Below are 57,152 nucleotides of genomic sequence, written 5' to 3'. Positions count from 1 at the left end.
GGCGAATCTTGCGCTGGTTGTTTCCGTGCTTTATTGTTTCGGGGGACCTTCCGGACTGGCCGATGCGGTTGCTGCCGCAAATCCGCAGGAGGCCGACACCCTTCTGTCGGTCCTGCCGGATTCCGGAAATCCGGTGCTGAATCCGATGACGATCTTCGCCTGGATGTTGCTCACCTGCATCGGCGCGGGCGGCAGTGTGAATTCCGAAGGGCAGCGGCTCTTCTCCTGCCGCAGCGACCGGGATGCGATCAAGGTCGGAATCTGGAGCGAGATCATTCTGTTCGCGATGCTTCTGATGCTGATGCTTCCCACGCTTGGATTGCTCGCCCGTTATCCGGAGTTGCACGAGCTTTCGCCCGGAGAGCGGGAAACCGCGTATGGCCGGCTGCTTGCGGAGTTTTTGCCGCAGGGCTGCCTCGGGCTGGCGATCGCCGCGGTGCTCGCCTCCGCGATGTCGACGATCTCCACGCATCTGAGTTACGGCGCCCAGACTCTGTTGAACGACGTCTGGCGTCCGCTGCGCGGCGCACCCCGGAAGGGGATGGAGGTGTGGATCGGACGCTTGTTCATGCTGGTGATCGCGGGCGGTTCCGTCGCGGTTGTCTACTGTTCCGATTCTCTGCTCGGCATTGCCATCACCGTGCTCGGGCTGTTCGGGGCGACCGGCTCGTTCAGCTGGGGGCAGTGGTGGTGGTATCGGGTCAATTTCAAAAGCTGGTGTGTCGCGATTGCGACCGGTCCCTCCCTCTATTTCGGGCTCGGCTGGCTGCTGCCGATGTTCGAGTTCTGGAGAAGCCAGGTCGAGGCAGGTGAAATTCAGGCGCAGAATATGCAGATTCTCCAGGCGCTTCTGACCATGGTCCTGGGAACGCTGGTCTGGGTGATTGTGACATTGTGCACGCGCCCCGAGGATATGGAGACCCTCAAGGAGTTCTATCTGCGCGCCCGGCCGATGGGGTACTGGAGACCGGTGCGGCGCGCGTTGATCGAGGAAGGACGGCTGCCGGATTGCCCGGCTCCCCGGCTGATGCTGCCGGGAGTGGCGGTTGCTGCAGTGGGGTTCGCGATGATCGCATGCGGAGTTCTGGCTCTTTCGGCATTTTACGTTGGCAGATACGGCGTCGGCGGCATGCTGGCTGCCGGTGCTCTGGTGATCGGTGTCGGATTTAAAATCATGTTCAACCGGTATGCGGTCCGGTTGTCCGCGGGGTCGGAGGAGACTGTGCAGCTTACAGATCACCGGAACATTTCCCAATGAGTTCAGCCGTGACTTTTCTCCCGTCGAACAGAAACGGAGGACGGAGAGAATGCACTGATTCGCATCAATGAAGCCGGGCGGAATCGAAACCATGCCCCCGGGCTTGAGTGTCATTGTCGCAAATCGTATATTGTCTTCTTCCTGATGCCACGCTCCTGTTGCCGAGCCGCGACCCGTCTCTTCAACCGCCATTGTGAACGATTTTATCTCGCCGAAAAAAAGAGCGGAAGAACGTTGCTTCCGCTCATTCCTACGGAGCAGGGCGTCTAGTTCCCCTGCATCATCGCTTCGATGTCGGAGGCCGGGTCCGCAAGGGTGACCGGCTTGATCCCGAAGTTCTCGACCAGAACCTTTGTCACTCCGGGCGAGAGGAATGCCGGGAGCGTCGGCCCGAGCCGGATTCCCTTGAATCCGAGCGCCAGCAAGGCGAGCAGAACCGCCACCGCCTTCTGCTCGTACCAGGCGATGTCGAACGAGAGCGGAAGTTTGTTCACGTCGTCGAGGCCGAACGCCTCCTTGAGCTTCAACGCGATGACCGCAAGGCTGTAGCAGTCGTTGCACTGTCCCGCGTCCAGCACGCGCGGAATCCCGCCGATGTCGCCGAGATTAAGCTTGTTGTAACGGTACTTCGCACAGCCCGCGGTCAGGATGACCGTGTCTTTCGGCAGCTGTTCCGCGACCTGCGTGAAATATTCGCGCGTCTTGTGCCGTCCGTCGCATCCGGCCATGACCACGAAACGGCGGATCGCTCCGGATTTCACCGCTTCAACCACCTTGTCTGCCAGCGCGAGCACCTGATTGTGGGCGAATCCGCAAGTGACGACTCCGTCCTCGAGCGGCTCCGGCGGCGGGCACTGTTTCGCGAGGGCGATGATCGCCGAGAAATCTTTCGGCCTGCCCGGTACCCGGTCGGCGATGTGCGGCACGCCCGGATAGCCCGCCATGCCGGTGGTGAAGATCCGGTCGCGGTAGCTCGCCTGTACCGGGGTGATGCAGTTGGTCGTCATCAGAATCGGCCCGTTGAACGCGGCGAATTCGACGTTCTGGCGATGCCAGGCGCTGCCGTAATTTCCATAGAGGTGCGGATACTTCTTCAACTCTGGGTAGGCGTGGGCCGGGAGCATTTCGCTGTGGGTGTAGATGTCGATTCCGGCGTCGGCGCTCTGTTCGAGCAGTTCCGCCAGATCGCGCAGGTCATGCCCGGAAATGAGGATGCCCGGCCGCTTGCCGACGCCGGTCTTCACCTGCGTGATCTCCGGATTCCCGTAAGTGGTGGTGTTGGCTTCGTCCAGCAGCGCCATGGTTTTCACCGCGACGGAGCCGCACTCGAGCACGAGAGCGGTGAGCTCTTCCGCGGAGAGTTCCCGGGTGGTCGCCGCGAGCGCCTTGAAGACGAATTCATAGATCGCGTCATCCTCTTTGCCGAGCATTGCGGCGTGGTCGGCGTATGCGGCGATTCCCTTGAGCCCGTACGTGAGCAGCTCCCGCAGCGAGCGGATGTCCTCGTTTGCGCAGGAGAGCACGCCGAGCGGCGCCTGCGCCGCAGTCGGACCGGTCAGTTCTTTCGCCCGTTCCAGCTGCGCCGCAATCCGCGCCTCGTCGAAGTTCGCATTCGTGATCGTCATGAAGAGTGACTGCACGACGAACAAGCCGAGTTCCCGATCCGGCTTCCGCGTCAGCGCCAGCAGTTTCAGCTGCCGGAGCAGCTCATCCATCCGGTTTGCGGTTTCGGCCTTTTTCCCGCAGGCGCCCGCAGCGGTGCAGCCGGTGTTCCCCAACGCCTCCTGACACTGGAAACAGAACATGCTCATGATCTCCTCCTCTTAACTTTTGGTTATTGGATTTCGCCGTCGATGGTGACGGTTTTTACAGTCACTTCGAGATTGCTGCCCGCGGCTTCCAGCGCCTTGCGCACGATTTCGACCGTCCCGCCGCAGCACGGAACTTCCATGCGCGCAACCGTTACGGAACGGATCTTGTGCCGCCGGAAGATTTCCGCAAGTTTCTCCACATATCCATCGATGTCGCTGTCGAGCTTCGGACAGAGGATGATCAGAATCTTCCCGTCGAGCAGATCCCGGTGGAACGAACCGTACGCATGTGCGACGCAATCGGCAGAAACGAGCAGATCGGCGTCATCGAAATACTCCGCCGCCGGATTCAGAAGTTTCAGCTGAACCGGCCACTGCCGCAGAGCAGAGACGCCTCCTTCCGGCTTCCCCGCCGGTCTGGCCGCGAGTTTCTTCGCAAGCATCCCCGGACAGCCTCCATGGCCGTGCCCTGCCGGAGCCGCCGGTTGCGGAACAGGGATGCCGCGCTCCTTGAGGCAGTCGATCGCGATCTCAAGCAGTTTGAACTCACCGTGGCTCCTCAGATGCTCCAGATGGGCTCTGATCGTGCCTTCTCCCTGCCGGATGATTCCTTCCATGACACGGCGCTCGTCATACGGCTCGGCTTCCCGTTCCACAACCCGGATGGCCCCCAGCGGGCACTCCCCGATGCACGCTCCCAGCCCGTCGCAGAAGAGGTCGCTCACGAGTCGCGCCTTGCCGTCGATCAATTGCAGCGCCCCCTCCGGACAGTTCGGAATGCATTTCCCGCAGCCGTTGCATTTTTCCGTATCGATCTCAATGATTTTCCGTTTCATCGTTTTTTTACCCTCATTTTTTTGATGTTAGTGATATATAACTAACAATATAATCCAACTTGCTGTGAAATCAAGTTGTTTTTTCGGACGGTTATGAAAAAAAAGGTTCCGCTCTCCATTTTTTCCGAATCAGGGGTGAAGAAGAAGTTTCAATGCAGCGATGAGCTCTTCCCCTTTGGCGGAGAGATCGAACGCTCCTCTTGACATTCCCCACTGCTTGATCAGCAGCCGAACCGGTCCGAACACCAGCCGGAACAGTGTGTCGGCCGGAATTTCCGTGCGGATTTCGCCCAGGGATTGCGCCTCGCAAAAGCGGAGTTCCAGAGCGGCCTTATGACGGTGCATCATCGCCAGCATCTGCCCGGAAAACTTGCCGTCCCCCATAAAAAGTTCCTCGGCAAAGAGAATTCGTGCCAGCGGAGGACGGGCTTCCACCTGGCGGATGCGGTTCCGGATAAACGCCGCAATCGCATCGAATCCCTGGAGAGCCGTCATCTCCGCAGGAACCGCTTCGTCAAATCCCGCGATCATGGTTTTCACAATCTCGGACTTATTTTTAAAATGGCGGTAAATGGCCGGCTCCGTGATGCCGAGCGCATCGGCCAGATGCTTGACCGTCAGATTCTGAATGCCTCCTGCCGCAATCAGGGTCACCGCCACATCGATAATTTCATTTTGCCGTTTCGTCAGATCCATCGTTCGCTCCGTTAGTGAAACTTTACTAACAATATAATTTTCTCCGTCCGGAAATCAAGGGGGAATTTTTATGAGAATATTGGAAAAATCATTTTTTTCCGGGAAACAAGTGCAAGAATACTGAAAAAAAGGATGTATCACTCTATGAAAATGACGCCTGGATCAGCGTCAATCCAGTTCGGAGAGATATTATGGCGAAAAAAAAAGAGCATTATTTTCAATTTTTATTTGCATTCCGCGGAATCTGAAGAAGTAAATTAGGAACATTCCAGAAAAATTGGAGAAAGGAACTAATGAAAATAAGCTGTATGCTTGATTGCTGAGATTCTGTGTCCTCGCCTGAACTGCCACTGTCATACCGCGGACAAAACTGCCCGAGGAATATGTCTCCCTGCATATTCTTCTTTTTGCCCGCCATGGCTCAAGCAGCGCTGACGAGGGCCTTTTTTTTAAAAATCTTGCATTGGGGAGGAAAAAAGGTACGGAATGGGGGCCGCGCCGGGGATATTCCGGACTCCGCCGGAGGCTTCCTCGGAACAGTGGAGATGTCCGATCCGGGCAGGGGGAACATATCAGCTTGAGTCGGAATGTCATCTGGCGGAGCCGGTCTGGAACTGGTCCGGCTGGAGGCATCGCAGGAGAAGCGATCTCTCTGCCGTCTGAGGACCGGATGCGTTTTGACCTTCTGCCGGTGCCGAAAAAATTCAACATAGTTCCAACTGGGCTGGACGGGAGAATTTCACTCTTTTTTTTGAAGCTGGTGAAAGGAATCCGGCGTTTCTTGTGTATCACTTTCCAGGAAGGAGGATTGCTCCGGCATCCGGAAGAGTTTTTGCCTGCCGTTCACCGGCCGAACTCGGGAGCGCTGAGGGGTTGGATTTGGATGTTGTCCTGCTGGAAGCTGGATACAAGCCGAACCGGGGAGGAGATGTGATGTAAAAAATTGAAAAACAGCAACTGATCGTGGCGTCCTCGCCTGAACTACCACTTTTTTTCTGACGCCCGGAGAAAACGTCCGACAGATGTGTGAAAGCAGCACATCCTGCGGATTGTGGTCCTTTTATGCTTGTGGTGGCGGTTTTGAGGACATTTCAAGAGGATGTGTTTTTTTGTGCCGAAAAACAGGAAGGCAAAGATGTCGTTCAATTTTACTTGTCCCTATTGCAAGACCACTCTGGAGGCGGAAGACAGCTGGGCTGGACGGGAAACCACGTGTCCGGCGTGTTCGGAACGAGTGGTGATTTCTCCGGATGCGCCGACACCGGCAACTCGAATTTCCGCCGCTCCGGTGAAAGAGAGCGCCGATTCGATGCAGAAGCCGGAGCCGGCCGTTTCATCTGAAAAGCGCCGCGACTCCGGGAAAGAGTTCAACGGAAAGCCGGCAAGAGTCTGGCGGATGGGCGGCTGCCGCAAGTACATCTGGGGAAGATTGTACATCTCCTCCATCTGGATCTTGGTCGGCCTGGTTCTGATCGCGGGAATCTGTACTATCATTTTCAATACAAGTCAGTACAATACGGAGAAAAATCTCCGGCGCGAGGCGCTGTGGAAGAATATTCCACTGCTTCAGGAAAAGCAAACGGCTTTTCTCGAACATCTGGAGGATACGATCGATTTGCTCGCCGAGAAGAAACAGCTCGGAACGAAAAATCAATCGGGGGTCACCGGATTTCAATTGCCGGACTCCATTCGCCGGAAAGAGTTTGTGTTCAACGAGGAGTTGGATTCGATCGAAAGCGTGGAAGAGTCCATCGCCACCATGGAGGAGTGCATACAGACCATTCAAGCGCTCGAATCCGGTCTGGAGAAAAACCTGGAAGATCAGTTGCGCGGACTTCAGAGTTTGATTCGTGGAGCCGCCAACCGTTCGCGAACTGTCGCTCCTCTGACGGGGGCCCGGCGGCGGGCGGGAGCCATTCAGACCGGATTTTCCCGGCAGGTTCGGTTCTATTTGTCGGAAAACGATCAGTTCTCCGCTATTCAGGCGATTCGGCAGGATGTCGCAAAGGTTTCGCGCCTCTATCCTGACAATCAAAAGCTCAAGAATGACCTTAACCAGCTCCTCGGATTTCTCGATTTCATCGAGAACAATCTGCTCAGCCGAAGTTTCCGGTTGCAGCTGGAACAGCTCCACGGAAATTTCACGACACAGCAGAACGCGACCGCCGAGGTGAAGAAAAAAATTCCGGGCGAACAGGAGTATGAAAACATCAACCGTCAGCTCGCCAGACTTTACCTCGCCTGGTCCGATGAATCCGATATGGGAAGATGGTATATCGCGGTTGAAGCCAAAGCGCTCCAGCGCGATCTGGTAAAACACTTCAACGGCATTTATCAGGAGGAAGAAATTGCAAACTTCCTGTTTCACATGCATTTGTTCAACTGCTTGAAAATCGCCGTATTCAGCATTGTCCTCTGCTTTATTTTGCTGGTTGTGGCCGATATGCTCCGGATTCATTTCGATTGTGCGGAAAAAATACTGCAAAAACAGGAGGAGTGAGTTATGCGCAGAATTTATACATTATTGTTCACTCTTTCCGTCGCATTCGTGTTGACCGGCTGCGGCCCGGATCCTTCCGCACAGCTGGAACAGGATTCGGCCGCCATTATCCGGCAGGCAATCGTTCTGAAATTGAACGAGGAGATTGCGAACAATTACGGCAATCAATCCTTTCTGCTGGCTCCGGGAAAACTTTTGCTCGTATCCCCCGGTGTTAATCAGGCGGTTAACCTTGCCGGTCAGGAGACGTTCAAGCCTCTGGAGATCATTTCGGCCGCCAGGAGATACGGTGCCACGAAAGTCATCTGCAACCCGGTCGGGCTGAGCAGTTCTCGGATACGCAAGAAGAAGAATAACGATTATCCATATCAGGTAAAATTGACGATTTCCGTTGATGTAACCTATGAGATGTATGAAAATTTCAGCGGAGTTCCGGTTCACGCAGTAACACCGCCAGACTGGGCAGCGTGGAGCAGCGAAAAGAAGACGGAATTTATCCAGGAACTTTATTCCAAACTGGCTCCGGCGGAATTCGACTACCAGAAGATCGCTGAGGAATCCTCCGGGAATTCCGAGGTCATACGCGACAACTGGAGTTTCGATGCCGTCTGGAATCAGAGCCGCGGCCATTGGGAACTTGAAGGCGATCAAAAGCTGGAGGTGGACGCCCCCGCTCCGACCTGGCCGTCCGCCCGGGAGAGTGCCGCAGCTCTCCGCCGCCATTTTGAGTCGGAGAATCTCGTAGCTTATCAGGGAACTTATTTCTCCGCCGACGATGTGGAACTGGCCAAAAAGCTCGATGCCGGGTTGGTTTACGTCAATGGAAAGTGGATGGATCCGAAGATCATCGCAGCTGCTCAAGGGTTTTCCGCTGCCCTGTCGGCATGGAATACGAATCATAACTTTTCTGATCTCGAGAAAATGTTGAGAGAACTGCGTCGGTTGGCCGACTCCGAGTTATATGCCACAGCCGCGCAACTCTCCATAGACGGACTTCTCCATTCCATCGAATGGATGGAAAAGAATGAGAACAAGAAATCGCTCGAGCGCCTGGCCGGTTACATGAGGGAAAATGCGTCTCTCTCCGCCATCACGCCGGAAAAAATTCTGGCGAGAATCGAGACCGCGCAGAAGAATGTCGATGAGAAGATCCGGGTCCGGTATCAGGCGACACTCCGGAAAGTCCTTGCGGAAACGACGGAACTGCAGGAGCGCTGCCGGGAGCTGGATGCTCTCTTGCAGAAGTTTTCACCGGCCCTGCTGCTCGACAGGGATAAAGAGGAACTGAACTTGTTCCGTCCCTATTTCCCGCTCAACTCTTCGCTCAAAACGTACCTTGTCTATCTCGCGATCCTCAAGGGGAATCGGGAGGTGATTCGGGAATTCTGGAAGTCGGTCGGGCCGCAGTTCAGCGGTCTTTACCAGACCTGCAGCAAATGCAACGGGCAGGGGGAACAGGTCTGCCGCATGTGCAACGGTACAGGGGTCTGTCCGCAGTGTCGGGGCACCGGCCGCCGGACGATCAAAAATCCGGACGGCTCGTATTCGACGGTCAGTTGTTCCCGGCGCTGTCCGTTCTGTCCGAGGAGTCCGGTCTGCTCGTCCTGTCGGGGACTCGGGATCGTATTTACGCGGGCGAGAGTGCAACAGAGTGTCGCGGCTTTCTATGAGAGGATGATGACGAATTTGCACAATGAGATACAGTTCCGGGATGAGGTGATTTCCCGAATCAAGGAGAAAATCGCCAGCGGCGAAGGTCCCGATCCCGGGTCCACCGAGAAGCAGAGCCTTACAAAACTGCTTTCCCGATAACTCATTGCCGCATGCCGGGGAAGGAGGGAACATGCACTACACAATGTATGAACTGGATCAATACCGCAGCAGCCGGGCGATGTCCTGGTTCCGCCGTCTCTGCTGCCGGTTTCATCTCCGGCATTGTCGGCGCTGCCGGGAACGCCTGATTCGGTTGTCCATGGATGATATCCTGATTTCCGACCTCCGGAAATCGACGCAGGCGATGAGCGTCCCGGAGAATCCCGGTGAGTACCATGCTCTTTGCGGATTGTTTCATGAGGAGTCCGGCAGACGGAGATCGACCCTCTAGTGCCTGCCCCTGAACAGCTGGGGAAAACCTGATTGGAATGCCGGTCTTCCGGAGAGTTCGCCGGGCGAAATGCTCCGGACGGCCTGAAATTCCCCCCAGTAAAAATGCCGCGGAACGGCAGGAAACCCGTTCCGCGGCAATCGATTCGAATGATCCCGCCGGATGGTTCCGGCGGGATCGTTCGCTTTACTTTTTGATACGCCAGTCGAGCGCGCCGACGGGGCAGGCGTTGATGCACTCTCCGCACTCCGCGCAGCTCGCCGGGAAGCCCTGGTCGAACGCCGTTCCGATGTAGGTTGCGAAACCGCGCTTTTTGGGGGAGAGCAGCGTTTTATTGACGACTTCCTTGCAGATTTTCACGCAGACACTGCACTTGATGCACTTGCCGCGATCCTGAATGATGGAAGGATGCCGGATGTCGTAGCTGACCGGCAGCCGTTCCCCCTTGATCGAATCGGCCTTGCAGCCATACTCGTCGCCGAACTTGCGGAGTTTGCAATCCTCCTTGTCCGTGCAGCTGCACTCGATGCAGCGCTGCCCCTCGTGCAGGATCTGCTCGGGAGTCATGGTCGCCGCGACCTCCTTGAAGGAGTTCTTGCGCAGTTCAAGGCTGATGAGCTGCTGTTTCTCGCGCGGATCCTCCGAAACGTCATCGCGCAGGAAAACCAGATCCTCTTTCGCGAGCTCCTGCCACTTGCCGCGGCTCACGTAGACGGTGTGATCCACCGGCAGAGCCTTGCCGAGCAGCGCATTGGTCACTTCAAGCGCGGCCTGCCGCCCGGAGGCGACGCCCTCGACCACAGTCGCCGCGCCGGAGAGGCAGTCGCCCGCCGCGTAGAGCCGGTCGCCGAACTGACAGGTGTCCGCTTTCACATCGATGTTGCGGAAGCGGTTGGTCGGGATTCCCGCCGGCACGACGGTTCCCTGGCCGATCGCCGCGATGATCGTGTCGGCTTCCGTCTCGAATTCGCTGCCCGGAATCTCGACCGGCTTGCGCCGCCCGGAAGCGTCCGGCTCGCCGAGCTGCATGCGGCGGCAGGTCATGACGAGCTTGTCCCCGCGTTTTTCGACCTTGACCGGAGCGACGAGGAAGTGGAAGTTCACCCCCTCTTCGCGCGCCTCATGGATCTCGATCTTCTCCGCCGGCATCTCCGCCTCGGTACGGCGGTAGAAGCAGTTCACATCCGGACTGCCGAGGCGGACGCTCGTACGCACGCAGTCCATGGCGGTGTTGCCGCCGCCGACCACGATGACCTTGCCCGGATTCGGCGCGTTGTTGCCGTTCGAGGCCACCTCGTACAGGAACTCGATGCCCTGCTTCGCGAGCTCTTCGCCCTCGCAGCGGAGTCCGGAGGCCTTCCAGCAGCCGACCGCGACGATGACCGCGTCGAAGTTCGCCTTGAGTTCGTCGAGCGAGAGATTGTCACCGAGTTTCCGGCCGAACTCAAAATGGATTCCCATCTTCGGGAAGTGCGCGAGTTCGCGGTCGAGCGTCGCCTTCGGCAGACGGTACTCGGGAATGCCGTAACGCAGCATGCCGCCGGCCTTCGGCTGGGCGTCGAAGAGCGTCGGCTCAATTCCTTCCAGCCGCAGATAGTAGGCCGCCGAGAGTCCTGCCGGACCCGCGCCGACGATCGCGACTTTCTTCCCGGTCAGTTCCGGGAGCTCCTCCATGTATTCGTCATAGTGCAGATCCGCCGCGAGACGCTTGAAGTCGTTGATCGCGACCGGTTCGCCGTAGACGTTGCGGCGGCACTGCTTCTCGCAGAAACGCGGGCAGACACGGCCGATCGACATCGGCAGCGGAATCCGCTTCTTGATGATTTCGAGACTTTTCAGAAACTCGCCCTTGCGCCCGGCGCGGACGTACTCTTCCACGCTCGCATGAGCCGGGCACGCCATCGTGCACGGGGCTTCGCAGTCGCCGGTGTGCTCCGAGAGCAGCAGCGAGAGCGCTGTCTTGCGCATGTCGAGAACCTCCGGGGAGGAGGCGTCAATCTCCTGGCCCTGCGATGGTTTCGCCGCGCAGCTCGGCAGGAAGCGGCCGGTTTTCTTGTCGCGCACAACGCAGACGAAGCAGCTCGTGGTCTTGGAAATGCGCGCTTCGCCGCAGAGCCCCGGGATCCGGATCCCGTTGGCTTTGGCGACATCCATGATGGTCTGGCCGGGTTCCGCCGTGACAGTCCGGCCGTCCAGGATAAATTCAATGCTCATTGTATGGAACCTTTCTTGACCCGGTGAATGGTCTTCTTGGGGCAAACGTCCTTGCAGGCGTTGCAGCGGGTGCACTTTTCATTGTCGATCACGAGATCGTCGGAAATCGCTCCGACCGGACAGGTCTTGACGCAGAGCTTGCACTTGATGCAGTTGCTCTTGTCAATGTGCATGTCCACGAGCGCGCTGCACTGCAGCGCTTCGCACTGATGATCCTTCACATGCGCTTCGTACTCGTGACGGTAGTAGCGCAGCGTCGCGAGCACCGGATTCGGCGCAGTCTGTCCGAGGCCGCACAGCGAGCCCATGCGGATCTTCGGCCCGATGTCCTCGAGGAACTCCAGGTCGGCCATCTCGCCCTTGCCGGCGACGATGCGTTCGAGCGTCTCGAACATGCGGGTCGTACCGACACGGCAGAAGGTGCACTTCCCGCAGCTCTCGCGGTGCGTGAAGTCGAGGAAGTAACGCGCGGTTTCCACCATGCAGCGGTCTTTGCCGATCACGATCATGCCGCCGGAACCCATGATTGCACCGAGTTTCTTGAGCGAGTCGTAGTCGACCGGCGTATCGAAGAGCTCGACCGGAATGCAGCCGCCGGAGGGGCCGCCGGTCTGAACCGCCTTGACCTTGTCCGGATCCGCTCCCCCGATGTCGAAGACGATTTCGCGCAGCGTCGTTCCCATCGGAACCTCGACGAGACCCGGATTTTTCAGGTCGCCGGCGAGCGCGAAAAGTTTCGTCCCCTTGCTCCCCTCGGTGCCGATCGCCGCGAACGCCGCCGCACCCTCGCGCAGGATCAGCGGCACGTTGCCGAACGTCTCGACGTTGTTGATCATCGAGGGATAGCCTTTCCAGCCGCTGTCGGTCGGGAACGGCGGGCGGAAACGCGGCGTTCCACGCTGCCCTTCGAGCGACGCGATGAGTGCGGTCTCTTCGCCGCAGACGAACGCGCCGGCGCCTTCCTTGATGATGATCTCAAGCTCGCGCCCGTTGATGACGTTGAGCTTGTGCTCGTAGATCTGGCTGATCGCGATCTTCAGATGCCGGATCGCCATCGGATACTCGGCGCGGCAGTAGATGAACAGTTTCGTCGCTCCGGTCGCGTAAGCCGCGATGAGCATGCCTTCGAGCACCTGGTGCGGAACCGATTCCATGAGCGAGCGGTCCATGAACGCGCCCGGGTCGCCTTCGTCGGCGTTGCAGATGAGGATCTTTTCCGGCGTATCCTTCGCCGCGAGGAAACTCCACTTCGTTCCGGTCGGGAAGCCGCCGCCTCCGCGACCGCGCAGTCCGGAGAGTTTGACTTCATTGACAACTTCGACGGGCGTCATCGAAAGTGCGCGCTTAAGTCCTTCATAGCCGCCGTTTTCCGTGTAGTCCTCGAAACGGGTCGGGTCGATCCGGCCGGCCAGCGCAAGCACCTTGATGAGCTCCTTCGCCTTTCGGGCCGGAGGAACTTCAAAACGGTCCTTCTCCCCGAGAGAGAGGATGTTGTCGATGTAGCCGTCCTCGGCCTTTACATTGCGATAGAAGACGGAGTCCCCGTTGTCGAGCAGAACCTCGACCATCGGTTCGGCATAGCAGTGCCCAAGACAGCCGGTCCCTTCGACCGGAATCGATTCCGCGCGGGAACGCAGGAGTTCGAGCACCGCATCCGCACCCGCGGCCACGCCGCAGCTGGCGACGCCGACGCGAATCTTCTTGATTTTTTCCTGGCTCATTTGTTCTCGTACTCCTTCAGGATTTTGACGATGCTTTTGCGGTCGAGCTTGCCGTAGACGCGGCCGTTCACGCTCATGACCGGGGCGAGGCTGCAGCAGCCGAGGCAGGCGACCGTCTCAAGCGAGAAGTGGCCGCGGGCGTCGGTTTCGCCCGACTGGATGCCGAGCTCACGGCTCAGCCACTCGCCGACCTGCGTCGAACCCTTGATGTGGCAGGCCGTTCCGTCGCAGATCGCGATCTTGTATTTGCCGGGTTTGACCCGCTTGAACTGAGCGTAGAAGCTCAACACGCCCTCGACCTCCACCGCCGGAATCCCGAAATACTCGGAGATCGCCGCGATGCTCTCGTCGGAGACGTACCCTTCGGCGCCCTGAACCGCCTGCAACCCCTTGATGAGGTTCGACGGCTCCTTGCCGACCTTCTCCAGAAACGCGTACTTTTGATCCATTCCTTTTGAAACTCCTGTTTCACCTTTTCCGGAACTCCGCACCGTGGCGCGGCGCAGAGTGCCTGTTCTGCATTTTGCTTTGCGTAAATCTGTCCTCTATTTCTGCACGGCCAGAACGCCTTCGCGTCCCGGAAACTCCCGCAGTTCCATCGCTCCGTCCGGCGCGGAATCCTTCACGCGCCGGGCAAGTTCGCCCAGCGGAATGATTTCATAGCCAAGTTGTTTCACCCGGTCGAGATAAACGTCGAACATCTCCGCGCACTTTCCGCCTTCCGCCTCGGCATGGATGGTCAGCACGTTCGGCCGTTCCTCCGTCAGCAGGCCGATCTGGTGATCGTTGTAATTCGCATCGGTAACGCTGTCCCGCCCGAGCGCCTCGTCGTAGGTCGGCAGCGTCACCGGAATCTGCAGTTGATCGAGCCGTTTCCCGTTCACGACCGGGTAGAACGGATGCGTTCCGCGGCAGTCGCTGTTGTACTCGAAAGGGTAGCGCATTTTCACTTCGAGCAGCCGGGCGTTCGTGCGCCAGCCGGGAGCGGCGCTGGTGCGGACGATCCCGCCGGTGAGCCCGGCGAGAAATGAGAGTCCCCGGCTGATTTCATCGGCCATCTCCGCTTCGCTCATCGACATGAGTTTCGCCTGCGCCTTGTGATGGTCCCAGGCGTGGAAACCGATCTCATGACCCGCCTCCATCGTGTCGCGGATCACGGAGTGAAATCTTTTCCCGATCTTCGGCCCCGGCCAGGCCGTCCCCATAAGGACGATTTCCGGCCCGTAGAGCCCGGCCGCGTTCGTGCGCAGCATCTTCCAGAGGAACGAGGGTTTCAGGAGACGCCAGAGATGGCGCCCCATGTTGTCCGGTCCCACCGAGAAGTAAAAGGTCCCCTTGACCCCGTGTTTTTTCAGGATCTCGCAGAGACGCGGCACACCGCGGCCGGTGCCGCGGTAGGTGTCCACGTCGATGCGAAGTGCGATGGTCTTCATCTTGAGGCCGGTTCAGTCGAGGTTGAATTCACCGGATTTGATCGCTTCGGCGAGGAAGAAGTCGAGCGTCGTCTCGATCGATTGCTCCAGCGGAATCTTCGGCTCCCAGTTCAGCAGCCGTTTCGCATTCCGGATCGACGGAACACGGTGCTGCACGTCCTGATAACCCTTGCCGTAGAACGCGCCGGACTCCACCACGAGATAGCCCGCGAACGGCGGGAACTTCGAACGCAAAGGATGTTTGTCAAATTTTTCGACAAGCATCTCGGCCATCGCTTTGATGCTCGCTTCGTTTTCCGGGTTGCCGATGTTGATGATCGCCCCGTCGCATTTGCCGTCCTTGTTTTCGATGATGCGGTAGAGCGCTTCGATGCCTTCTGTGATGTCCACGAAGCAGCGCTTCTGCTCGCCGCCGTCGATGAGCTGGATCGGCGAACCCTGCACGAGGTTGAGAATCAGCTGCGTGATCGCGCGCGAAGAGCCGATCCGGGCGCTCGTGAGGCTGTCGAGCCGCGGCCCGATCCAGTTGAACGGCCGGAACAAAGTAAACTGCAGCTGCCCCTTCGCTCCATAGGCCCAGATCACGCGGTCGAGCAGCTGTTTGCTGGTCGAATAGATCCAGCGCTGCATGCGGATCGGACCGGTCACAAGTTTGGAGTTGTCCTCGTCGAACTGCGGATCCTGGCACATGCCGTAGACTTCGCTCGTCGACGGGAAGATGATCCGCTTGTTGTACTTCACACAGTAACGGACAATGCGCAGATTCTCTTCGAAATCGAGTTCGAAGACCCGCAGCGGATTGCGCGTGTACTCGATCGGGGTTGCGATCGCCACAAGCGGAACGATGATGTCGCACTTGCGGATGTGGTATTCGATCCACTCGCGGTGAATCGAGATATCCCCCTCGCGGAAGTGGAAGCCATCACGCTCCATCAGGTGGTCGATGTAGTTGCTGCGCAAATCGAGGCCGAACACCTCGTATTTCCCGGAGTCGAGCAACCGTTCCGAGAGGTGGCTGCCGATGAAGCCGTTCACGCCGAGGATCAGCACGGATTTTCTGCGTTTCGCTTCGCGCAACTTCTTCGGGTTCGCGCCGAAAATCATGTTCGGCACGATGCGTGCGTCGGTCGCGAGCTGGTCGCCGGTCATGAACACCCCGTTTTCGAGCTGGGCGGTCTTGATCCGCAACGCCTGTTCACCGCAGGCGATCGTGAACGGAGAGACGCTGAGCACTGTGCCCGGCGCGGCCTTGCGTTCGGCCGGAACCACCTCCGCCGACCAGAAGAAGCACTTGCGGTCGCCGATGAAGCTGAACGCTCCCGGATACGGTTTCGTGACCGCGCGGATCAGGTTGCGGACGGCTTCGGCGCTCTTCGTCCAGTCGATTTCGCCGTCGGCGGGTTTGCGTCCCGGAAACTTCGTCGCCTTCGACTCGTCCTGGGGAGTGCGTGCGGCGGTTCCCGCTGCGAGCTTCGGAAGCTCGCGGTCGAGCAGCACGGCGGCGGCGGCGGTCGCCTTGTCGAAGACGGTTTTCGCCGTATCGTCCCGCGTGATGGTGATTTTCTCCTGAGAGACGATGTCGCCGGCGTCGGCGCGTTTCGTCATGTAGTGCAGCGTAAGACCGGTTTCCGTTTCGCCGTTGATGATCGCCCAGTTGATCGGCACCCGGCCGCGGTATTTCGGCAGCAGCGAACCGTGAAGATTCAGCGCCCCCTTCGGCGGAATCGCGAGGAGCTCCTCTCCGAGCATCTCCCGGTAATAGAATGAAAAAAGGTAATCCGGCTGCATTGCGCGGATCCGGTTGATCCAGACCGGGTGATTCACGCTTTCCGGCGCGAAGACGGGAATGCCGTACTCGCCGGCGAGTTCCGCAACCGAGTTGAACCAGATATTTTCCCCGGGATTGTCACGATGGGTGAATACCGCGCTGATTTCAAATCCGTTTCTGCGCAGCGCCTCGATTCCGGCACGGCCGATATTATGATACGCAAATACGACACATTTCATCTTGTTGATTCCCTTCTGAGAGATGACAGCACTATCGCGGCATAATATACTTCTGCTTCGCAAAGTTTTCCAGAAGCCGCACCGAAAAAACGGAAATTTTGTAATTTTGCGATGGAGAGCGCTCTTTTTCTTTGGCCGGAAACGTGGATTTTCCCGGGGGGTGATGGTATATTAATAAAATTTTGTTTGTGGAAAGAATGATAAACTGGTCCGATCATGAAGTTTTACAATTCCGCGCGGGCGGCGTTTGAGGCACTCGGTCTGGAGTTCCCTCCTGAACTCGCCGAAGTCGAATCGCGTTTCCCCGTGTATGTCAACGATTACTATCTCAAGCTCATCGACCCTGAGAACTGGCGGAGCGACCCTGTCGCACGCCAGGCTCTGCCCGATCCGGCGGAGCTTGTGGACGATTCTTCCAGCACCGATCCGCTCGCCGAAGAGGCGCAGATGCCCGTCCCGCGGCTGATTCACCGCTTCGCCGACCGGGCCGTGCTGCTTGCGACCGGACGATGCGCGATGCGCTGCCGCTTCTGCTTCCGGAAACGGACCTGGACCAGCGGAACGGAGCTTGAAGACATTTCCGACGCCGAACTTGAGGCGGCGTGCGCCTGTTTGCGCCGCACCCCCGCGATTCGCGAGGTGCTGATCTCCGGCGGAGACCCGTTGATGCTGCCGTTCGAACGGTTCCGGCGGATCGTCGACGCCGTTGCCGCGGTCGATTCGATCGAGATTATCCGCATTGCGACGCGGGTTCCGGCGGTCTGGCCGCAGCGGATCGACGAGGCGCTCTGCGATTATCTGCGGAGAATTCCGGGACTCTGGGTCGCGACTCATTTCAATCACCCGCGCGAACTGACCTCCGAAGCGCGTGCGGCGTGCGCCCGTCTGGTTTCTTCCGGAATTCCGGTCATCAACCAGACCGTGCTGCTGAAAGGGGTGAACGACGATGCCGCGACACTGGAACAGCTCTTCCGTTCCCTCGTCGCGATGCGGGTCAAGCCGCACTATCTTTTTCACGTCGACCCGGTTCGCGGGGTGCGTCACTTTGCGACCGGGATCGAAAAGGGGCTTGAAATTCTGCGGGCATTCCGTCCCCGCCTCTCGTCGCTGGCGGTTCCGACGTTCGCGATCGATCTGCCGGAGGGGGGCGGCAAGGTGGCGCTTCAGCCCGATTACTCGGCCGGCCCGGGGTGTTACTGGGACATTCACGGGGAAAAGGCGATTCCATATCAAACCAGTCTTCACAATAAAACGCGCTGAACAATCCGTTCCATCCCGCGTAAGAGGAAACCCATGAACGATTTTGATGAATTTCGCAAACTCGGCATTTCGGAGTCAACTCTGAATGCCTTGAAAAAGAAGGGGTTCGAAGCTCCGACCCCGATTCAGATCCTCACGATCCCGAAGCTGCTCTCCGGGGATCGGGATCTGGTCGGGCAAGCGCAGACCGGAACCGGGAAGACCGCCGCATTCGGAATCCCGATGATCGAACGCTGCGAACCCGGGAAAAGGAAACCGCAGGCGCTCGTACTCTCTCCGACCCGTGAACTCTCGATCCAGATCGCCGAGGAGTTGAACTCTCTCAAAGGCGGAAGCCGTCTGCGCATTGCTCCGTTCTACGGCGGACAGGCGATCGAACTGCAACTGCAGCGTCTGCGGGAGGGCGTCGACATTGTGATCGGCACGCCGGGGCGGGTGCTCGATCTCGTGCGGCGTGGCGCACTCGATCTTTCCCATCTCCGGTTTGCGGTGCTCGACGAGGCCGACGAAATGCTCGACATGGGATTCATTGAGGAGATCGAAGCGATTCTTGCCGAGACCAGTCCCGGGCGGCGCATGCTGCTTTTTTCCGCCACGATGCCGCCCGCGATCCTGAAGATCGCCGAGCGCTTCATGGGGGAGTACGAGGTCGTGCACGTCGAAGGCAGCCAGCTCAGCACCGATCTGACAGAACAGATCTATTTCGAAGTGCGGCGAGAGGATAAATTTGAAGCGCTTTCGCGCATCCTCGACCTGGAAGAGGAGATCTATGCGCTCGTGTTCTGCCGCACCCGCAACGATGTGGATGAGCTCGTCGAACGGCTCAAGCTGCGCGGCTATCGGGCCGAGGCGCTGCATGGCGAGATCACGCAGGCGATGCGCACCAAGGTCATCAATCAGTTCAAGGCGAAGAAATTCCGCATTCTCGTCGCGACCGACGTTGCCGCGCGCGGCATCGATGTCAGTGATCTTACGCACGTCATCAATTATTCGATGCCGCAGGAGGCCGAGACTTACGTCCACCGCATCGGCCGCACCGGACGGGCCGGGCGGAGCGGCACGGCAATCACCTTTGTGACGCCCGCCGAATACCGCCGGCTGACGATGATCCGGCGCGAGGCCAACGCGCAGATCGAAAAGCGCGAACTCCCGGGCGGAAAGGAGATCGTCGAACAGAAGAAAAAACATTTTTCCGCGCTCGTTTCGGAGGTTCTCAACGGAGGTTCTCATCGTGAGTATATTCTGTTCGCCGAGGAACTTATGAAGTTGGGTGCCTCGCCTTCCGAGGTGCTCGCCGCCGTGCTTCAGCTGCGGTTCAAGGATGAGCTTCTGCCGGGGAACTACCGCGATTTCAGCCCGAAGAAACGTGACCGCCGCTCCTGGGAGAGCATGCCGGACGATCACGGCTCCACGCGACTCTACATCGGCGTCGGCAAACTCGACGGCTACGGTGCCGTGAAGATGCTCGATCTTCTCTGGGAGAAGGCGCGTCTCAAGAAGAGCCGGGTCGGCCGGATCGACTGTTTCGACCGCTTCAGTTTTGTCAACGTGGACTTCGAGGCGGCAGAGCAGGTGATCGCCGCCTTCCGGCGCGGCGGCCCGACGGCGCGGCTTGCCCTGCCGCGTCCGGAGGAAGGTGTGGCGGAAGCCGCGGAGCGTGCACCGGCCAGGACCTCCCGCCGTGCTTCCACGCCGGCTCCCGCTTCCGCACCCTCCCGCGTCCCCGTGACGAGGCCGGAACGCCGCATGAAACGCACTTCGGAAAAGAGAACAACCGGATTGCGAAGCTGGGTCGAGGAGATTTCCGGAGGAATCGAACTCAAGGAGAAGCGCCGCCGCGGGAAAAAGTAGTTGTATTTTTCCGGCTTGTGTGGTATGGTATGCGGAGAGAAACGCGTCCGCGCAGGGCGGAGTTGCAGCACGGAAAAGGGAGCGCCGGAAACCATGAACGACACGGATGAGGATAGTTTGTTCGCCGCGAACGTCTCGCGGCCGCTGGCCGACCGGCTGCGCCCGCGCTCGCTCGACGAGATCGTCGGACAGGATCATCTGCTCGGCGAGGGGGCGCCGCTGCGGCGCATGATCGACTCGGGGCATCTGGCGAGTTTCGTGCTGTGGGGACCGCCGGGGTGTGGAAAGACCACGCTTGCGCGGATCATGGCGACGCGGACGCAGCTCCACTTCGTCGCACTCTCCGCGGTGTTTTCCGGAATTGCGGATCTTCGCAAGGCGTTCGAAGAGGCGAAGAAACGGCGTGCCTGCGGAGAGGGCACGCTGCTCTTCATCGACGAGATCCACCGCTTCAACCGTGCGCAGCAGGACGGTTTTCTGCCTTACGTTGAGAACGGCACGGTCGTGCTGGTCGGCGCGACGACGGAGAATCCCTCCTTTGAACTGAACAGCGCGCTGCTGTCCCGGTGCAAGGTGTTCATCATGAATGCGCTCGATGCGGAGTCGCTCGGGCGGATCATCCGTCGGGCCGAGACGCTGCTCGAACGGCCGCTTCCGGTCACGCCCGAGGCACGGGCAACACTCATCGAACTGGCCGACGGCGACGGACGATACCTCATCAATCTGCTCGAGACTGTCTACGATCTCGCGCCGGAGGGAGAGACGCTCGACGCCGCGGCTCTGTTGAAACTCGTGCAGCAGCGGGCGCCGATTTATGACAAGGACCGCGAGGGGCATTACAATTTGATCAGTGCGGTGCACAAGAGCCTGCGCGGTTCCGACACCGATGCGGCGCTCTACTGGGCTGCCCGGATGCTGGAGGGGGGCGAGGATCCGCTCTATCTGCTGCGGCGGCTGACCCGGTTCGCGATGGAGGATGTGAGTCTGGCCGATCCGCAGGCGCTGCCGATGGCGCTGGCAGCGTGGGACGCGTATGAGCGGCTCGGTTCACCGGAGGGGGATCTCGCGATTGCGGAGCTGATCATCTATCTCGGCAGCGCGCCGAAGTCGAACAGCGCCTACACGGCGTGGGGGAGGGCGCGCCGTGCGGCGAAGGAGTTCGGCTCGCTCATGCCTCCGCCGCATATTCTGAACGCTCCGACGAAACTCATGGCGGAGGCGGGGTACGGCAAGGGGTACGTCTACGATCACGATACGGCCGAAGGATTTTCCGGGCAGAACTATTTTCCTGAGAAGATGGGACGCAAGAAGTTTTACGATCCTCCCGAACGGGGATTCGAGCGGGAGATCCGCCGCCGTCTCGCCTACTGGGAACGCCTGCGCCGCGAAAAGGAGCGGCAGCAGAACAGCGGCAGAAACTGACCGCCGGTCCGGGCGGATTTATGAGAAGGAGTTGAACAGGAATGAGTTGGGTTGGTGCATTGGCGGGCGGCGCCGTCGGCGGAATGCTCGGCGGTCCATGGGGGGCCGCGCTGGGCGCGCTGCTCGGACACTGGGCGGAGGGAAAAATCGGCGCTCGGCAGTCGTCCCCGGCTTCCGGGGAAGAGGAAAAACAGGCGCTTTTTGTCGTGGCGATTTTTTCATGCCTCGCGAAACTTGCGAAAGCGGACGGGGTGGTCAGCCGCAGCGAAGCGGCGTATATCCGCACTTTCATCGAACGGAATTTTGCCTCGCTCGAGCGCGATGCGATTCGGAAGATTTTCAATACGGCGCGCGATAACGACGTTCCGTTTCAGTGGTATGTCGACCGTATGGCGGAAGCCGTCGCCGACCGGGATCTGCTCCAGCAATTTCTCGGAGTACTGTGCGAACTGGCAATTGTGGATGGAAAACTCGACCCGCGTGAGAGGGCGATTCTGATTTATGCGGAGAATCGATTCGGATTCGCCGGATATGTCGATGCGTTCTTCTGCTCCGGAGCGGGGAGCGGAGTTGCGTCGCGGGAGTGTTCGCTTGAGGCCTACTATGAAGTGCTCGGCTGCTCCTCCTCCGTTTCCGATCAGGAGCTCAAGAGCGCCTGGCGGAAAAAATGTGCCGAGTTTCATCCCGACAAAATTCAGGCCAAAGGGCTGCCGCCGGAGTTCGTCGAGTTCGCCAAAAATGAGATGCAGCGCATCAATCAGGCATATGACGAGTTGAAGAAGGCACGCAATATTTCATGATTCCCCGTTACGTTGAGCCGCTCTACCGACCTCCCGCCGAGGCGGAGAGTCTGATTTTTCAGGCGGCTTACGGCTGTCCGCACAATGGCTGCCGGTTCTGCGGCATGTACAAGGGCGTGGCGTACCGGCCGCGCCCGGAGCTGGAACTGCTCGACGAAATCGCGGCGGCGGGACGGCGCTGTCCGGGTGTCCGGCGGATCTTTCTCGCGGACGGGGATGTTCTGGCGCTCGGATTCGACCGGCTGCGGCGGATTCTTGAGGCGCTGAATGCGGCGTTCCCGCGTCTTGTGCGGATCAACTCCTATGCGAACGGCAGCTCGATTGCCCGCTATGAGGATTCTGCCCTTGAAGTTTTGAAAACGCTCCGGTTTCACACGCTTTACCTCGGACTCGAAACCGGGATGCAGCCGCTTCTCGACCGGGTCGGAAAAACCGAACAGGTCGCGCAGATGATCGACTCGGTCCGGCGGGCACAGGCGTGCGGATTGCGCGCATCGGTCATGGTGCTGCTCGGACTCGGCGGACGCGTGTACAGCCGTGAGCATGCCGTCCGCTCGGCTGAAGCGCTCAATGCGATGCAGCCGCGGCTGCTCTCCGCGTTGCGGTTTGTTCCCGTGCTCGGAAAACCGTTCGGGGAATTCGAGCTGCTCAGCGAGGCCGAGACGGTTGCGGAACTGCTGACGCTGGTGGAGAATCTGGAACTCGAACATACTGTTTTTCGTGCGAACCACACATCGAATCCTCTGCCGCTCGAAGCACGTTTTCCGGCGGACAAAGCGCGGTTGATCTCCCGGTTGAGAAGCGTGCTCGATTCCGGCGTGCTGGACGAATCCGGCCCCGGGATTCTGCCCGCCGAGTTATGAAGAATAATTCGGAAGTCCTGCGCGATTTTTTGCCGATGCCGTCACATTTTTCCTTGCAAATCCGAGATCTACATGCTACGGTAAATCACAGGTCGGGGGAGAAAACTCCGGATAAAGAATCTTTCACTTAACCGAAGGGAGCGCGTATGGACGGGAATTCTCAAAGTGTTGCCGATTTCTGGCAGGAAATCTGGCAGATTGTGGTGGACATGAACATCCTCAATCTGGTCTGGGCGCTGCTGATTCTGATCGTCGGAGTGCTGCTGGCGTGGTTTTTCGCGGGGCTGGCGGGCAAGGCGGTGCGGAGTTTCGGGCTCGACGAAAAGCTCGAAAAGAGTTTTCCGGGCGGAAAGAGATCGGTTTCCGGTTCGAAGATCGAGAAGGTGGTTTCGCGGATCGTATTCTACATGATTCTTCTGCTGACCATTCTCGGGTGTCTGACGGCACTGAATCTCTCGGAGGCCGCCGGACCGATCCGGGAGTTCGTCAATACGGTCGTCGGGTACGGTGCGAACATCATCGCCGCGGGACTGCTCGTGTTTGTGGCCTGGGTGGCGGCTTCGGTGCTCGAATATTTTTCGGTTACAGTCATGACGGTGATGAAGCTCGACGAGAAGTTTTCCCCCCGGACGGAGATCGACGTCACCGACGGCAAAGAGAGTGACGTCAGAGTGGCAAAGCCGTTCAGCCAGATAGCCGGGAGCGTGATTTACTGGATCGTCCTGCTCTTCTTCGTCCCGGCGATCCTCCGGGCGTTGAACATCAACGGCATCACCGAGCCGCTTGAGGGCATGCTTGCGAAACTGCTCGGATTTGTTCCGAATCTGATTGCGGCGGGAGCGATTCTCGTGGTCGGGCTCTTCGTTGCGCGCATCGTGCGCCGCGCGGTGGCGGGGCTGCTGTTTCTCTCGCGGCTCGATGAGTTCGGGAAGAAATCCGGCGGCGGCAATCTTTTCGGCGAGCGGGGAATCTCCTACCTCGCGGGTCTGGTCGCCTATGTGCTCGTGGCGATTCCGGTGGTGATTTCGGCGCTGAACGCGTTGCAGATCGAGGCGTTGACCAACTCGGTTTCGAAATTCTTTGACATGATTCTGAACGCAACCGGCAGTGTGATCGGTGCGGGAGTGCTCGTTTTCGTCGCGTTCATCGTCGGCGGCGTCGTGGCCGGAATCGTCACGCAGCTTTTCGAGGGATTCGGCTTCGACCGCCTGATCGCGTCGCTCGGATTCGCGCCGAAGAGCGAGACGACGGTGAGACCCTCCGCCGTGGTCGGCAAGCTCGCATTTCTCGCGATCATGCTGTTCGCCGCGGTTTCGGCCTGCGAACTGCTCGGTTTCATGGAGCTCGCGGCGTTGATCCGGATCTTCATCGTCTTCGGCGGCAACATCATCGTCGGGGTGGTGGTGATGATGGTCGGCATCTTCCTCGCGAACCTCGCGGCGAACGCGCTGCGCGGCAAGGGGGAGAGTTCGGAATTTCTCGCGACGGCGGTGCGCGTGGCGGTGCTGGTTTTCACCGGCGCGGTCGCGCTCTCGACGCTGAATTTGAACGGGCGGATCGTCGAAATCGCGTTTGCGTTGCTGCTCGGCGCGATCTGCGTGGCGGCGGCGATCGCCTTCGGCATCGGCGGTCGCGAGTTCGCAGCGAGGAAGCTGGAAGAGTGGGATCGGAAAATCACGAAGAAGTGAGCCGGAACACGCTGCAAAAGCGGGATCTCCTGCCGGGGATTCCGCTTTTTTCGCTTGCAGGGACGACCGTTTGGTGATACATTGAAAGAATGAACAATCCCGAGTCGAACGAAATCAAATACCGCCGTATCGCGGCCATTCTGCGCGAACGGATCCGGCGCGGCATCTACCGCGTCGGCGACAAGCTGCCGAGTTATCCGCAGTTGTGCGAACTCTTCGAGGTCAGCGGCATGACGATCCGTCAGGCTGTCGCGCTGCTCGCGAACGAGGGGCTGCTCCGGCGCGAACGCGGCCGCGGCAAGGGGGTTTACGTGAATCCTCCTCCGCCGCCGGAGGGGAGGGCGCCTGCACTTCGGCGTCTCTGCATTCTGCCTGCGGCGCCGACACTGCGCAGTGACGACCCCGCGATTCAGCAGGGGGCGGTTCAGGCGGTCAATGCCGAGGAGGCGGGACTTGTGCTCATGCCCGCGCTTTCGGGCGCCGCCCGCAGGAGTTATCTGAATCATCTCATTGAGAGTGCCGGAATCGACGGTTTCCTCATCAACGGCCAGATCTTCGCTTCCGGAGATGAAGCGTTCGAAATCGTCGAGTCATTCGATGCGAAGCAGGTGCGTTACGTTCTGATCTTTTCGGCCGAGGATCCGTGTTCCCGAGACTTTCTGTCGCGGCGCCATCCCGGGGTCTATATCGATGAACAGCCCGCGCTGGCGAAGGCGCTGGCGAAGGCGGCTGCGCACGGGCGTTCGCGCATGCTCTTCGCGGGGGTTGACCGTTATTCGGTCGAGCGTTCGCTTTCGGTCGCTCGCAACACCCCGGGGGCGGCGGAATTCGAACTTGAGAAGATGCTCTTCGACGAGCTCGCGGCGAAATCGCTCTTCCGGGAGTTCGAGACGCGGCTGCTGCCGGAACTTGTCGATGAACGGACCACGCTCGTGCTGGAGGGGAGCAATCTGCCGCTCTCCTACTTCGACGCCCTTTTGAATGCGAAGGGGATGAAGCCGGGGCGGGATGTCTCGGTCTGTTACTTCGAGCACTACTGCAATCTCGATCCGCTTTTCGGCGCGCGCTACAGTTCCGTGTCGCGGCCCTACGCGGAACTCGGACGCGCGGCCGGGCTCATGCTCAAGCGCATGGTGCTGGAAAACGCCCCCGGCGAGGTGCTGCGAATTCCGGCGGAATTTACCGATCAGAGAACGATTTGAGTGTCGCTGCCGTACACCTCCGCCTCGGGGTGCTGGTGGCGGAACCAGGTGCGCTGGCGGCGCGCAAACTGCCAGGTGACGGTGCTGATGCGCTCGTACAGTTCTTCATATCCGAACTTCCCGGCAAGATAATCAGCGATGAGCCGGTAGCCGATCGCCTGGTGGGCGGTCGGGGTTTCGAGCAGTCCGGCTTTCACGGCGGCGGAGGCCTCCTCAATCCAGCCGTTTTCGAGCATCCGTCTGGCGCGGGACCGGATTCGCGCCTTGAGTTCATCCGCGGGCGGATCGAGCCGCACCGCCCGTACCGGATAGCGCAGTTCGTCGAACGGGTTCTTCTGAAGTTCGAGGATCGACTTTCCGGTCAGCAGCCGCACTTCGAGCGCGCGGATGAGGCGGCGACGGCAGTTTCCCCAGCGGGCGAGCCCGTCCGGATCGAGTTCGGCCATACGCCGTTTCAGCGCTTCCGCACCGGCATCGGAGTCGTAGGTTTCGTCGAGTTTCCGGCGCAGTTCGCGGTCGGCGGGCAGTTCGTCGAGACCGTAAAGCAGTGCCCGCAGATAGAGGCCGGTTCCTCCGGCAAGAATCGGTTTCCGGCCGCGCGCGCGGATCTGTGCGATGGACTGATCCGCAAGTTTCACGTAGGTGAATACGTCGACGCGCGTGTGGAAGTCGAAACAGCCGACCAGATGGTGCGGGATTTGTTTTCGCTCTTCCGCGGTCGGCTGCGCGGTTCCGATTTCGAGCCCCCGGTAGAGCTGCATCGAGTCGACCGAGACGATCTCTCCGCCATACCGGCGCGCGAGGTCGAGCGCGAGTGCGCTTTTTCCCGAAGCGGTCGGCCCCATGATGACTGTGATCTCTTCAGCGTTCAACAGTGTAGACCCCATGATTCGCATTGGAGAAGAGCAGCTTGAGCCGGCGGTGGAACCGCTGCTCGATCTGCTGTGCCGATTCGTCCGAACGCAGGATCACCAGCGTGCCGCGTTCAAGATTCTTCACCGGTCCGCGCGGACCGTCGAACCGGAAATCGCGCAAATCGGCTCCGGAAGTGTTCAGATAGAACATCAGAGGCCACGGATCGGCCTGGAAACTCGCGTATACCGCCAGCGGCCGTCCTTCAAACCGCTCGGCAATTTCAAAGGCCGTGCGCGACGGCGTATGTTCCGGACGCAGATAGTAACCGTAGAAGTAGTCGTCCGCCCCCGCTCCGCCGAAGCGGCGCGAGAACATGAGCCGCAGATTCGGCTGCTGCGCGAGGAATCCCCAGCCGACCGCCACCGCGAAGAGCGCCCCGATCCAGACCGTTCGGTTCCAGCGGCGGCGCAGACGGCAGTTCAGCGCGGTCAGGTCGCGGATCCCCGCCGCAAGCAGCAGCGCCCAGAGCGGCCAGAACGGGAAAAATACCCGCGGAAACGGCGCGACTTTCAACAGCAGTGCCATCGGCAGCGGAATGAGCCAGATCAGAAGCCGCATCGCCCGGATCCATTGGAATCGCTCCCGGTCGAGCGCAAGCAGCGAACCGGTTCCCGGCAGCAGCAGCATCGCGAACGAGTAGACGAATGCCGCCAGCACCGCGAGCAGCGCCCCCCAGCCGCTGTGCCACCCCTCTCCGAGCCGCAGGCAGCCGAGGAACGAGGGGAGGATCGGCAGATAAAAGAGCAGGAACATCGCCGGCGGAATGAGCGCCAGAATCCAGAATGCGCGCCGCTTCCAGAAGCCGTTGCCGAAGAGCGGCAGCGCATAGAGCACCACCCCCGCGAGCACCGCGAGGTTCGACGGGATCGTCGCAACTGCGCCGAGCGAGGCGAGCGCGTACCAGAAACCGCGTTTCCACTCCGGTTTCCCCGCGAAGTTCAGCGCCGTGTGCAGCGCAAGTACAATGAAGAGCGCGCTTGGCATATAGCCGCGCAGCGCCGTTGCGTAGATCAGGAACGGCACGGAAACCGCCATCGCCGTCAGCACCGGCAGCAGAATCGTCCCCCCCGCCATGCGCACCCGGAAAAAACGGTAGAACAGCAGCAGCGTCGCAATGCCGAACAGGAACGAAAGCAGTCGGAACCAGAAAACCGGCTCGATTCCCGGCGGCAGCAGCTGAAACCAGTAGTGCAACGCAATCGTGTAGAGAATCTGGTTGTTCGGTATCACGTAACTGCGGTAGATGGCCAGCGGCGAACCGCGCTGCGCGAAATCGAGGAATGTGAGCGCCTCGTCGAACCAGAGGTCGCGGCTCAGATAGGCCGGCGCAAAGAGAAACAGCGCACCGAGAATCAGCACCGGCGGGAGCAGTCTTGTCAATCTCCTGTCCACGGAATACTCCAAAAAAAAACAGCGGAAAGCATTGCGCCTTCCGCCGTAGTCGGAAACGAAAACTCTTAGAGCGAGATCGCTTCGGAGGGGCACTCGCCGACGCAGGCGCCGCACTCGATGCAGGTACCGGCATCGACATCAGCCTTGCCGTCGTTCACGGAAATCGCTTCGACCGGGCAGGCGCCGACGCAGGCTTCGCAACCAACACACTTCTCTTTGTCAACCTTAGCCGCCATTTTGATTCTCCTTGGAGTTGTTTGTTGAAACGGGCAATGCACCTAATATAACTTCATTTTCTTAAATGTCAAATCCGAACCACTGCCTCGCGAAGCCGATTGAAAAAAGAAGCACAATCAGCACCGGAATTACAACCGTGACATAGATCCGCAACGCCGATGGAAAGCGTATCCCGCTGCCGGTGTTCGCCTCTGTGAGGAAATTCTTCCACCCCCACCCGTAGCGGGAGGTGCAGAAGAGCACCACGAAGAGACTCCCGAGCGGCAGCAGGTTGCCGCTGACGATGTAGTCCTCAAGGTCGAGAAACGTGCTATTCCCCCCGAGCGGATGGACTCCGCTGAGCAGATTGTAGCCGAACGCGCAGGGCAGCGAGAGCACGGCGATGCCGATTCCGGTTGTGAGCGAAGCCGCGAGACGGCTGAATTTCAGTTCGTCGATCAGGAACGCGATGATGTTCTCGAATACCGCAACGACCGTCGTCAGCGCCGCGGCACTCATGAAGAGGAAGAAGAGCGTCCCCCAGATGCGCCCGCCCTGCATGACGTTGAAGACGTTCGGCAGCGAGACGAAGACGAGTCCCGGCCCGGAGTCTGGACGCACTCCGAACGAAAAACAGGCCGGGAAGATGATGACGCCCGCCAGAATCGCCACGAGCGTGTCCAGCGCCACAATCGCGAGCGTCTCTTTCGGAAGCGTGTGCGAGCGGTCGATGTAACTGCCGAAGATTGCGATGCTTCCGACGCCGAGGCTCAGCGTGAAAAATGCCTGGTTCATCGCTTCGACGATCACGCGCGGCAGTCCGACGTGCCGGATCGACTCCGGGTTCGGGAAAAGGTAGAACGAGAGCCCCTCCGCCGCACCCGGAAGGAACAGCGTCCGCAGACACAGTCCGATGAGCAGCAGAAACAAACTCGCCATCAGGAACTTCGTAATTCGTTCGACCCCCTTTTGCAGCCCGATTGCGCAGACCGCCGTGGAACCGGCCACGGTGAACAGCATGAATCCGGCCATCGCAACCGGATTGGCGAGAAAGCCGTTGAAATGGGCGGCCACTCCTTCCGCGTCAAGTTCCGAAAGCGAACCTGCGGCGAACTTCAGCGCATAGGCGATCATCCAGCCTGTGACGGTCGTGTAGAACATCATTAAGATGATGTTGCCGAGGAAGAACACCGCACCGGGATAGTGCCATTTGAACCGTTTGTCGCTTGCGAGCGTTTTGTACGCGCCGAAGATATTGCGGCGGCTCGCGCGGCCGAGCGAAAGCTCCATGACCATGACCGGCATGCCGAGCGCGATGAGGAAGAAGAGGTAGATCAGCACGAAGATCGCGCCGCCGTACTGGCCGCAGATGAACGGAAAGCGCCAGATGTTTCCGAGCCCGATCGCGCACCCTGCGGTCAGCAGAATGAAGCCGAGCCGCGAACCGAGGCTCTCGCGGGAAGAGTCGTTGTTGTCCATGCGAAATCCCTGTTGAAATTGTTGATCCGCATAAAATACTCCTTTCTGGTTGATTGTGCAAATTTTTTTCTTGAAAATAACGGTTTGAGCGGTATCTTATTAAGGATGAAATGATCAGTCCGGCGTGAAATCCGGGAATTTACTATTTTTACAGACGGGGAAGATGTCATCATGGTCAAGTGCGGGATTATCGGCTGCGGAGTGATTGCGCCGACCCATATCGAAGGCTACCGGGCTCTGCCGGAAGCCGAAGTTGTTCACCTTTGCGACCTGATTCCGGAGCGGGCCGCGGCCCTCGGAGAAAAGTACGGCATCGCCCGTCGCAGTACCGATTACCGGGAACTGCTGGCGGATCCGGAGGTCGAAGCGGTCAGCGTCTGCACCGACCACGCGAGCCACGCGCGGATCGTGGTTGACGCGCTCGCCGCGGGCAAGCACGTGATCTGCGAGAAGGCGCTCGGCCGCGTGCCGGAGGATCTCGCCGTCATGGTGAAGGCCGCGAAGGCGCATCCGGAGCTCGTTTCGAGTGGAATTTTCCAGCACCGGTACGAACCCGCGAACCGCCGTCTGCGCAAACTTGTCGCGGACGGAAAATTCGGGAAGATCCTCACGGTGAATCTCGTCTTCAGCTGTCTGCGCACGGAGGAGTATTACCGCAAAGACGCCTGGCGCGGAACGGTTGCGGGGGAGGGCGGCGGCATCCTCATCAATCAGGCGATTCACCACCTCGACCAGCTGCGTTACCTCTTCGGCAATGCGAAGCGGCTCGTGAGCCGCACGGCGAACCTCACGCATCAGGGGGTGATCGAGGTCGAAGACACGGCCGCGTTTCTGATGGAGTTCGATTCCGGGCTCTTCGGCACGGTCACGGCGACCAATTCGAGTTGCGTGGAGTGGCGGAGCTTCCTCACGATCGTCGGAACCGAGGCAAATCTGGAATATGCGAACGAGAAGCCGGTCTTTGTGGAGTCCTCGATCGAGGGGCGCGCGGCCGAAATCGAACAGGCGCTGACCGTTCGCGAGGAGGAGAAGGGGGCGATCGTCGGCAAGAAATACTACGGCGCAGGCCACACCGCTCAGCTTGCGGACTTCATCGATGCGATTCAGGAGAAGCGCCGGACCGAAGTCGAAATGGCCGATGCGGCCGATTCCGCCGCTCTTGTCATGGCGGTTTACGAATCGGAACGCACCGGCTCCTGGGTAGATATTCCGGCGTATTGACCGGCTGGTTTTTCCGAATATTCAGTAAATGGTCGTTTTGCCGTCCGCATGGACGGCGAACACTTTCTTCAGGGAGTCGACCAGAAGTTCATCTCCCTTCCGCAGATAACTGCCGTTGGCGCAGAAGAACCGCACTGGTTTGCCATTTTCGCTTGTCACGGCCAGCAGGCAGGCGTCGGTGTCCCATCCGGCGAGCGTGTTATTGGAGTTGCGGTGGCGCATGCGGCCGTCGGCGAGCAGGTTCAGCCATACTTCGGTTGATTTCGTGCCGCGGGTGATGCGGACTCCGATGGCGTTGACCGCTTCGAGCCGCTCGATTTCAGGTGCATCGCCCGGGTTGAGCAGAATCGCCGTGACGAATTTCATGACTCTCGCTTCGCCGGGCGGCACGATCGCATAGTAGGGCACCGGGGCGTTCTGGGCGTGGTCGACGAGTCCCTGCTTTTCGACCAGCCGTACCCGCTCGGGGAAGTCGTGTTCAAATCCCTCGGCGAACCGTTCCGGGAAAAGCGGCCGGATCGCGATGTCGGCGCTTCCTTTCGTCACATTCAGATCCAATCCCTTGCGGACGGTTTCCCCCCCCAGTGTGAATCAGCCACTCGAACTTGCCGGGATGGAATGTCTTGAGGTCGTCGATCACAAGGATCACGTCGTCGATCCAGAGAAAACTGCGATAGTTGCGGATGAAATTCTGCGAGACCGGACCGGTGGCATCTGCCAGCACATATTTCAGCGTTCCGGCATCGATCAGATGGTGGACCGAACCGGGGAATTTCGAGCCGTGATAGGTGTCCTCCGGATTTTCTCCCTCGCCGTTGAACAGCACGACGTTGTGCGCGGTGCTCTGGCGGTAGTAGGCGTCGTACTGCGGATGCGGGTACCAGCAGTTGCCGGAGTCGATCAGCAGATTTTTGCCGCGGTGAAAGAGCAGGAACGAGCCCGCGTCGGCGTGAGCGTGGTTCCAGGTGAAGCCCGATTTCACGGCCAGCAGCGTCGCGTCCTTTTTCCACGAGTCGCGCATGACCGCCCACCCCATGTCCGGGTAGAGCGCGCTCGTCGGCAGATCGGGGAGGGCGGGCGCGTTAGCAAGCTCCTCCGCGGAGGGGTAGAATACCTGCCCGAGCGGAGAATTTTGCGAAATTGCCTCCTTGTAACTGGAGTTTGCCGTTTGCGCGAGATACCAGAGATGGCGCGCCTTCCCGAGCCCGTTCGCACGGAGCCAGACCAGCGGCTGGCTGCCGTCCGCATGCAGCGAGGAGTCGCCGAAGTTCAGCGAGAGCAGCCCGTCGCTTGAGGGATAAGAGCTGTTCAGGAAGAAATCTCCGACTTTGCTTAGCAGCGGGATTTCCGGCAGCGCGTCTCTCCGCGCATTGTTCCAGGCGGTGTGAAATGTAAGATAGGTTGAAAGCGCGTAGTTCCCGTAGCCGACACTCTCGTAGAATCCTCCTTCGCGGTCGAAGGTGGAGGGTTTGTTGTTGAGCATGCTGCCGGGATATTCGAACCACTCCTTTGTCGCGGTTTTGATCCGTTCGAGGTACGGCAGTACGCGCGGCTCCTCATCCGAAACCGCCAACGCCGCAAAGCCGGGCAGAAAGACGCAGGAGCTCCACCAGTTGTGCCCCATCGAGTCGAGCGTGGTTGTGCGGGTTTTGCCGAAGAGCCATTCCCCAAGCATCGGTTCGATGCCGCGCGTGACGATGCCGGAAGCGATGGCTTTGCGCTCCTCCGGCGTGAGCATGTCGCGGATGCTGTCGAAGCCGAGTCCCATTTCATAGCACTTGTGGGCGCCGCCGAGGCCGCCGTTCCAGGGAGCGGCGGTCGGGGAAACGCACTCCTTGAGGAGTTTTTCCCGGACCTTTTCGGCGTATTTTTTATCTCCGGTCACGCGGTAGGCGAGCGACCACGCTTCGATCCGGTTTTTCCCGCCGCGTTCGACGAGTTCAACGACTTTTCTGCGCCCCTCCGGCGTTTTCAAGTGAGCGATGTTCTTCTCCGTGAAGAGCAGTCGGGGGGCGTTCCCGGCTGCGCACAAAAATACGACGCCGAGAAACAGCAGTGGAAAGAGCAGCCGTTTCATGGGACTCCCTCTTATTTCGCTTGTTTGTACAGCACGACGGTCGTGCCGGGCTTGACCTCGAGGACGGTCCCTCCCTCGACAGCCGGGCCGTCCGGAAGAATGCGGTAATTCCCGGCCGGAACCGTGAAACGGTAGGTTTTGTTCTTCCGTGTGGCGTTCATCGCGATCTCGTAAGGGCCGTAGCCGCAGCGGTAGAATTCCGCCTTGCCGATGAAGGTCTGGTCGTCGGCATGTTCCGCCTGCGGGATTTTGATGCCGGCTTTGAGCTGCCGATAATAGCCGCCGGGGTAGTTGAAGCGGTTCGGGCGGAACCCGTAGACCACCCAGTCCGGCTCGGTGCTGAACTTGCCGGAGGGAATGAACTCCTGCTCCTGATGAACGGTTGCGATGTGTTCGGCCTGCGGCGTGACCAGATGGATTTTGCAAGGTTGTTGATGCCGCGCTGGGCACGCCAGTAGAGCTCGGCGAAGAAAACGTCCGATCCGTTCTTGAGCGCCACGACGCCGATCTCCTCGTCAGTGAAGACGAAATCCTCTCCGCGCATCGGCATGCCGCCTTCGGCCTTGTCGAGTTTTTTCAGGATTTCCGTGTAACGTTCCGGCAGATGGAGCAGCCCGATGAAATCGGGACGTTTGCCGGGGCGCAGACTCGCGGCGACGTTCTCCTGAAAATAGCCGTCGGCGAGCATCTCCTTGAAGCAGCCGAGCAGTTTCTCGTTACCGGTGTAGTAGATCGTGCGCAGGTCGATCCCCTTGCCGACATAGGCCGGTTCACCCGGAAAGTGGGCGTTCCGCCAGTCGATGTAGACTTCGAGCCGCATGACCGGATGGTTGTCGACGGTCACGCCGGGGTAGCGGAAGATCGTGCGCGCGAGCGCGGCCTGTTCCATCGTCCGGAAGATCTCCGGATCGCCCTTGCCGGTACGGCGGTCGAGGGTCGCTTCATAGCTGTCGGCGGAGGTCCAGATGGTGCTTTCTCCGTAGTTGCCGACGAATCCCCACTCTTTGGAGAGGAATTTCTTCGTAAGTTCGTAATAGTTTTTTCCAGGGGTATTTTTCGGGTCGGCGTTGGAGAGATCGGGATTGATTCCGTTGCTCCACGGCAGGATGCCGAGCGCCTCTTTCATGAACTTCAGCGTCACTTCGAGCGGCACGCCGCGCGAGTCGTCGAGAATGTGGACAGCGCGGTTGTTGCGGTGGCCGTTGTTGTCGACGATCTGGCTCTGGTTTGCGAGCCAGCGGCGGTCGCGCACGAGCTGGAACGTGCTCGCCTCGAAGAGATCGCACCAGAGGTCGCGCCGCTTGACGGCTTTTCCGGCGCCGTTGTCGATCTCCTCGTCCAGAACGGGTTTCAGGGCGTCCTCGAGCAGAATGAGTGCGGTCGCCTGTTCGCCGCAGCCGGTCCAGCTTCCTTTCGTGACGACTTTCTCCGGCTCCTTGACGAAACGGCGCGCGAGCGCGTCGATCGCGGCGGTCACATATTCGACAACTTTCGGATTGCGGTAGGCGCTGCACCACGGAACGTGGTATGCTTCGGCGACGAGCGGAAGCCGCCACGGGTCACGCGCCGGATCGCTCTTCAGACATTTGGCCAGTTCGCGCTCGATGCGCGCCTTGACCGCGTCGAGGTCGATCTCCGGAATGTCGGAGCGGGGAGTCGGCGGCTCGACCGCGACTTCGGTGTCGGGCCGGAAATACGGATCGGAGTGGATGTAGACCGCGTAGATGCCGCGGCTGTCCTGCGAGACGTTTTTCTGGAACTGGCCGAAATTGTTGCCGTATCCCCAGATCTTTCCGGTGGCGCGGATTGCGACGTCGATTTCGGACTTGCCTTTCGTCGCAACTTCCGGCAGCACGAACGTCGTGCAGGTGAAGCGGCCCGCGTACTGCGGATTCGGGTTCGAGGCGTGCGGCGCGTCGCGCGGTTCGCACTGTTCGTAGTCGAGGATGTCGTAATCGCCGAGGTGCATGTATCCCATCTGTTTGTTGTCGATGAACATCACAAGGTGGTCGTGCGTCACGTCGCCGCCCCAGAACTTGACGGTGATGTAGTTCTTCGCTGCGGGATCGACTTTCAGCCGGAAACGCATCGGGGCGCTCTGCCAGCTCTCTGTTTCCGGTTTCAGGAGTTTGCGCCCGGTGGTATTGTACGCCCCCTGGACGACGGCGCTCTCTTCTCCGATGAAGTTGTGCGCCTTTTCGCTTTCGGCGTCCCCGAACCGGATCGCGTCGAGCGTGCCGGCGGGACTGGACAGCGCGAGCAGCGCGGCCGCGGCCGTGACGAGAATTGTTTTCTTCATGGATATTCCTCCTTACTCCGTCTTTTCCAGCAGCTTGCCGTTGCGGTGAAGTTCGACCGACGGTTTTGCCTGTGTGCTGTAGAAGTTATTGATTTTCAGGCGATCGATCGTGCCGTCGACCAGTGTGACTTCCACGGTGTTTTCGTCGAGCGCACGGGCGGATTTCACGCGGGGAGTCCCCTCGTGCGGTTCGAGGACGGTCAGGAACTTCGCCTCTTTCCCGACTGTGCGGACGCTCGTGACCTTGCGCAGATTCTCCTCCTGGTCGGCCGGGAAGTCGCCCCCGACCGATGCCGTGAGCCGGACCGCGTTCAGCCCGGAGAGGTCGAATGTCAGCGTGGCGGGTTTTTTGTCATCCTTCGGCTCCGCCGCGAGCGTGTCGAAGCAGACCATTCCCGCGAGCCGCACGGGGCCGCCGTAGTAGTCGTTGCCGGACTCCGGCAGCGCCTTCAAGTTCACGGCGGCCGGTTTGAGCGACGAGAGCGGAATGGTTTTGCCATCGGCGGTTTTCAGCGCGGCGTTGCCCCAGAAGAGTGTGTCGGCGGTGCCGCGCTTGAACTGGTCCTTGCGGGTTTCGAGCGTCAGATGTTTGACGCCGGTCACGTCGATGTCGAGGTCGCCGCGGCCGAGAATCCAGGCGTGGAACATGCCGGAGGCGAGCTCTTTCCCGTCGCCGAGAACCCGATCGTTCAACCGCTTGGCGACCGACTGCGACTCGGGATAGTCGCCGATGAGCAGCTGCGCTTTCCGCGGCCAGAGCTGCCGGGCTTCGACGAAGAGTTCGCCCGGCTCATGGTAGTAGTCGTCGGTCAGCTCGAGGCCGCCGCGGCGGTTTCTGCCGTCCGCTTTTTTCGGGTTGAAGTGGTACCGGCTCGTGAGTTTCACCGGGGCGGTCATATCGTACTCGTCGACGTTGACCACGAACTGTCCGGAGGAGAGCGGGGAGACGTCGAACTGCTCCCGGTGGCCGGTCTTCTTCACTCCCTCGAGCGGTTTTGCACCGCGCAGGTGCAGCAGATTGTCGAATGTATGCTCCTTTTCGCTCTTCAGATAGTCGGCGACGAGCACGTAGTCATCGGTCACGAGCTGCAGTCGGCGTGCAAAGACCGGTTCGGTGTAATCGGTGGTTTCCGTGAACGGCGGATGGTTTTCCGGAATCGGGACGAACCGCTCGGTCCCCTCGCGGATTTCCCTGACCTTGTCGTAGCCGCCGAGGAAAAGCGGGTTGCTCCAGCGGGTGGAACCGTCAGCCGCGACCGCCTGCAGGTATTTCCCCGTGTGGAACAGCAGCGGACGGCATTCGGTCGGCTCCTGCATTTTGCCATCTACCACAACCATGTTGTGCGCCAGCGACGGCTGCACCCAGAATTTGTACATGAAACTCGGATAACCGTACCAGGTCGACTCCGGATTCCAGAATCCGCGTCCATAACGCATCAGGCTCAGCAGGCTCAGCCGGTCGAAGTGTCCGTGAAAACCGCCGTGGGTGCCGTATTTGAAGCCGAGCTGAATCTGGTCGCGATCGGAGCCGGACTGCGAGCGCAGCAGCGCGATTCCGGCGTTATCGCTGTGGGCGGAGTTCCGGTAAAGGGTCGGCGTCTCCTCCGGCAGTTCCGCGACGGCGTAGACGAGGTCGCGGGTGGAGTTCCGCTTCAGAATCGCCGCGTAACGCGGGTCGCGATAGGCGTAGTAGGCCAGTTCAAACACATCGCCGCCGACGGAGAACTCGTGCCCGTCGCCCATGCCGATCATGATGCCGCGGTAGTCGGGATAATCGAGGACTCCGTCCCACATCGCTTTGAATCCGAGGCTGTTGCGCGTAATCGGACCGTATTTCGTAAATGCCATGCCCTGATAATTTTCCAGTTCATAGGGACGGCGGCCGGAGAGATCCGAGAGCGCGATCGGGAACTGCGCGTTCAGGAGGTCGATTCCGAACGGTTTCGCCATCAGCCCGAGCTTCGTGAAACACTGCGCGCAGTGCAGATTGTAGGTGACCGACATCTCAAACCACCAGCCGTCGCTCATCGTTCCGCAGACGAACTGGTCGATCAATCCGGTCGGCGCATAGACGAGCGTGTTGAACCGCGCCAGATCGTGCAGGATGAGCGCACAACCCGCCGCCGGAACCTGATTGAAAATCGTCCAGTTCGTGATCGCGCCGTCGCCCATGCGGTCGATGACCGTGTCGATGAAGAGGCGTATCGTGTGCTCCACTTGTTCGCGCTCGGAAGGAGTGAGCTTGTCGCGAATGATGTCGTAGGAGTTCGCCACGAGTTCGAAGGTGCCGCCCTCCTGCGGCTGTCCCTGGCTGGTTGCATGCAGCAGCACGGGGTATCCGTCCTTCGGATTGCTGAACATCAGCAGAAAATCGCGGATTTTCTTCAGATACTGCTCTTCCCCGGTTAGTTTATACAGAATCAGGCAGCTGCGCAGTTTTTCCTCGTAACGGGTGCGGACGACCCCCATCGTCCCCTGATCGGACATGACGCCGGATTTTGCGGGCGGCGTCCAGCCGTCCGCGAGCGCTTTCGCTCTGGCGAACTCCTTTTTTGCCCATTCATATTTTTCGACGTTGGCGGCGATCTCCTTCCAGCCGGCCTCATCCCGCATCAGAAACGGCGAGGGGACGCGCTGGACGGTGATGAATTCGAGCGATTCCGGTACCGCGCCGGGGGCGACCGGTGAAACCTCGACCCGCGTAATTTCGTTCGCTCCTGCGGGCAGCCGGGTTGGAACTTCAACCGTCAGAGTGACGGCGGCGGTTTCTCCGGGTACGAGTTCAAGCGTGTCTTGTGAGAGTTTCGCGGACATTCCCTCCCAGCCGCGCCTCGGCAGCGTCAGGCGGAACGCCTGTTTGCGGCTGGTCGTATTTTTGACCGTGAACGGATATTCCGCAACGCCGTTTTCGGCGGCCTTCGAGCGGATCGGCGCACTCAATTTCACGAACGGAGCTTCGACAAACCGCACATTGCGGATTTCGGCTTTTCCGTTTTTCGCCGTGAACGAGAGCCGGCCGATGAACTTCAACGTGTAGTTTTCGCCGCGTGCGAAGTCGAACGAGGAGATCGGCAGCTCCATGCTCTGCCACTCCGCCGAGACAGGCAGCCGAAACGTCGCATTCGTACGGTCGAATCGATCGCGCCGCCCCTCGTACTCCGCGACGTGCAGCGTGGCACTCCCCTCGAAGGGTGTCGCGCCGATGTTGCGCGCTTCAAACCGCACGGCGTAGACGTCGCGCAGATCCCAGGCGGAGTCGTTTTTCTGCACAAGTCCGTGCCAGTACCAGCCCTTGGATCCCTTCGGCGCGGCCAGCGTCGCGGGTTCGTCGAGCGGCACGGCGGCGGGGTCATTCAGTTTGAGGTCGGCGGTGTTTGCCGTTCCAGCGAGGCAGAGCCCCAGCAGAAATGGAAGAGCGTATGGTCTGGACATGCGAAGAGTCTCCTATTTGACGATGTGAAATGTGCGCGTGACCGGGCGGGCCGTCTGCCGTTCCGGTTTGGCTCCGCTGCCGCAGCCGTACTGCCACGCGGTGACCTTGACTTCGACCGGGAATTTTGCATTCGGCGGAATCTCCGTGAAGATGAGCTCCTGATTGTTCAGGTAAGCCGGGCCGTGGACGACGAAATATTCGACCGGAAACCCCGTATTGCAGACCGCATGGAGCGTGATCGACTTCGTGCCCTCTTTCACATCCGGAATCTCAGGGAATGTGATGAACTGGCGGATGCCGCGAGTGTTCTTTGCCGGAACGCTCATCGAAGATTGCAGCACACTGCGGCGGAAAACCGCGTCTCCCGGATGGATCGCGTTGAACGAGAACGAGTGAGAGCGGTTGCTCCGGTTGAAGCCAAACCGGTCGAATCGCACTGCGACGGTCTCATCGTCAAGACGTACCACCGGGCCGCTCGATGGATAGATCCGCACATTTTCCGGGTCGTCCCCATGCACAAGCCCGGTTACGGTTTTGCCGTTCCGGTCGGTGAGGGAATCCGGAAATCCCCCTTTGAGCCGGAATGTGAGTCCGTCCTTCCCGGGCCGGAAAGCCGGATGGACCTGAAAGTGGTCGCCGCGCCGCGGCAGCATTTTCCCTTCCTGCACGTAACCGATTTCCTGCCGTTTCTTCCCGCGATAGAGTGCCTCGTGCGCTTCGTGAAATTTCGCGTGTTCCTCATCGAAGACCCAGTTGTTTTCGGGGCCCCACTTGCCGACTTTCGCCGGCTGGAACGTGCCGACCGGGGCGGCAGGAACGCGCGGCGGATTGTCGCCCTGCCAGAAGTCGATGTACCAGCCGTCGGCGACGGCGACTTTTTTCAGCGGAAGCGTGCCGACGCCGCGCGCCTTGTCCGCTTTCATGAGATATTTCCCCATGTAATCGATGATGGCGTCGTTGATGTCGAAATGGGTCGAGCCTGGATCGGAAATCTCCGTGAGCACGATGCCCGGCACCTTGCTGCGGACGATCAGCGGGCGGTCGTTCCCGACCGGGCCGTAGCCGCCCGTGCGCTGCAGAAACGGGATCCCCTCCATGCGTTTGAGGTCGTCCGGCGTGATGGTCGGATTCGTTCCGAACGTGCGGTCGTGAAAGAGTCCGGGGGAGGTTCCGTCAAACGAAATCCCGGAGATCGTCCGCTCCGGTTTCTATGCCGCGAGCTGGTAGGGGAAGTCCGCCATCGCGGAGTGGCCGAGACCGACGAACGGAACCTGTTCCAGCTCCGGGTAGCCGGTGATTTCGGCGAATTTGCGGAACATCGCTTCAAGCGGTTCCGTGTGCGCCGGATTGCGCGGATCGAGATTTCCGTTCCACGGTTTGCCCGAGAAATAGGAGGGGGCGATCCAGATGCAGCCATAGTCGAGTTTCTGAAGGTACTCCCGGAATTTCGGATGCTCCATGATCGGGCGTTCGAGCATGTTGTACTGACCAATCACGACGCCGCGCACGTGTGCGGTCCTTTCCGGAATGTAGAGGAATGCCTTCGACGGTTCGCCCGTTTCGTGGCTGATCGATCCGGGGATGTCGACCGACCACTGCCAGACCGCCCGGTCGAGTTCCATTCCGCGGAAGGGGGAAACAGCCCCCTGGGCCTCCGGGATCGGAGCGAAGGCGCCGGTAATGGCGCTTCCCTTGAACTTCCCGCGCTCCTTGTATCGGGCGCAATTCAGTTTTCCCTCGATGCCGTAGAAGATGAGGATCGATTTTTCGCGGCCGGGAGCCGGATCGTCTTTCCCGTCGATGCCGAGCGTCGGGAAATCGAGCGAAACTTCCCGGTTGGAAGCGATGATCTCCCGCATTTTTTCCGTGACGTCGAGATAGTTCCCGTTGTCGCCGAACCAGGCGCTGCCGAGTTGAAATTCCTGGGAGACCGGCGTATTCGCCGCGATGCCGCTGAAGGTCCGTTCGTCAAGTTCGGCGGTTTTCTCCGTGCCGTCGTTGTCCTTGTAGGTAACGACGAGTTTCTTGGCAACGCCGGGTGCGGGATCTCGCCCCGCCATCCGGTTTCCGTCGATCCAGCCGAAATAGAGGTCGTCGTTGATCCTCATTTCCCGGAATGCGGCGGTCACGTCGGCCCAACGGTTGTCGGAGCCGAATTTTGCGCTGCGCACTTCGAGCGCCGCGGCTGCGAGCGTGCCGCAGAGCAGCGTTGCGATGAACAGAGACCGGACGGGATGAGTCATCATGCTTCCTCCTCCTGCAGTTCGAGTTTGGCCGCGACCGATTTTTCCGCCGGGCGGCGGTTTTTGCGTTTCCCGAGGTAGAGCAGCCATGCTCCCAGAGCGGTGACGAATCCGCCGCAGCCGAGGATCGCGATTCTGCCGGCCGGGGCGTTGTCGAACACCAGCAGCGCGAGGATCGAGATTCCGTAGACCAGTGCGAGCATGCCGATCGTGAAGAACTGGCGCGCATCGCTGTTGTACTCCTCGCCGGAGCACTCGGTTTCGGGGTCGATCGGGCGGTTCATGTCGTCGAAGAACTGATTCACGCGCTTCTTCACCTCGGCGCTGCGCCGGTCGGGGAAGAGCATCGTTCCGTAGAACCAGAGCACGCAGACCGAGATCAGAATCCCGGTGGTGATTGCGAGCTTCAGGTCGTTGAGTTCATTGCTGTTGAGATTGCAGGCCGCGAACCAGGTCGCCAGATTCTCTTTCGTAAGAACAGCCGCGAGCAGCAGCGAGAAGGTGAATCCGACTGCGAGCGTGCTCCACGCCGCCCAGTCCGGTGCTTTCTTGTGGAACATTCCGAGCATCATCGGAACCGCCTGCGGGATACCGGTACAGGTCGCCGTGATGAGCACGAGTTCGTAGAGTTGCAGATCTTTCAACGTCGCGAAGAAGATCGCCACAAGCGCGTAGAGGATTCCGAGCACGGCGGTGAAGAGCCGCCCGAGATGGAGCTGTTTCGTCTCGGAGGCGTGCGGGTTGATCAGCGGCAGATAGATGTTGCGGATGATCGATCCCGCAGTCGCATTGAGTCCGGAATTCATGCTCGTGAGCGTCGCGGCGAAAATCCCGCAGACCAGCAGCCCGAGCAGCCCCTGCGGCAGCGCGAGCGATGCGATGTGAATGAAACTCGCCTCCTGTGGATTCCCCATCTTCGGATAAAGTTCTTTGAGTTCCGGCAGTGTGAAGAGCACCGCGCAGGTGAGCGGCGGAATCATGATGATGAACGTGTGCGGCAGCGCGGCGAGCCACGAGATCGCGCAGATCTTCCGCGCATCCTTTCCGGTTTTGACGAAGACAAAGCGCGATGCGCCTGCAGCGAGGCTGTTGCCGAGAATCGTCTGATTCAGAATCAGCGTGACGAGGTAGGGAATGAGAATCCACCAGCGGCTGAACTGATTCCAGTCGACCAGTTCCGGCTTCGAGCTCACCGCTTTGACCAGTCCGGAGAAGCCGCCGATCGATTTGCCGGTGCCGCCGAGATTGTCCGAGTAGAGGATCAGCAGCACCACTGCGAGCGAGACCACGACGAGGATCAGCATCTGGATGAAATCCCCCGCCGTCGCGGCCCACGATCCGCCGAGCATGGTCATCACGACGATGATCGTCGTCAGGACGATGATGAGGAACAGCATGCCGCCGTCGATGCCGAGCGAGGTCGCGAATTCGTTGAACGCCCCCTGATTCAGCCACTGCAGTTCGTTCGGAAAGACGCAGCTCATGAAGAGTGCGATCGTGTAGAGTGAAATTCCGCCGAAGATGATATTGAACGGCATCGGCAGCCAGGTGATGACCTGCTCATTGATTCTGCCGAAGCGGTTGCGCACGGCTTCCGCTCCGGTGATGACGCGCATCTGCCGGAATTTGTGCGCCGTGAAGAATACCGGGAACACCGTTCCGCAGAAGTTCGCGATCGGCAGCGTCAGGAAGAAGAGGCCGCTGTAATAGATCTTTCCCGCCGCGCCGGTGTAGGTCCACGCCGAGAATCCGGTCATGAACATGCTCGCCGCGGCGATCCACCACGCCATGTTTCCGCCGCCGCGGAAGTAGTCGCTCGCGTTGCGGCTGAATGATTTGAACACCGGGCCGAGCGCGAGCATGAAGAGCAGGTAAAACCCGATGACAAGATAATCCGACAAGTGCAGCATGGTTATCCCCCCGCAATGCTTTCGATCAATCGTCCGAGGCGACGGTCCAGAGGCCGTTCGGCTCTTCGGTGGTGCCGGTGCCGATAGTGGCACGGGGCATCATGGCGTCGACATGTCCGTCGACGAAAAGATAATTCCAGGAGTTCCCGTGCGAAGTTGCCGGAACAAATGGAGTCCGGCTGCCGGAAAGTCCCTCCTGCTGGTGACTTGGAGAGGCGGCGCTGCTGTACGAGGCCTGATCGACGAAGGCGTTTTCGGCAGGCTGCATCGGATGCTCCACGATATGAATCACCTGGGAGGCGTTCGGAATGTTTCCGATCTTCTTTACAATAATCCGGTCACTGGTCCAGTCAGACAGAAATCCGCCGGTGCTGTTGCGGTTGTCCCGGTTATTATAAGAGTAGGATCTCGCATAAACTCCAGCTCTGTTCGCCATGCTGCGCGGATTCGATGGGCAGTGGAACACCATCGCGCTTTTGGTCTTGCTGGTGTCGTAGGCGTTGGGAGCATTCATGTAACCTTCGAAGATCAGCTGGCTCCAGGGACGTCCGTTCGGTTTGCCGTACCAGGGCAGAATGAAGTCGTTGTTGTCGGCGCTGTACATCTGCGCATAGGTCCCGATCTGTTTCATATTTGCGGAACAGCTGGTTCTGCGGGCCGATTCCCGCGCTTTGTTCAGGGCTGGCAGCAGCATGCCCGCGAGGATTGCAATGATCGCAATTACGACCAGCAGCTCGATCAACGTGAAATTTCGACGACTCTTTCCCGACCGTTTCATGTTACCGTTCTCCTTTGATGAGTTCAGGTTTGACGAAAATCTCGTTCACGGCTCCGCTGCTTTCGCCGTTGATGCGGCGCAAAAGCTGATCGACCGCCATCTGACCGATCTGGCTGATCTTGATGTCGATCGTCGCGGGGCGCGGGGATAGATATTGCAAAGCGACTTCATCGGCGTTGCAGCCGATCATGTCGAGATTCCGGGCGGGATAACCGGCGGCGAGCAGTTCGATCTGAATGCCGAGCATGTCGTGGTCAACACAGAAAAACGCCCCGGTGATGTCGTCGCAGTTTCGGAGGAAATCCACAGCGAGTTTCCGGTAGTTTTTCTGTACTTCGCGTTCAGGATGTTCCAGCTTGAATACGACCGGTTCCAGACCGAGGGAGCGTGCCCGTTCGCAGAATCCGTTCTCCCTGGCGCCGAACGCGGAGTGAGTGGGATCGGTGTTGAAAAATGCCACTTTCCTGTGGCCGGGCGAAGCGAGATATTCGGCCGCGATCGGACCGACTGCCGAGTTGTCGTAGAAGATGTGGTCGAACCGGTGCTCCTCGTCCGCGTGGTCGCGGAAACACCAGACCGTCGGCAGATCGGGCAGCGACTTGCGGAATCCCGCCGCCGCTTCCGGCGTGGGCGGCTTTGAGAAGAAGATCACTCCGTCGCACCGGCGTGATGAAACACACTCCGGCAGCCGTCCGTCTTTGTCGAGGTTGCCGAGGAACAGCGAGAGCTGACGCCGCAGCAGCGTCGACTGCACACTGCCGATCAGAATCGGCAGCACCGGCAGTCTCCACAGCTGTTCCAGCGAGAAATCGCAGAGCGAGACCAGCGCGATCACCCCAGTCCGGATCCCGATCCGGGTTGCCGCTTTCGGGCCCGGACGCACGATTCGGGGGCGATAGTTGGTTTTTGCCACGACTTTTTCGATCTTCGCGGCGATCTGCGGCGAAAGCGATTCCGGCTTGTTGAAAAAGCGCGAAACCGTACTGATGCTCACATTGGCGGTTCTGGCGATTTTTTTGATATCACAATACGTTGATTATAAGTGTATTTTATTTTTCTACAGAGATCCGGATCATGTTCCAGCTGGCGGCCGGGAGTATGGCTCTGAGGGTATTTTTTTCAAGCGTTGCACCATCGAGTTTCACGGGTCGGACTTTCTCTTCCGCCGCGGAGTTGACCGCCTTGAGGTCGGGATGGCTGATCGACTCATGTTCGAGGACGGAAACCGGATCGAAATCCTCGAGCCTGAGTTCGAGTTCCATCGCTTCGGAGAGATTCCGGTTGACCGCGAAGAGCACGACTTCATTGCGATCGGCATTGTGGACGCAGGTGCAGTACAGATAAGGAATCCCACGGCATGCGACCGCGGGAGAATCCGTATCAAGGCGATACTCCGCATCATAGCAGGGGGAGTCGACCACGACGCGCAGCGCGGTGCCGCGTCCGTAACGGGAGGTCAGAGCGAAGGGGTGGAACGTGGTCTGCCGCCACGCTTTGCCGTTTTTTTCCGTCATGATCGGGGCGATCACGTTGACGCTCTGGGCGAGGCAGGCGATCTTGACCCGGTCGGCGTGATTGATCAACGTCATCAGGAGCATTCCGACGAGCAGCGCGTCCTCCATCGTGTAGACGTCTTCGAGCAGCGGGCGGGCGACGCTCCACTCGGGGGAGTCGATCTCTTTCCCGTTCGAGTGGAACCAGACGTTCCATTCGTCGAAGGAGAGCATGATCCGCTTCTGCGACTTTTTGCGGGTGCGGACGAAATCACAGCAGGCGACGAGCCGGTCGATGTAGTCGGACATCGCCTCGGCCTGCGCGAGATAGCCCGGCGTCGTATCGCAGCGGTTGCTGAAATAGTGATGGATCGAGAGGTAGTCGACGAGATCGTAAGTGTGTTCGAGCACCGAGCTCTCCCACTCTCCGAGCGTCGGCATACCGGCGTGGGAGGAGCCGCAGACGACCAGTTCGATTGAGGGGTCGGTCCACTTCATCATCTTGGCGGCTTCGAGCGCGGTGCGGCCGTAGTCGTCGGCGTTGCGGTGGCCGGTCTGCCACGGGCCGTCCATCTCGTTGCCGAGACACCAGACTTTGACGCCGTAGGGTTGTTCGGCGCCGTTCCGGCGGCGCTGGTCGGAGAGGGCGGTTCCGCCTGGGAAGTTGCAGTATTCGACGAGCTGCTGCGCCTCGGCCGCGCCGCGGGTGCCGAGGTTCACGGCCATCATCGGGGCGGTGTTGGCTTTGCGGCACCATTTCATGAATTCGTCGGTTCCGAAGAGGTTCGGTTCGAGCGCTTTCCACGCGAGGTCGAGCCGGGCGGGGCGCTGTTCGCGCGGGCCGACGCCGTCCTCCCAGTTGTACCCCGAGACGAAGTTGCCGCCGGGGTAGCGCGTGAGCGGCATATCGAGTTCGCGGATGAGCTCAATCACATCCCGGCGGAAGCCGTCCTCGTCGGCCGACGGGTGTTCCGGCTGGTAGATTCCTTCGTAGACGGCACGGCCGAGGTGTTCAATGAAACCGCTGTAAATGCGGTTGTCGATCTTGTCCACGAGGTAGTTGCGATTCACGATGACACGGCTTTTCATAAAGATGCTCCTCCCCGAAGTTGTAGAATGGAGAATTCTGAGGCAGGAATAAAAATAGCACGTTCGTGTGTTTTTGCAAATCCTTCTGCCGGATTTATGCTCCATGATCTGCTGTGAAAATCGCGGAACTGCTGTTTGTTGAGCCCCGCCATGGCGCTTATGGTTCGGTTTTCAACTTGATCCGCCCGAACTGAGCGGCCCAGCTTTCCTGAACTCTGCCGATTTTGAAGCTGATTTTCAGGTATGACGTTCCTTTTTTCAATCCGGAGGCCGGGGAGAGAAGCCACTCGTTGAATTCCGAGGGCGCCCCGGCGGCGGCTTTCAGCTTGACCGGCGTGTAGGTTTTTCCGTCGGAAGACTCTTCGACCGAGAAATGGTTGACCGGATTCTGATCGGCCGACTTCTTCCAGAGATAGACTTTCAGCTCGAAATCCGTATATCGCTGTCCGTCGCCGGAACTCAGAATGCCCGCCGGATAGACGCCCGGCTCCTTCACGCTGTTCTCGTCGACCTTGAGCCGGGCGCTCTCCCCGTTGAAGTAGTGCCGGTTCGAGGGATCGAATACGACGAATTCGGATTGGGTCCCCGGCAGAAACAGATCGGTCAGCGCCCGGCTCTTCGCGCTCCCGAGGATCGAGCGCGGAGTCGGGATCGTGAACGGCGTACCCTTTCCGTCGTGCAGATCGAAGAGCTTCGCATTCGCCGCTTTCACCGCGGTGAGCATCTCCTCGTAGGGCTGGTCGCACTGGTTGACGAGCCCGAAGTTGAACGCCTCCCCGTCCGGAAGCCCGCGACGCGTGACCGGCTGATCCCAGTAGATGAAGTAGCCGAACCCGATGCAGAGCGGATTGACCGCCGCCCCCTCCGTGAAAAGTCGGAAGCCGGTGCCGCGGTCCGCCTGGGAGCGAACCGTGTTGTTTCCGGAGTAGCCGGGGTATCCGCGCCCCTCCGTCACGAACGAGTACTCCAGCACGGTGAACGGCGTATCGGCCCGCATCAGACGGTCCATGTCACGGTCGACCCATCCGAGCGAGAGCCCGTAGATGTTGAACCCGAGGAAATCGACGTATTTCGCCGCCCCCTCGTACCAGTCGACCGATTGTTTCGGGCAGTGGGCCGCTCCCATGAACATGTGATACGGATCATGCTTGCGGAAGAGTTCGCGCAGAATCCGGTGATACCGCTGCGAGGAGAGGTTGATGAACTCGCGGACTTCCGCGACAGGTACTCCGGCAGACTCCAGTTTCGCCGCCAGCAGTCCGGCGCGATTTTCTCCCGGCCGGTCGAACAGTTCCGCAACCCCGGCGAAATCCCCGCCCCGCTTCTGTGCGAGGAAGTCGAGGAACGCGCCTTTGGCGAAGCAGTCTGCCGGTTCCTGAAGCAGCAGAGCGACGAGCTCTTCCGACCAGCCGTTTTCATTCTCCATCGAGTAGGCGATCAGCATCGGGTCGCCGCGGCGGCGGTCGCAGACGGCTTTGACCGCCGGTTCGATTTTTGCGGCGAAGTCGGGATCATACATGTCGATCGCCCGGTATTTTTCCCCGATCCGTCTGACCGGGCCGGCGTGGGAATCCTCGATGAACGGCAGCCCGATGCTCTCTCCCCAACCCCATTTCGCGGTGGAGTTGAAGCCCCAGGCGAGAAAGCGGCGGCGGGCGATGTCACGGAATTTCCGGTCGAAGTCCGGGCCGTATTTGCGTTTCAGATTTCCCGCGAGAAAGTTGACTTTCCCCTGCGTATGGTAAGCCTCCTGAAAGCGGGCGCGTTCGGGCAGTTCGAGGAACTCTTTCCGCGGCCGGGAATCGACGTTCAGGAGCGGCGTGTTGTATCCGGTCTCGCGCCACGAAACCGCGTCGACGCCCTGCAGAAAAAAGCGGTTGCCCTCCGGCGTGATGAACCACCACCGTCCATCGATCTTCTCCACCCGGAAGTAGCCGGTCGCCTTGCGGGGAGTCCCTTCGAGTCTGCCGCCGAATCGATCGTAACGGGTTGTGTCCGGAGCGAGGTTTTTGAGAATCTTCCACTCGCGTTCGGCGTCGGCGCGGAGCTGGTCGTCGGAGGTGACTTTGCCGGGCCACTCCTCGCCCGTGAACTGACCGTAACGGTCGATGGTTTTGAGATTTTCGACGGGGGCGGCTGCGCAGAGAGAGCCGATAAACAGGGCCGCCAGTGCCCCTGAGAGTTGAGCAGTCATGATGAAACCTTTCGTTTATTGTCGGAATATCTCAATACTTGTACGGAGTGATGCCGCTGCTGTAGGTGAATTTCACCTTGTTCGGACTTGCATGGAGCTCTTCCCGGTTCATGGTTCCGGCATGTCCGTCCGCGAACCCGAGATTGGCCCGTTCGCTGTGGATCAGATGCACTCCGCCGTATTCGATCTGGTCACTCCACTTCACCTGATAAGCGGGATAGCCGTATTTGTTCTCCGGCCCGTAGACCGAATCGCAATGAATGATGAGGCTCGACGCATTTTTCATTCGGTTGAGCAAATAGACCGCGCTGCCGCCAGAGGCGTTCCGGAAGAAGTCGCCGAAGTTCTCCTGCAGCTCCTGCACCCGGGTCTTGTCTGCGCTGGTGTTGGTTTCGCGGCAGGCGTCGAACATGCCGTAGACTCCGAAATATTGATTGTACTCTTTCGGCACGTTGGGATTGGCCGGACAGTGCATCATCTCGTAGGGAAGGTAGGTCTTGTAGATCACCTGCGACCAGGTGGTCCACCCCTGACCCTCGAATTCCATCGGACTCCAGCACTTGAGAATCATATCGCGGTTGTTGTCTGCGTAGAGCATCTGGGCACGCATGAGTTGCCCGAGATTGCTGATGCAATTGGCTGATTTTGCCCGGGCGCGCGCCTGATTCAGCGCGGGCAGCAGCATCGAGGCGAGAATCGCGATGATCGCAATCACAACGAGGAGTTCTATAAGAGTGAAACAGTGCGGTTCGCTTTGATGGTGTCGAGAGGAACATGAGATACTCATGACAAAACCCTTTCTTCTGCTGAGTTGTGTATTTCAGTTTCATGGCGCGGGGTGATGCTGTCGCGCAGAATCAACCGGTTCGGCAGCCGGGTGATGCGTTGCGGGGTCTCGCCGCGGATCTGTTTTTCCAGCATTTGAACGGCGGTTTCGCCGAGTTCTTCGGCGGGCTGGCGGACGCTTGAAAGTTTCGGGGTCACGAGCGTGCAGAGTTCGTCGTCATTGAAGCCGAGCAGCGAAAAATCCTCCGGCGCCCGGCGACGGCCGTCCCGGATCGCCGCAAGCGCCCCGGGCGCGAGTTCATCCCAGAGCAGCACGACGGCGGTCGGCGGTTCCGGACAGTTCATCAGCCGGTTCATGGCCGGATATCCGTAGAGCTCCAGTCCGATGTCCCGCGGCCGCGAATCGGCGAGAGCCGCGCCGAGATCCGTGACGTATTCCGGCCGGAATTCGATCCCGTGATCTTCCAGCGCCTGCCGATAGCCGAGATAACGGTCGCTGATCGAACTGGAACGTTCGACATACTCCCATTTGCTGAGAATGAAACCGATTCTACGGTGACCGGATTCGATCAGGTAACTGACCGCCTCGTACGCGGAACGCCGATTGTCGGTCGTCACCAGAGGAGCCGTCACTCCGGGCGGGATGTTGTCGATGCAGACCAGCGGAATCTCCTCCGCGATCCGGTTGATGAGTTCCGTATTCGGGCGTCGCAGATAGGGAATCAGTACGATCCCGTCCACGCCGGTATTCCGGGCGCGGCGCAGCGCTTCCCCCTCGCGTTCGGAGTCGTTGCGCGTGTTGCAGGTCACGAGCGAGTATCCTGCCCGGCGCGCGGCACTCTCGACTCCGAGCAGGATCCGGTGACCAATGGAGTCTTCCAGATTCGAACAGATGAACACCAGCTGCCGGGTTTCGGCGGTTCGCCGCCTGCCGTGCGTAATCGCAACAAATGTGCCGCGCCCCCGCTCCGAAGTGATGACTCCTTCATGTTTCAGTGCGTCAAGCGCTTTGAGCACTGTCTGGCGCGCGACTCCGAACCTTTCCGCGAGACCCTGTTCCGTCGGGAGTTTTTCCCCGGCGGCGAATTCTCCCGAAGCGATCACTCGCGTCAGTTCGGCGTAAATTTCCCGGTATTTCGGTAACGTGGACATCTTTCCCCGCTGTTGATGGTTTTCTGTTGGTTTCCACTCATATTATGAAAAAGAAAACGCTTTGTTACAACTTTTCCAGCGGGAAAAAAGAAAAAAAACGGTAAAATGCCTGATGTTGTACGTACAACATGGGCATTTCACCGTTTCCCGCCGATGTTTCACGAGGGCGGAGCGTGTCCGGTTATTTCAGTTTCACGAGGCCGAACTGGGCCGGATTCTTGGTGACGCCGATGCCGTCGGCCCAGTGCAGATAACCACGCCGCCCCCGACCGTCGTTGTCATTGACCAGGAACGAGAGCGCCACGCGGTCGCCTCTCCGGAAGTCGGCGAGCCCGAGAAACTCCGCAGGAACAGTCAGCTCATAGACGATTTTCCCTTCCCGAACCGAGATTTTCGGAGGCGGCAGTTTCCGCCCCGCCGTCTCCGGATTCGCAAATCGCCGCGGATAAATTTCCGCTCCTTCTGCCGTGAGGGCAGCGTCGACTTCGAACCACGCGTGCGGATCACTGCCCGTCGCACGGGATTGAAAAGCCGCCTGAATGCTGTCACAGCTCCACGCATCTTCAATCCGCTGATCGCAGAAGAAGGTCCGATCGGTCACGGTCGCCGTCAGATAGAGATTGCGCGCATCGTACCGGACGGAGAACTCCGCCGCAAATTCGGGGCAGCGCGTCCCCGCGTTGTTCACTTCCCGGTAAAGAGTCACCGGAGTGGCGGGGCCGTCCGTCCCGACGGGAAGCGCGTCGACGAACTGTTCCGGTTCCGGCAGCGCGGGCGGTGCGGCGATTGTCCGCGGAAAATCGCGCCGTTCCAGCTCCTTGACGGAAACTTGCGAAAGGTCGCCGCAGATCAGAACCGGCAGATCGCGGACCGTGACGCTCAGACGGTTTTCCCATTGCGGCTGGCCTTTGCGCAGCCAGTCGCGGTAACCCCACTGCCGCGTGACGGGGCGGCGTCCGGCGTGGCGGACGGTCACCGCGTCGGGACGTTCCGCCGTTGTTTCGAACACAACTTTGATGTCGTCCTCCGCGTGTGTGTGAAAGAGTGCGAACACATCTTCGCCGTCGAGCTCATACTGCAGCAGCCAGACCCGGCTGTCGGAGAGCGGGAGTCGCCGGACGAACCGTCCGCGCCGGATCAGCGGCGACAGATCGGCGAGGACGTAGGCCGCCTCCTTGAGCGTGGTATCCGGACGGATCAGCCCGAAGTTCGATTCGGTCGACTCCGGTTTGATGTTGTCGTCCTGAAAATCGTACCACCAGAATCCCTTGAGAAAATCAAACATCCGGCAGACCAGCAGAATCTGGGCCAGCTGCGCGGCCTGCTGCGACTCGGTCCGCCCGAGGCGCGGAGCGGTGCTGGTCGGAATGCCCATCTCCGTGATGAAGAGCGGAAAATCCTTTCCCCCATTCGCGGCGCGGATCATGTCGCGGAGTTTTTCCAGCCGCGCGGCGAAGGCGTCCACCGTGTCGCGTCCGGGGCCGTCGGCGAAGTTGTAGGTGTGCATGGCCAGCGCATCGACATATTCGAGTACGCCGTTTTTGAGGTAGTAGTCGAGGCACTGGTCGCCGGAGGAGATCGAGTTCGCGACGATTTTCGCCTCGGGCGCCGCCGCCCGGATGCGCGGAGAAACCTGCTTGAGGAGTTTCACATACGCTTCGCTCGTGCCGGTGTCGCGGTACTGTGCGGCCATCGATGTCGACCCCTCCCACTCGTTCCAGACCTGGAAATACTTCGCGCGTCCGGCAAAGTGGCGCGCGGTGTGTTCGGCGAAGCGGCAGTAGGCCTCGGCCGTTTCGGGTTTGACCGGGTAGTTGCCGTTGTCGTAGTGGCGGTTGCCGTAGGCGAGGATGAAGATCATGGACAGTCCGTTCCGGGCGGCCCGGGTATAGGCCTCCTCCACGAAATTCCCGTACGTGTACCTGCCTTTTTCCCATTCGACAAAGTGCCAGTAGCGCTCGTCGCGCCCCGCGTTCAGCCCGAGCTGGAAAGCGAGATCGAGGTTGGCCTTGAGGTCTCCCGTGCCGCTGCCGAAGTGGAAACACGCGCCGAGCAGGAACTCCTCCGGTTCCGTTCCGGCGAAGAGGGTGCAGAGCGTCAGCCCCGCGAACAGTGTGAGGATCGTTTTTTTCATGTCGGGAACTTTTCAGGGTTGTTTTACTTGAGGCAGTTCACGCGGGAACGGAATGCTTTCGACACCGGCCGGGAGCACCTTCGAGAGATCCCCCTGAACCAGCAGCGGCATGCCGCGCAGTGTGAAGGCCAGTTCATTGGTTTTGCGGGGTTGTTTCCGCAGCCAGTCGCGGCGTCCCCACTGCATGGTTACGGCCGGACGGCCCGCGTGGCGGACGGAGACCGGCGCAGGGGAGGGGGCGGTGTTCCGGAATACGATTTCCGTGTTCCGGTCCGGGTAGTAGTTCCACATCGCGTAGACGTCGTCGCCGTGCAGCCGGTAGTGGAGAATCCACACCTTCGGGTCTCCCACGTCGATCCGCCGCAAGAACTTGCCGTTGCGCACGAGATCGGAGAGGTCGGCAAACACATAGTAGACCGGTTTCGGCGTCGTATCGGCGCGGATCAGGCCGAAATTCGCCTCGTGACTTTCCGGCAGAGAGTTGTCGTTCTGGAAATCGTACCAGAGCAGCCCTTTCACGAACGGGAAAGTCCGGATCGAACAGAGAAGCTGGGCGGCGTAAATGGCCTGGGTCGCTTCCGTGTATCCCTTCTCGTTCATCGAGGCCGGCCAGCCGATCTCCGTGATGTAGACGGGGAACGATTTCCCATGGTTGTATTTGCGGATCGTCTGATCCATTCTCCCCATGAGTTCGTACCAGAATTCTACCGTGTCTTTCCCCGGGCCGCGCCAGCTGACATAAGGGTGCAGCGAAAGTGCGTCGACGTACTGCAATGCCCCGGCCTTGAGCAGGTTTTCGAGTTTGTAGTTCATCGTCGCGCTCGTGGACATGATCTTCGCTTCGGGATCGACGGCACGGATCCGCGGAGCGGCGGCGGCGAGAAGTTTCACATATTCGCGATGGCTTTCGAGCGTGTCGGTGCCGGGGTGGGCGTCCCATTCGTTCCACACCTGATGGAAGGTTGCAACTCCCCTGAGTTCGCCTGCGACGAATTCGGCGTAGCGGCAGAATGCTTCGATCGCTTCAGGCGTTTTCGGCGTTCGTCCGCCGTCGCAGTAACCGCTGTGGCCGTAGCAGAGGATGTTGATGAAACATCCGCCCCGGTCGTGCAGCCGGGCGGCCATCCGTTCGATCAGGCCGTTCTTGAAGTAGCGGAGCTCCCCTTTCTTCCATTCGACGAACTGCCATGCGCGTTCATCGCGTCCGGCGTTGAGTCCGGCCTGCTCGAAGAGCGCGAGATTGGCGTCCACATCTCCCGTCGCGCTGCTGCCGAAGTGGAAGCAGGCGCCGAGGTAAAACTGATCTTCCCGCAGTTCGTTTTTTTCCGTACCGCCGGCGATCCCCGGCAGCAGCAATGCCGCCGCCGCCGCGATGAAGAATGCTGTGACTCGTCTCATTTGTACCACGCATATCCGGAGTCCACCGTCACGCCGTCCATCGGGATCGCAAGCTGTCCGAGTCCGGGTGCGTCCAGCGAGCTCACGTGGCCGTCCGCAAAGGCGACGTTGGCTCGACTTCCGTGCAGCCGGTAGACCGCCGGATTTCCGGCCCAGTCGAGTTTCTTATTCGTAACGAAACTGTATCCTAGACCCTGATTGGTGCCGGTCACGAGGACACTGTCGAAAATCAAACCGATGCTCGACGGCTTTTTCATGCGCCCGGTGAGAAAGTATTCATACTTGCTGCCGGTGCTGCCCCATTGGCCGAGAATGAAATTGCCGATTTCCGCCTTTCTGGCGTTGTATGCGGTCATGTCGCCGTCGCCGGTGAGATGGAGCATTCCGTACATTCCGGTGGCGGAGTTGTAGGTGGAAACCTGTCTCGGCATGCCGGGGCAGGTGATCGTCTTGTACGGAAGCTCGTAGAAGGCGCCTGGCCTGGCTCCCCAGTTGTTGCGCACGAGGAACATGCTCCAGGTATAATTGTCGTAGTTGTTCCAGAAGGGGATGATACCTTTGGCGTCGTCTGCGTAGAACAGCAATCCCTGAATGACCGACCGCTGATTGGCCTGGCAGTTTGCGGCGAATGCCCGCTGCCGTGCCTGGTTCAGCGCAGGCAGCAGCATGGAGGCAAGAATCGCGATGATCGCAATTACGACAAGCAATTCTATCAATGTGAATGCGGAACTTTTTCTCATGGCTGTTTCCTCCTTGATGGTTTGGGATGAAAAACAATTGCGATGAATTGCTGCGGTTTTTGTGGATTGCACGAAACGGGGCAGCCCCGCGGTCGAACTGTTGCCGGGTGCAGGATTCATGGAGTGCTTCTCCCCGGGTGTGTTCCGGTTTCGGAATCGCTCGCCATGCGGAAGGAGTCGCGTTCGACGAGTTTCCCCGGCAGCAGCGTCGAACTTGCACCGATTGTGTCTGGGGAACACAGAGCATTTTGAAGCAGCCGGAAAGCGGTTCGGGCGATCTCATGGGCGGGATACTGGATGGAACTCAGACGCGGCTGAAGCGATTCGCAGATCCGCACCTCGTTGTCGAATCCGATGACGGCGAGATCGGTTCCGGGGCGAAGGCCGCGTTTTGCCAGCGCCCGGTAGACTCCGATCGCCTGCCAGTCGTTCGCCACGAGCAGAGCGTCCGGAATTTCCGTTCCGTCAAACAACTGCGCGATCAACGGGGTCATGTCCGGCGGAACCTGTTCGGCCTGCTTGAGCGGGACCTGCGCGGTTTGCGGCATGACTGCGGCGAGTTCCGGCAAACCGAATTCGTGTACTGCCTCCTGATAAGCGGCGTAGCGTCGGGCGAAGTCGAGTTGACCGGGTTCCCGGTTCACGAATGCGATGCGCCTGCGTCCGGCCCGGTGAAGTTCGTTCACGGCATTGAGAATCGACTGCCGGTTGTCCACGTTCACCGAAGGAATTCCCAGCGTGCTGAAGTTGTTGCCGATTCCGACCACCGGCATCGAATCGGCGATCCAGCGCCCCTGCATGGTGGAGAGCTCGCCGAAGACGATCATCCCTTCCACCTTGCGATCGATCAGCATCTGCGGCAGCGTCGAATCTCCGGAGAGTTCCGACACCATCAGGTGAAATCCCTGCCGGGTCATCTCCCATTGAAGTGTGTCGACCAGGTCGATCACCAGCGGCACATGCAGCATCGAGCTGCCCATTCCGGCCAGAACAAGCCCGACGTTGCCGGACCAGAGACCGTTGCGCCCCTCGGCTTCTTTTTTACGCATGGAGCGCGCCGCCGAATCAGGCTGATACCCCAGTTCCAGAATCGCGGTCTGCACCGCATGGCAGGCCGATTCGGACACCTTCGGATTTCCGTTCAAAACCCGCGACGCCGTTCCGATCGAAACTCCCGCATGGCGGGCGACATCATTCAGAGAAACTTTGCTTTTCATAACTCCATTGCGTTCTGATAACGTTTCATTGAATCGTTTACACAGCATTAATTATGGTTCAGAATTTTTCGAATGTCAAGAGGCGGTGCGTTTTTTTTCAAAAAAAATGAATGAGGAAAGAGTTCTGGACGTTCCGAAAGTACACATCGGGGTGTTTGAATAATTTTTAAGAATTTATTCAAAATAATATTCGTTTTCTTTGCATAAACCATTGCTTTCACCGCTGGAATTGAGTATAATTATAGAGGAAGACGGAATTCCCGGAAAGGAGAAATCATGGCGAAAAACGTGACGACGACCAGCATAGCCAAGCGGGCGGGCGTGTCGCAGAGCACGGTTTCCCGCGTCATCAACAACTATCGCGGCATCAATCGCGTCAAGCGGGAATCGGTGCTGGCGGCGATGCGGGAACTCGGGTATTACGCAAACCGGAACGTCAGGCGACGGGTCGGAATCGTGATCTGCCCTCTGCCGGAACAGAAAAACATGATGGCGCTGGAGTTCTTCGGCAACCAGATCGCCGCACAGGAGGCGTGGCTGGAGGAGGCCGAGGCGGAGAGTATGGTAATCAACCTCTCAGCCGGGGCCGCCTCGCTTGGATTGGCGCCGTCGAAACTCCAGGAGCTTTCGGGGGTGATTCTTTTGAACGCGCCGTCGATGGAACTGCTCGATTCGCTCCGGGAGGCGAAAATTCCCTTTGTCATCAATACGGGAGCGGGGATCCCCGGCGGCATCATCTGCAACACGGTCGGTCCGGATGAGGCGGAGACCTGCCGGATCGGATGCGAATATCTTCTGAAGCATCGGCCGCGGTTCGGGGTGATGTTTTCCGAACACAATGCGTATCGGATCGAAGGGTATCAGCAGGAGCTGCGGAAACGGGGACTTCCGCCGATTCCGGAGGAGGATGTTCACATTGTTTCAACCACGGACATCACAAATTTCATCGACGCGACGCATCAGCTGATCCGTTCGGGCAGAAGGCCGCCTGCGCTGGTGGTTGATTTTTACGACGCGGCGGCGGCGGTTCGTTCGATTCTCGCGTTCAGCGGGATCCGGGTGCCGGAGGATGTTCTGTTGTTCACCTACTCTCACTCCCCTTCGCAGAATGAGATTCCGTCACTGTTTCAGGATCCGGCCGCTCTCGGTCGCAAGGCGGCGCGCCGCATGCTGGAGATCTTGAATGATCCCAAGGATCCCCCTCACCACATCCGGATTCCGATGATACTGGTCAATGCTTCAGAGAAAGGAGATGGTATGATAAATAGCTGACGTTCGCGGTTTCTGCTTGCGGCGTGTAATTTATGGCGATTAACTTAC

General features: G+C 59.6%; 42 protein-coding genes and 1 pseudogene. 13 read left to right on the top strand and 30 right to left on the bottom strand.

The features are described from left to right. Nucleotides 1-1,258: pseudogene (locus Q0K10_RS08235) on the top strand (sodium:solute symporter); the annotation flags it as partial. A gap of 266 nt (nt 1,259-1,524) precedes the next feature. Here Q0K10_RS08235 and hcp read toward each other — a convergent pair. From hcp to Q0K10_RS08220, 3 genes are all read right to left on the bottom strand, one after another. Continuing rightward, nucleotides 1,525-3,063 (bottom strand): hydroxylamine reductase, encoded by a 1,539-nt coding sequence (gene hcp / locus Q0K10_RS08230; protein ID WP_366942981.1) that lies wholly within the window; start codon nt 3,061-3,063, stop codon nt 1,525-1,527. 29 nt (nt 3,064-3,092) lie between these two features. Beyond that, nucleotides 3,093-3,905: a 4Fe-4S binding protein gene (locus Q0K10_RS08225; RefSeq protein ID WP_294505695.1), complete on the bottom strand. Its 813-nt coding sequence runs from the start codon at nt 3,903-3,905 to the stop codon at nt 3,093-3,095. Between the two features lie 129 nt (nt 3,906-4,034). Next, a complete protein-coding gene (locus Q0K10_RS08220; protein ID WP_294505692.1) occupies nt 4,035-4,601 on the bottom strand; it encodes a TetR/AcrR family transcriptional regulator in 567 nt (188 codons plus the stop codon). 1,135 nt (nt 4,602-5,736) lie between these two features. Between Q0K10_RS08220 and Q0K10_RS08215 the strand changes: the two genes are divergently transcribed. Genes Q0K10_RS08215 through Q0K10_RS08205 form a run of 3 tightly spaced genes read left to right on the top strand, consistent with a single transcriptional unit; the run spans nt 5,737 to nt 9,205 of the window. Further along, the gene (locus tag Q0K10_RS08215) at nt 5,737-7,101 is read left to right on the top strand and encodes a hypothetical protein (RefSeq protein WP_294505689.1); all 1,365 of its coding nucleotides are present in this window, start codon (nt 5,737-5,739) and stop codon (nt 7,099-7,101) included. A gap of 3 nt (nt 7,102-7,104) precedes the next feature. Continuing rightward, nucleotides 7,105-8,913: a hypothetical protein gene (locus tag Q0K10_RS08210; RefSeq protein ID WP_294505685.1), complete on the top strand. Its 1,809-nt coding sequence runs from the start codon at nt 7,105-7,107 to the stop codon at nt 8,911-8,913. 31 nt (nt 8,914-8,944) lie between these two features. Further along, complete coding sequence (locus tag Q0K10_RS08205) at nt 8,945-9,205, top strand: hypothetical protein (RefSeq protein ID WP_294505683.1); 261 nt, start codon at nt 8,945-8,947, stop codon at nt 9,203-9,205. Nucleotides 9,206-9,391: 186 nt separating this feature from the next. Here Q0K10_RS08205 and Q0K10_RS08200 read toward each other — a convergent pair whose 3' ends face one another. From Q0K10_RS08200 to arnA, 5 genes are all read right to left on the bottom strand, one after another. Beyond that, nucleotides 9,392-11,419 (bottom strand): FAD-dependent oxidoreductase, encoded by a 2,028-nt coding sequence (locus Q0K10_RS08200; RefSeq protein WP_294505681.1) that lies wholly within the window; start codon nt 11,417-11,419, stop codon nt 9,392-9,394. After that, on the bottom strand, nt 11,416-13,140 hold the full coding sequence (locus tag Q0K10_RS08195; protein WP_294505678.1) for an NADH-ubiquinone oxidoreductase-F iron-sulfur binding region domain-containing protein: 1,725 nt from the start codon (nt 13,138-13,140) through the stop codon (nt 11,416-11,418). Before Q0K10_RS08195 ends, Q0K10_RS08200 begins: the two co-directional genes overlap by 4 nt. After that, nucleotides 13,137-13,589: an NAD(P)H-dependent oxidoreductase subunit E gene (locus Q0K10_RS08190; RefSeq protein ID WP_294505674.1), complete on the bottom strand. Its 453-nt coding sequence runs from the start codon at nt 13,587-13,589 to the stop codon at nt 13,137-13,139. The genes Q0K10_RS08195 and Q0K10_RS08190 overlap by 4 nt, the downstream gene beginning before the upstream one ends. Nucleotides 13,590-13,685: 96 nt before the next feature. Beyond that, nucleotides 13,686-14,573, bottom strand: a complete 888-nt coding sequence (locus tag Q0K10_RS08185; RefSeq protein ID WP_294505672.1) for a 4-deoxy-4-formamido-L-arabinose-phosphoundecaprenol deformylase — start codon at nt 14,571-14,573, stop codon at nt 13,686-13,688. 12 nt (nt 14,574-14,585) lie between these two features. Further along, nucleotides 14,586-16,580, bottom strand: a complete 1,995-nt coding sequence (gene arnA / locus Q0K10_RS08180; RefSeq protein ID WP_294505669.1) for a bifunctional UDP-4-amino-4-deoxy-L-arabinose formyltransferase/UDP-glucuronic acid oxidase ArnA — start codon at nt 16,578-16,580, stop codon at nt 14,586-14,588. Nucleotides 16,581-16,796: 216 nt separating this feature from the next. Between arnA and Q0K10_RS08175 the strand changes: the two genes are divergently transcribed. The 7 genes from Q0K10_RS08175 (at nt 16,797) to Q0K10_RS08145 (ending at nt 25,666) form a co-directional block, all read left to right on the top strand. Next, a complete protein-coding gene (locus Q0K10_RS08175; protein WP_294505666.1) occupies nt 16,797-17,840 on the top strand; it encodes a KamA family radical SAM protein in 1,044 nt (347 codons plus the stop codon). Between the two features lie 33 nt (nt 17,841-17,873). Then, nucleotides 17,874-19,691 carry a DEAD/DEAH box helicase gene (locus Q0K10_RS08170; protein WP_294505662.1) on the top strand — a complete coding sequence of 606 codons (1,818 nt, stop codon included), beginning with the start codon at nt 17,874-17,876 and terminating at the stop codon, nt 19,689-19,691. 93 nt (nt 19,692-19,784) lie between these two features. Next, nucleotides 19,785-21,113, top strand: a complete 1,329-nt coding sequence (locus Q0K10_RS08165; RefSeq protein WP_294505659.1) for a replication-associated recombination protein A — start codon at nt 19,785-19,787, stop codon at nt 21,111-21,113. A 41-nt stretch (nt 21,114-21,154) separates the two neighbouring features. Continuing rightward, nucleotides 21,155-21,913, top strand: coding sequence for a co-chaperone DjlA (gene djlA / locus Q0K10_RS08160; RefSeq protein ID WP_294505656.1), 759 nt, complete (start codon nt 21,155-21,157; stop codon nt 21,911-21,913). Beyond that, the gene (locus Q0K10_RS08155; RefSeq protein ID WP_294505653.1) at nt 21,910-22,776 is read left to right on the top strand and encodes a radical SAM protein; all 867 of its coding nucleotides are present in this window, start codon (nt 21,910-21,912) and stop codon (nt 22,774-22,776) included. The genes djlA and Q0K10_RS08155 overlap by 4 nt, the downstream gene beginning before the upstream one ends. A gap of 146 nt (nt 22,777-22,922) precedes the next feature. Further along, the gene (locus Q0K10_RS08150) at nt 22,923-24,464 is read left to right on the top strand and encodes a mechanosensitive ion channel (RefSeq protein WP_294505650.1); all 1,542 of its coding nucleotides are present in this window, start codon (nt 22,923-22,925) and stop codon (nt 24,462-24,464) included. Nucleotides 24,465-24,553: 89 nt separating this feature from the next. After that, a complete protein-coding gene (locus Q0K10_RS08145) occupies nt 24,554-25,666 on the top strand; it encodes a GntR family transcriptional regulator (protein WP_294505647.1) in 1,113 nt (370 codons plus the stop codon). Here the strand turns inward: Q0K10_RS08145 and miaA are convergent. From miaA to Q0K10_RS08125, 4 genes are all read right to left on the bottom strand, one after another. Next, nucleotides 25,651-26,538, bottom strand: a complete 888-nt coding sequence (miaA, locus tag Q0K10_RS08140) for a tRNA (adenosine(37)-N6)-dimethylallyltransferase MiaA (RefSeq protein ID WP_294505643.1) — start codon at nt 26,536-26,538, stop codon at nt 25,651-25,653. The genes Q0K10_RS08145 and miaA overlap by 16 nt on opposite strands. Beyond that, nucleotides 26,528-27,973: a hypothetical protein gene (locus tag Q0K10_RS08135; RefSeq protein ID WP_294505640.1), complete on the bottom strand. Its 1,446-nt coding sequence runs from the start codon at nt 27,971-27,973 to the stop codon at nt 26,528-26,530. The genes miaA and Q0K10_RS08135 overlap by 11 nt, the downstream gene beginning before the upstream one ends. A 65-nt stretch (nt 27,974-28,038) precedes the next feature. Next, nucleotides 28,039-28,209, bottom strand: coding sequence for a 4Fe-4S binding protein (locus Q0K10_RS08130; RefSeq protein ID WP_294481804.1), 171 nt, complete (start codon nt 28,207-28,209; stop codon nt 28,039-28,041). A gap of 61 nt (nt 28,210-28,270) precedes the next feature. Then, nucleotides 28,271-29,668, bottom strand: coding sequence for a sodium-dependent transporter (locus tag Q0K10_RS08125; protein WP_294505637.1), 1,398 nt, complete (start codon nt 29,666-29,668; stop codon nt 28,271-28,273). Between the two features lie 171 nt (nt 29,669-29,839). Here Q0K10_RS08125 and Q0K10_RS08120 point away from each other — a divergent pair, with 171 nt between their 5' ends. Beyond that, nucleotides 29,840-30,889 carry a Gfo/Idh/MocA family oxidoreductase gene (locus tag Q0K10_RS08120; protein ID WP_294505634.1) on the top strand — a complete coding sequence of 350 codons (1,050 nt, stop codon included), beginning with the start codon at nt 29,840-29,842 and terminating at the stop codon, nt 30,887-30,889. 21 nt (nt 30,890-30,910) lie between these two features. Here Q0K10_RS08120 and Q0K10_RS08115 read toward each other — a convergent pair whose 3' ends face one another. The 18 genes from Q0K10_RS08115 to Q0K10_RS08030 form a co-directional block, all read right to left on the bottom strand. After that, entirely contained in the window at nt 30,911-31,435 is a 525-nt protein-coding gene (locus Q0K10_RS08115) for a hypothetical protein (RefSeq protein ID WP_294505632.1), read from the bottom strand. Then, the gene (locus Q0K10_RS08110; protein ID WP_294505630.1) at nt 31,368-32,966 is read right to left on the bottom strand and encodes a heparinase II/III family protein; all 1,599 of its coding nucleotides are present in this window, start codon (nt 32,964-32,966) and stop codon (nt 31,368-31,370) included. Before Q0K10_RS08110 ends, Q0K10_RS08115 begins: the two co-directional genes overlap by 68 nt. 11 nt (nt 32,967-32,977) lie before the next feature. After that, a complete protein-coding gene (locus tag Q0K10_RS08105; RefSeq protein WP_294505628.1) occupies nt 32,978-33,127 on the bottom strand; it encodes a hypothetical protein in 150 nt (49 codons plus the stop codon). Beyond that, entirely contained in the window at nt 33,124-35,265 is a 2,142-nt protein-coding gene (locus tag Q0K10_RS08100; protein ID WP_294505626.1) for a hypothetical protein, read from the bottom strand. The genes Q0K10_RS08105 and Q0K10_RS08100 overlap by 4 nt, the downstream gene beginning before the upstream one ends. A 12-nt stretch (nt 35,266-35,277) precedes the next feature. Further along, nucleotides 35,278-38,697 (bottom strand): heparinase II/III family protein, encoded by a 3,420-nt coding sequence (locus Q0K10_RS08095; protein WP_294505624.1) that lies wholly within the window; start codon nt 38,695-38,697, stop codon nt 35,278-35,280. 12 nt (nt 38,698-38,709) lie between these two features. Next, a complete protein-coding gene (locus tag Q0K10_RS08090; RefSeq protein ID WP_294505622.1) occupies nt 38,710-39,795 on the bottom strand; it encodes a hypothetical protein in 1,086 nt (361 codons plus the stop codon). Between the two features lie 111 nt (nt 39,796-39,906). Then, a complete protein-coding gene (locus tag Q0K10_RS08085) occupies nt 39,907-40,944 on the bottom strand; it encodes a hypothetical protein (RefSeq protein ID WP_294505620.1) in 1,038 nt (345 codons plus the stop codon). After that, entirely contained in the window at nt 40,941-42,851 is a 1,911-nt protein-coding gene (locus Q0K10_RS08080; RefSeq protein ID WP_294505618.1) for a hypothetical protein, read from the bottom strand. Before Q0K10_RS08080 ends, Q0K10_RS08085 begins: the two co-directional genes overlap by 4 nt. Nucleotides 42,852-42,876: 25 nt before the next feature. Beyond that, the gene (locus Q0K10_RS08075; protein ID WP_294505616.1) at nt 42,877-43,629 is read right to left on the bottom strand and encodes a DUF1559 domain-containing protein; all 753 of its coding nucleotides are present in this window, start codon (nt 43,627-43,629) and stop codon (nt 42,877-42,879) included. Nucleotide 43,630: 1 nt separating this feature from the next. Further along, nucleotides 43,631-44,641, bottom strand: coding sequence for a LacI family DNA-binding transcriptional regulator (locus Q0K10_RS08070; RefSeq protein ID WP_294505705.1), 1,011 nt, complete (start codon nt 44,639-44,641; stop codon nt 43,631-43,633). A gap of 37 nt (nt 44,642-44,678) precedes the next feature. Beyond that, nucleotides 44,679-46,211 (bottom strand): alpha-N-arabinofuranosidase, encoded by a 1,533-nt coding sequence (locus Q0K10_RS08065; RefSeq protein WP_294505614.1) that lies wholly within the window; start codon nt 46,209-46,211, stop codon nt 44,679-44,681. A 157-nt stretch (nt 46,212-46,368) separates the two neighbouring features. Then, nucleotides 46,369-48,405 (bottom strand): hypothetical protein, encoded by a 2,037-nt coding sequence (locus Q0K10_RS08060; RefSeq protein ID WP_294505612.1) that lies wholly within the window; start codon nt 48,403-48,405, stop codon nt 46,369-46,371. A gap of 31 nt (nt 48,406-48,436) precedes the next feature. Next, complete coding sequence (locus Q0K10_RS08055) at nt 48,437-49,192, bottom strand: type II secretion system protein (RefSeq protein ID WP_294505610.1); 756 nt, start codon at nt 49,190-49,192, stop codon at nt 48,437-48,439. Beyond that, nucleotides 49,189-50,343 (bottom strand): GntR family transcriptional regulator, encoded by a 1,155-nt coding sequence (locus Q0K10_RS08050; protein ID WP_294505607.1) that lies wholly within the window; start codon nt 50,341-50,343, stop codon nt 49,189-49,191. Before Q0K10_RS08050 ends, Q0K10_RS08055 begins: the two co-directional genes overlap by 4 nt. A gap of 181 nt (nt 50,344-50,524) precedes the next feature. Beyond that, complete coding sequence (locus tag Q0K10_RS08045) at nt 50,525-52,477, bottom strand: sugar-binding protein (protein ID WP_294505605.1); 1,953 nt, start codon at nt 52,475-52,477, stop codon at nt 50,525-50,527. 12 nt (nt 52,478-52,489) lie between these two features. Beyond that, nucleotides 52,490-53,875 (bottom strand): hypothetical protein, encoded by a 1,386-nt coding sequence (locus tag Q0K10_RS08040; protein WP_294505603.1) that lies wholly within the window; start codon nt 53,873-53,875, stop codon nt 52,490-52,492. After that, nucleotides 53,872-54,615 (bottom strand): prepilin-type N-terminal cleavage/methylation domain-containing protein, encoded by a 744-nt coding sequence (locus tag Q0K10_RS08035; RefSeq protein WP_294505600.1) that lies wholly within the window; start codon nt 54,613-54,615, stop codon nt 53,872-53,874. Before Q0K10_RS08035 ends, Q0K10_RS08040 begins: the two co-directional genes overlap by 4 nt. Nucleotides 54,616-54,731: 116 nt before the next feature. Beyond that, nucleotides 54,732-55,832 (bottom strand): LacI family DNA-binding transcriptional regulator, encoded by a 1,101-nt coding sequence (locus tag Q0K10_RS08030; RefSeq protein ID WP_294505597.1) that lies wholly within the window; start codon nt 55,830-55,832, stop codon nt 54,732-54,734. Between the two features lie 276 nt (nt 55,833-56,108). On the opposite strand from Q0K10_RS08030, the gene Q0K10_RS08025 reads away from it, so the two are divergent. Next, nucleotides 56,109-57,104 carry a LacI family DNA-binding transcriptional regulator gene (locus Q0K10_RS08025; protein WP_294505593.1) on the top strand — a complete coding sequence of 332 codons (996 nt, stop codon included), beginning with the start codon at nt 56,109-56,111 and terminating at the stop codon, nt 57,102-57,104. Nucleotides 57,105-57,152 lie beyond the last annotated feature (48 nt).

Source organism: uncultured Victivallis sp., from assembly GCF_944391105.1.
GTDB lineage: Bacteria > Verrucomicrobiota > Lentisphaeria > Victivallales > Victivallaceae > Victivallis.
The sequence above is the reverse complement of the archived record's forward strand: the minus strand, read 5'-3'. Positions and strand labels throughout refer to the sequence as shown.

Excerpts from the sequence above, each read along its gene's own strand:
- Q0K10_RS08165 (WP_294505659.1), top strand. The coding sequence starts at position 19,785 with ATGAACGACACGGATGAGGATAGTTTGTTCGCCGCGAACGTCTCGCGG.
- Q0K10_RS08125 (WP_294505637.1), bottom strand. The coding sequence starts at position 29,668 with ATGGACAACAACGACTCTTCCCGCGAGAGCCTCGGTTCGCGGCTCGGC.
- djlA (WP_294505656.1), top strand. The coding sequence starts at position 21,155 with ATGAGTTGGGTTGGTGCATTGGCGGGCGGCGCCGTCGGCGGAATGCTC.
- Q0K10_RS08225 (WP_294505695.1), bottom strand. The coding sequence starts at position 3,905 with ATGAAACGGAAAATCATTGAGATCGATACGGAAAAATGCAACGGCTGC.
- Q0K10_RS08035 (WP_294505600.1), bottom strand. The coding sequence starts at position 54,615 with ATGAGAAAAAGTTCCGCATTCACATTGATAGAATTGCTTGTCGTAATT.
- Q0K10_RS08025 (WP_294505593.1), top strand. The coding sequence starts at position 56,109 with ATGGCGAAAAACGTGACGACGACCAGCATAGCCAAGCGGGCGGGCGTG.
- Q0K10_RS08105 (WP_294505628.1), bottom strand. The coding sequence starts at position 33,127 with ATGAACGCCACACGGAAGAACAAAACCTACCGTTTCACGGTTCCGGCC.
- Q0K10_RS08215 (WP_294505689.1), top strand. The coding sequence starts at position 5,737 with ATGTCGTTCAATTTTACTTGTCCCTATTGCAAGACCACTCTGGAGGCG.
- Q0K10_RS08205 (WP_294505683.1), top strand. The coding sequence starts at position 8,945 with ATGCACTACACAATGTATGAACTGGATCAATACCGCAGCAGCCGGGCG.
- Q0K10_RS08085 (WP_294505620.1), bottom strand. The coding sequence starts at position 40,944 with ATGATGACTCATCCCGTCCGGTCTCTGTTCATCGCAACGCTGCTCTGC.
- Q0K10_RS08195 (WP_294505678.1), bottom strand. The coding sequence starts at position 13,140 with ATGAGCCAGGAAAAAATCAAGAAGATTCGCGTCGGCGTCGCCAGCTGC.
- Q0K10_RS08050 (WP_294505607.1), bottom strand. The coding sequence starts at position 50,343 with ATGTCCACGTTACCGAAATACCGGGAAATTTACGCCGAACTGACGCGA.
- Q0K10_RS08065 (WP_294505614.1), bottom strand. The coding sequence starts at position 46,211 with ATGAAAAGCCGTGTCATCGTGAATCGCAACTACCTCGTGGACAAGATC.
- Q0K10_RS08040 (WP_294505603.1), bottom strand. The coding sequence starts at position 53,875 with ATGAGACGAGTCACAGCATTCTTCATCGCGGCGGCGGCGGCATTGCTG.
- Q0K10_RS08220 (WP_294505692.1), bottom strand. The coding sequence starts at position 4,601 with ATGGATCTGACGAAACGGCAAAATGAAATTATCGATGTGGCGGTGACC.
- Q0K10_RS08120 (WP_294505634.1), top strand. The coding sequence starts at position 29,840 with ATGGTCAAGTGCGGGATTATCGGCTGCGGAGTGATTGCGCCGACCCAT.
- arnA (WP_294505669.1), bottom strand. The coding sequence starts at position 16,580 with ATGAAATGTGTCGTATTTGCGTATCATAATATCGGCCGTGCCGGAATC.
- Q0K10_RS08090 (WP_294505622.1), bottom strand. The coding sequence starts at position 39,795 with ATGGAGGGGATCCCGTTTCTGCAGCGCACGGGCGGCTACGGCCCGGTC.
- Q0K10_RS08045 (WP_294505605.1), bottom strand. The coding sequence starts at position 52,477 with ATGAAAAAAACGATCCTCACACTGTTCGCGGGGCTGACGCTCTGCACC.
- Q0K10_RS08210 (WP_294505685.1), top strand. The coding sequence starts at position 7,105 with ATGCGCAGAATTTATACATTATTGTTCACTCTTTCCGTCGCATTCGTG.
- hcp (WP_366942981.1), bottom strand. The coding sequence starts at position 3,063 with ATGTTCTGTTTCCAGTGTCAGGAGGCGTTGGGGAACACCGGCTGCACC.
- Q0K10_RS08095 (WP_294505624.1), bottom strand. The coding sequence starts at position 38,697 with ATGTCCAGACCATACGCTCTTCCATTTCTGCTGGGGCTCTGCCTCGCT.
- Q0K10_RS08190 (WP_294505674.1), bottom strand. The coding sequence starts at position 13,589 with ATGGATCAAAAGTACGCGTTTCTGGAGAAGGTCGGCAAGGAGCCGTCG.
- Q0K10_RS08150 (WP_294505650.1), top strand. The coding sequence starts at position 22,923 with ATGGACGGGAATTCTCAAAGTGTTGCCGATTTCTGGCAGGAAATCTGG.
- Q0K10_RS08060 (WP_294505612.1), bottom strand. The coding sequence starts at position 48,405 with ATGACTGCTCAACTCTCAGGGGCACTGGCGGCCCTGTTTATCGGCTCT.
- Q0K10_RS08145 (WP_294505647.1), top strand. The coding sequence starts at position 24,554 with ATGAACAATCCCGAGTCGAACGAAATCAAATACCGCCGTATCGCGGCC.
- Q0K10_RS08110 (WP_294505630.1), bottom strand. The coding sequence starts at position 32,966 with ATGAAACGGCTGCTCTTTCCACTGCTGTTTCTCGGCGTCGTATTTTTG.
- Q0K10_RS08200 (WP_294505681.1), bottom strand. The coding sequence starts at position 11,419 with ATGAGCATTGAATTTATCCTGGACGGCCGGACTGTCACGGCGGAACCC.
- Q0K10_RS08080 (WP_294505618.1), bottom strand. The coding sequence starts at position 42,851 with ATGCTGCACTTGTCGGATTATCTTGTCATCGGGTTTTACCTGCTCTTC.
- Q0K10_RS08175 (WP_294505666.1), top strand. The coding sequence starts at position 16,797 with ATGAAGTTTTACAATTCCGCGCGGGCGGCGTTTGAGGCACTCGGTCTG.
- Q0K10_RS08155 (WP_294505653.1), top strand. The coding sequence starts at position 21,910 with ATGATTCCCCGTTACGTTGAGCCGCTCTACCGACCTCCCGCCGAGGCG.
- Q0K10_RS08030 (WP_294505597.1), bottom strand. The coding sequence starts at position 55,832 with ATGAAAAGCAAAGTTTCTCTGAATGATGTCGCCCGCCATGCGGGAGTT.
- Q0K10_RS08055 (WP_294505610.1), bottom strand. The coding sequence starts at position 49,192 with ATGAGTATCTCATGTTCCTCTCGACACCATCAAAGCGAACCGCACTGT.
- Q0K10_RS08185 (WP_294505672.1), bottom strand. The coding sequence starts at position 14,573 with ATGAAGACCATCGCACTTCGCATCGACGTGGACACCTACCGCGGCACC.
- Q0K10_RS08075 (WP_294505616.1), bottom strand. The coding sequence starts at position 43,629 with ATGAAACGGTCGGGAAAGAGTCGTCGAAATTTCACGTTGATCGAGCTG.
- Q0K10_RS08130 (WP_294481804.1), bottom strand. The coding sequence starts at position 28,209 with ATGGCGGCTAAGGTTGACAAAGAGAAGTGTGTTGGTTGCGAAGCCTGC.
- Q0K10_RS08170 (WP_294505662.1), top strand. The coding sequence starts at position 17,874 with ATGAACGATTTTGATGAATTTCGCAAACTCGGCATTTCGGAGTCAACT.
- Q0K10_RS08100 (WP_294505626.1), bottom strand. The coding sequence starts at position 35,265 with ATGAAGAAAACAATTCTCGTCACGGCCGCGGCCGCGCTGCTCGCGCTG.